Below are 50,227 nucleotides of genomic sequence, written 5' to 3' on the forward strand. Positions count from 1 at the left end.
GTCCCCCTACCTGCCTCCCGCCACCCAGCCGGTGCGCGGCGTGGTGTGGGGCATCCACCTCGTCCTGCCGCTGCTCGGCCTCTGGCTGCTGCTGAGCCAGCCGCACATCAACATCTCCTGGCAGCACAACGCCAGCCACTTCTGGATGATCGTCCTGGTGGCCGGGGTCAACGTCGTGCTCGGCGTCATGATCAGCGAGGCGTCACGGCGCCGCGACGACGCCCGCCTTTTCCTCGTCTCCATGGTGTTCCTGAGCAGCGCGGGTTTCTTCTTCCTGCACGGCCTGGCCACCCCCAAGATCATCCTGCCGACCGGCTCGCTCGGCTTCGACCTGGGCCAGCAGCTGGGGTTGTCGATCGCGGCGGTGTTCGCGCTCGGCTCGGCGCTGCCGATGGGCGAGGCTGCGGCCAAGTCCGTGCTCGGCGCCCAGCACTTCATCCGCGGCGCGCTCGCCGGCGTCATGGTGTTGTGGGGTGTCACGTCGCTCGTTCCCGGCCTGACACCGCTCAGCGAGCCGCCGGTGGTCACGCCGATCGGCTGGCTGGTGTGGGCGTCCATTCCCGGTCTGCTGCTCTACGGCGCGGCCAGCGTGCTGATGTTCCGGCTGCACCGCCGCCGCCCGTCGGCCATGCTGATCAGCCTCATCACGGCGTACGCGCTGCTGGCCGAGAGCATGGTCGCCGGGATGTCGCAGCTCAACTGGCACCTGTCCTGGTGGGAGTGGCACCTGCTGCTCACGTTCGCCTTCGTGTTCGTGGCCTACAGCGCCTACCTGCAGTTCAGGCGTGAGGGGGCGAGCGGCGGGCTGTTCGACTCGGTGGCGCTGGCCGCGACCGTCCGCCGCATCCAGCAGGACTACGACAAGGCGCTCGAAGAGCTGGTCGAGCACGTACGCCGCGGCGAACCGCTGGCCGCTGCCCGGCTGGCGGGCAAGTTCCGGCTCAACGAGGGCCAGGCTGCGGTGCTCGACCGGGCCGGCGAGGCGCTGGTCAACGAGCGTGAGCTGTCGGAGCGGCTGGCCGCCCTGGTCTCGGTGAGCGCCCAGACCCGGGTCGGCCTGCCCGAACAGGAGCTGCTGGCCTCGTCACTGGAGCGGGTGCGGCAGGCGTACGGCGACGTCAAGATCGGGCTGGTCGCCGACGGGAGCACGCAGATCGGCTCGCGCGACTACCGCTTCGACGGTGACGCCCCGATCCGGCGCGACCACCTGCTCGCCTTCCCCCTGACCGTCAAGGGCAGGCTCGCCGGTGTGCTGGAGGTGCCGATCGGCCGCACCAGCCAGGACGAGGCGCTGGCCGCCACGCTGGCGGGGCAGCTGTCCATCTCCCTGGAGAACGCCCGCCTCTACCAGGAGCTGCACACCCTGTTCCACCAGTACATGTCGCCCGACGTGGCGCACGCGCTGCTCGCCGACCCGGGTCAGGCCGCGCTCGGCGGTGAGGTGAAGGAGCTGAGCGCGCTCTTCGCCGACCTCAAGGGCTTCACGACGTTCTCCGAGAAGGTGGCGCCCGGCGAGATCGTCGAGATGCTCAACCGCTACCACACGGCGGCCGTGCCCTGCATCCTGAACAACGGCGGCACGATCGTGCAGTTCGTCGGAGACGCGCTGCTCGCCCTGTTCAACGCGCCCGCCCTGCAGGCCGATCACGCCAGGGCCGCCTGCCGGGCCGCGCTCGACATGCAGCGCGCCGCGGCCGAGGTGGCCGAGGAGATGGCGTGGAAGCGGGTCGACGACGTCGAGTGGCCGACGTTCCGGGTGGGCGTCAACACCGGCCCCGCCCTGGTCGGCAACATCGGCAGCCCCGAGCTGCGCGGCTTCAACGCGATGGGCGACTGCGTCAACGTGGCCGCCAGGCTCCAGGGCGTCGCCGAGCCCGGCACGGTCGTCATCGGCGAGACGACGTACAGGCAACTGGGCCGTGACGCGACGGTGCGGTCCCTGGGGCGGCTCAACCTCAAGGGCAAGGAGGAGCTCGTCGCGGCGTACGTTCTCACCGATCTGCCGTAGAAGGTCGTCCTCTATACCGACATAATCGGGCCATGAACGCAGAGCCCGGCGAGTTCCTGTCCCTGCTCACCGACGAGGAGGTGGCGGCGCTGCGCGCGGCGGGACGGCGGCGCCGCTGGGACCGCGGCACGACCGTCATCACCGAGGGCGACACGTACGAGTGGGTGCTCGTGCTGCTGGAAGGCCGGGTGAAGGTCTCCTCGCACACGAGCAGCGGCAACGAGGTGGTGCTCGCCGTACGCGGCCCCGGCGGGCTGATCGGCGAGCAGTCGGCCATCGACGGCTCACCGCGCTCGGCCACGGTCACCACGCTGGAGCCCGTCACCGGCCTCGTCGTGCGCGACTTCGTCTCCTTCCTGGAGGCGCACGGGCGCGTCGCGGTGCTGCTCATGAAGCTCGTCAGCGAGCGGCTGCGCGACTCCGACAGAAAGCGCATCGAGTACGGCGCGTTCGACACCACGGGCAGGGTGGCGACGCGCCTGCTCGAACTGGCCGACCGGTACGGCGAGCAGACCACCAGCGGCCTACGCGTCGCGCTCCCGCTGTCGCAGGACGAGCTGGCCGGCTGGACAGGCTCGTCCCGCGAGGCCGTCAGCAAGGCGCTGCGCACGCTGCGTGACCGCGGCCTGATCGAGACCGGGCGGCGGCGCGTGACCATTCACGACGTCGAAGGGCTGCGCGCACGTGCCCGCTAACCTCGGCGCGCGCTGAACACCACCTCCTCGGTGAAGCGCTCGGGCCCCAGGTAGAAGGAGGTCGACAGGGTCCGCTCGGCGGTGTCGAAGAAGGTGCTCCAGAGCGTGGGGTACGGCGTGGGTTCGGAGGGCCGCACCGCTTCCAGGCTCTCCCGCAGGTCGCGGCCCGACAGCGTGACGCCCTTGCTGCGCTCGTACAGGGTGCGCAGCCGCCCGTACGTGCCGAACGTGGTCTCGGTGTCGGCGGGCAGCGCCATCGGGTCCGAGTGGCGGCGCAGCGAGTGGTTCGTGACGCAGAGCGGCGCGTCGCCGAACTCCACGATGTGCTCGGCGCCGTCCCGGCCGCGCTCCCACACGAACGCCTCACCGTGCGCGTCGGCCACCAGGTAGTGCAACGGCGCCCCGTGGTCGTACTGCTTGGCGCCGAGCAGCGCCTGCTTGGCCTGTTCCACGTTCTCGCAGGTCTCCACCAGGAACCGGGGCAGTTGCACGCTGCTCAGCCCGACCTGCGGGGAGACGTCCTCCGGCGGGGACCCCTGGTCGAGGTCGGCGTTGAGCAGCGTCACCGCCAGCCCGGCCTCATTCATCCCGTCCATGCAGCCGTCCAGGTCGGACATGGTGATCACTGTGGAGGCGAGGCCCTCGTCCGGAATCGTGGTGATCACGTACGGGCGCGACGCCATCGGCAACTCGCCCGGCACCGGCTCGGTCGCCATGACCTCGCTGGTGGTCATCGTGAAGAAGTCGTAGTTGCGCCCGATCCGGCCGTGCCCGTCCGCCGACGCGGACGGCGGGACCCACAGGGCCGAGCAGCCGAATCCCGCCGGGATGTACCACAGCCCGTCGAGGGCGAGCTCGTCCTGGCCCGGGTCCAGGCCGAGCGCCTCGGCCGCGCCGTCCATCCGGGCGTGATGCTGCGGCCAGTGCCGCTCGAACCAGGCCCGCCTGGCCCGGTTCACGGTGGGGTCCGACGGCTGCGGCCGCCAGCCGAGCCGCAGCGCCTCCTCGGTGAGCCGCCGGCCGATCTCGGCCTGGCCGCCCTCCAGGGTCATGTGACGGACGAGCTGGAAGTCGTCCCTGCTTCCCGCGATCTGGGTGATATCCATGCCGGCGAGACTGCCGCCCCCCGCTGACCGGGCTCCTACCGGCCGCTGACCGACCGCTGGTGGCGCTCTGGCGCATGTCTCATCCGAGGGCGGGGGCGAGCAGGCGTTCGACGTCGCGGTAGCGGGAGACGGGGATGAGGTGCACGCCGTCGAAGGCGCCGGAGTCGCGCAGGGCGAGCACCTGCTCGCAGGCCGCCTCCACACCCGCCTGGCGGTCGCCGGTCACCTGCTCCACCAGAGCGTCGGGCAGCGCGATGTCGGGAATCGTCGTGGCCAGGCTGCGGGCGTGGCCGGCGCTGGCCAGCACCATGACGCCCGCGTAGACCGGCGCGTCCACCGGGTGCGCCTCGCGCCAGCGCAACTGGGCCTCCACCGAGAAGGAGACCTGGAGGAAGAGGAAGTCGGCCGCGCGTTTCCAGGCCGGCAGCGGACGCAACCCCGCCGCCGCTCCCAGGCGGGAGCCGGGTGAGAACTCCCTGGCCTCCTCGATCATCGATCGCACCGTGAGATCGCTCGTACGGTTGCCGCTCGCCGGCTTGTCGCCGTAGACGAACAGGAACTGGTCGACGCCGTACGCGGCCGCCGTCAGCAGGTCGCGGCGGAAGCCGAGCAGGTTGCGGTCGCGCGAGTTGAGGCAGGCGATGCCTCGCCCGCCCATCGCCTCGACCTCGTGCGCCACCGCGACGCTCGACACGGTGGCGCGGCCGATGTGGTTGTCGGGGATGAGGAAGGTGTGGGCGACCTTGCTCATGGTGCCGATCTGGTGCCTGACGTGCTTCATGTCGGGCTTGGTCGGCGGTTCGATCTCGCAGATCAACTCAAAGGCCATGAACCACGACCCTAACGCCGGGCCGCCAGTGCTTCTATGCCGCTGAGCACCAGGTCGACGCCGAACGTGTCGTACAGGTGCGGGTCTTTCCGCTCGACCAGCGGGCCGGCCATCTCCACCAGGTGCGGGTAGCTGTCGGCGGGCAGTGACTGCAGGCCGAGCCGCTTGCGCCTGACCCGCTGCGCATCGTCCTCGCCGGACGGGGACGCCTGCTGGATGACCGGGGCGTCGGCGATGGCGATGGCGCTGTGCAGCAGGTACTGCGTGATCAGGCAGCTCTCCTCCACGCTGAACCCCGCCGCGCGGGTCAGCCTGAGCGCCTGGTCCCAGACGGCCAGGAAGTTCGGCACCGCGACGGCGTCGATCTGCTCGATCACGTCCTTGGCACAAGGGTGAGCGCGCAGGGTCCTGATCAGGCTCTCGACCAGGTCGCGCAGTTGCTCCTGCCATGGGCGCTCGTCGGCAGGCTTGGGCGCGAAGCCGCGGATCAGGTGGTCGGCCATGCCGATGATCAGCTGTTCCTTGTTCTTGTAGTGCCAGTACAGAGCCATCGGGGTGACGCCCAGGTCGGAGGCCAGCCGCCGGATCGTGACGGCGTCGAGTCCTTCGGCGTCGCCGATCTCCAGGGCCCGATCCGCGATCGCCCCCGCGGTCGGCGTTCGTGCTGGTGGAGTCCCGGGCCGCGGAGCCGATGGCGGCGATGGTGTTGTTCCGCTCGCGGGTGTTCAGCGGCGGGCTGCTCACCAGCGGGATCTGGTCGTTCGGTGTGTTCGGCATCTACTTCTTCAGCGCGCTGTGGCTGCAGAACGTGCTGGGCTTCTCCCCCACCGAGGCCGGCGCCGCGTTCGTGCCGATGGCGCTCGTCATGGCCGTGGTCGCGATGTCATCGCAGCGCATCACCTCCTGGCTCGGCATCGGACGCACGGTGGCGCTAGGGATGGCGCTCATGGGCGTCGCGATCTACCTGATCTCCCGCGTCGGCGCCGACGGCGGCTACACGGACGTCCTGCCCTGGTTCCTGCTGTACGGCCTGGGCGGCGGCATGCTGGTGCCCCTGACGGCCGCGGTGCTCAACGGCATGCCCAAGGACAGGGCGGGCGTGGCCTCGGGCATGTTCAACGTGTCACGTGAGGTGTTCGGGCTGCTCGGCGTCACAGTGCTGGGCGCGGTCCTGAGCGTCAGGCAGGCGGCCGGAGACCGGGCGCCGCTGCTCGCCTTCCTCGACGGCTACCGGTTCGCCCTGGTCGTCGCGGCGGTCGTGATGCTCGTGGGCATCCCGGTCGCGCTCCACTCGCTGCGCAAGCCGGCCCCATGCGACGAAGCCGCCGAGCCCGCCGAGCCTCAGGCCACCGCCTCGGCCACCGCCGGCTCGGCGAACTGAGTGCGGTACAGCTCCTCGTACCGGCCCCCGGCTTCGAGCAGCTCGGTGTGCGTGCCGCGCTCGACCACCCGCCCGTCCTCGATCACCAGGATGACGTCGGCGGCGCGGATCGTGGAGAGCCGGTGAGCGATCACCACCGCCGTACGCCCTTCCAGCGCCTCGCCGAGCGCCGCCTGCACCGCCGCCTCCGAGGTGGAGTCGAGCGCCGCCGTGGCCTCGTCCAGGATCACCACCCTGGGCCTGGCCAGGAGCAGCCGGGCGATCGTCAGGCGCTGGCGTTCGCCGCCCGACAGCCGGTAGCCGCGCTCGCCCACCACCGTGTCGAGCCCGTCGGGCAACGACTCGATCAGCGTGGCCAGGCGGGCCCTGGTGAGCGCGTCCCACAGGTCGTCCTCTTCCGCCTCCGGCCTGGCCAGGAGCAGGTTGGCCCTGATCGTGTCGTGGAACAGGTGCCCGTCCTGCGTGACCATGCCGAGCGTGTCGCGGATCGAGTCGGCGGTCAGGTCGCGTACGTCCACCCCGCCGAGCCGTACGGAGCCCGCGTCGACGTCGTACAACCTGGGCAGGAGCTGCGCGATCGTGGACTTGCCCGCGCCGGACGAGCCGACCAGCGCCACCATCTGTCCGGGCTCGGCCCGGAACGAGACGCCGTGCAGCACCTCGACGCCGCCGCGCGTGTCCAGCGTGGCGACCTCTTCCAGCGAGGCGAGCGAGACCTTGTCCGCCGACGGATAGCCGAAGCGCACGTCGTCGAACTCGACCGACACGGGGCCCTCGGGCACCTCGCGGGCGTCGGGCTTCTCCTGGATGAGCGGCTTGAGGTCGAGCACCTCGAAGACGCGCTCGAAGCTGACGACCGCGCTCATGACGTCCACGCGGGCGCTGGCCAGCGCGGTCAGCGGGGCGTACAGGCGGGTGAGCAGCATGGCCATCGACACCACCGCGCCGGGGGCGAGCTCGGCGCGCAGCGCGTAGAAGCCGCCGAGCCCGTACACGAGGGCCAGCGCGAGCGCCGACACCAGGGTCAGCGCGGTCACGAAGATCGTCTGCGTCATGGCGGTGCGTACGCCGATGTCGCGCACCCGGCGGGCCCGGGAGGCGAACGCGGCCGACTCGTGCGCGGGGCGGCCGAACAGCTTGACCAGGGTCGCGCCCGGCGCCGAGAACCGCTCGGTCATCTGGTTGCCCATGGCGGCGTTGTGGTCGGCCGCCTCGCGCCGCAATTTCGCGATCCGCGTGCCCATGCGCCGTGCGGGCACGATGAACACGGGCAGGAGCACCAGCGCGAGCAGCGTGATCTGCCAGGAGATGGCGACCATGGCGACGAGCGTCAGAGCGAGCGTCACGACGTTGCCCGCCACGCTGGACAGGGTGTCGGTGAACGCCCGCTGCGCGCCGATCACGTCGTTGTTGAGCCGGCTGACCAGCGCGCCCGTGCGGGTTCTGGTGAAGAACGCGATCGGCATCCGCTGCACGTGGTCGAAGACGGCCGTACGCAGGTCGAGGATCAGGCTCTCCCCCAGCCCCGCGGACAACCAGCGGTTCAGCAGCCCGATCCCCGCCTCCGCGACCGCGAGACCCGCGATCATCAGCGCCACCACGACCACCACGCTGAGCGGCTCGGCGTTGAAGATCGCGTCGACCACCCGCCCCGCCAGCAGCGGCGACCCCACCGCCAGACCCGCCATAACCACGCTGAGCAGCAGGAACACCGTCAGCCTGCGGCGGTGCGGGCGGGCGAACGCGGCGATGCGCCGGAGCGTCGCCCTGGAGACGGAGCGACGCTCCTGCCGGTTGTTCATCGAATACAGCTGGTGCCACGCGGTCATTTCCATGCTCATGGCGTGGAGACTAGATCCTCAACTTAACTTGAGGTCAAGAGCCGATCTTGAGGCCCTTCTTGTGCCAGACCACGGCCACCGACGGGCGCGGCTGGTCGCCGTCGGGCCAGCGGCTTCCCGGGTTGTCCGGGCTCGCGCCGTCGACCTCGCCCGGGTGCTGCACCGCCACGAACACGCTGCGCTGGTCCTTCGTGACCATCGGGCCGCAGGTCTCCGCACCGAGCGGGACCGTGAGGAACTGGCGCAGATGGCCGCGTTCCCTGCCGCGTACCGGCATCACGAACAGGCCGTCGTTCGTGCCGAGCGCGTTGCCGTCCGTCGAGATCCACAGGTTGCCGTCGCGGTCGAACGTCACGTTGTCCGGGCAGGAGATCGGCGAGACCTTCTTCTTGTCGTAGCCCGCGAAATAGGTGTTCGCGTCGTCGGGGTCACCGCAGACCAGCGGCACCGACCAGGAGAACCTCCTCGCCCCGGCGTCGTCGCGCCGCTCGACGATCTCCAGGACGTGGCCGTGTTTGTTCGAGGCGCGCGGGTTGGCCTCGTCCGCCTGGGCCGGGGTGCGGTCGGAGTTGTTGGTCAGCGCGACGTACACGCCGCCCGTGACCGGGTTGCGCTCCATGTCCTCCGGGCGGTCCATCTTGGTCGCGCCCACCTTGTCGGCCGCCACCCGCGTGTAGACGAGCACCTCCTCCGCGGTCATGCCCTTCACGTACGACCTGTCGCCCGAGACCAGCGGGATCCACTCGCCCGAGCCGTCGAACTCGCCGTCCTTCGGCAGCTTGCCCGACCCGTCGATCTCCTTCTCCGGGCTGTCGCCGGTGAACTTGGCGACGTACAGGGTGCCCTCGTCGAGCAGGTCGCGGTTGTGCCGGTCGGCCCCCTGCCGGTAGCGCTCCTTCGAGACGAACTTGTAGATGTACTCGAAGCGCGAGTCGTCACCCATGTAGACGACCAGGCGGCCGTCACGGGCCAGCGTCGTGGTGGCCGCCTCGTGCTTGAACCGGCCGAGCGCCGTACGTTTGACCGGCGTCGAGTCGGGGTCGAACGGGTCGATCTCCACGATCCATCCGAACCGGTTGCACTCGTTCGGGTGCTTGGCCAGGTCGAAGCGCTCATCCACCCGGTCGAACCTGCGGCTGATCTCCGGAGTGCCCTCCGCGATCGTGTAACGCTTGACGTACGACTGCTGCTTCGCCGGCACCTTGTCGCCGTTGACGAAGTACTGGTCGAAGTTCTCCTCGGCGGTCAGCACCGTGCCCCACGGGGTCGTGCCGCCCGCGCAGTTGTTCAGCATGCCGACGGGCTTGCGGCCCTTGGGGTCGGCATCCGTCCTGAGCAGGGCGCTGCCCGCCGCCGGTCCGGAGAACATCATCGGCGTCTCGGCCGTGATGCGCCGGTTGTAGCGGCGACGCCCCTTGGTGACCAGTTTCCACTCGCCGGCGCGGCCCTCCCGCTCGATCTCCACGACCGAGCCGCCGTGACCCGCCAGGCCGATCCTGATCTGCTCCTCGGTGGCCTCAGCGCCGCCGGGGTAGTCGCGGAACATCAGGTTCTCGTCGGTGTACTCGTGGTTCACCCAGAGCAGCGCCCGGTCGCGGCCCATCGGGAACATCGTCACGTAGTCGCAGTTGTACCCGAACTGCTTGCTCTGCGCCTCGGCGCTCTGGTTGTCGAAGTCGAACTCCGGCGCGTCCGGCAGCACCGGGTCTCCCCAGCGCACGACCACCGAGGAACGGTAGTTCTCCGGAATGGTCAGCTTGTCGTCCTTGTTCGGCCGCACCGGCGTGAAGCGCAGGTCGCCGCCCCGTCCGCCGTGCCGCTCGGCGGGCGCCGGCCTGGACGCCTCGGCAAGCGCCGGCGCCGCCCCCGCCGCGCCCACTCCCGCCACGAGAGCGCCCAGCGCCCCGGCGCGCAGCACGCCGCGCCGCGACAGCGCCTCCTTCACCACGTCGCCGAAGTAGGCATTGCCAGTGGTGTTGGCCACGTCATGCGCGCACGCGTTGCCGCAGCGGAACTGACAGGTCAGCGCGGATCGGCCACCACTGTGGGGGGTGGAGATCAGCGGAAGCAGCCGACCTCCCGTTTCGGGGTTCGACACAGGTCCTCCATCGGAGTGCGATCGTACGGCGGGGACGCTACGGCCACCGGCGAAACCTCAGGTGAACGAAGACCTCCGCCTTGATGAACGCTTCCCGGGAGACAATGGTCGCGTGTCACCACGCAAGCTCGACCAGGAAAAGCTCAGATCGGCGCTCGACGGCCAGCTCGTCGCCCTCGACGAACCTCCCTACGACGGGCCCCCTTCCGCCCTGCCCGACGCGCTCGTGTCCGCCGTTCTGGCCGCCTACGACCGCGGGCTCAAGCCCGAACGCGACGCGGCCAGGCAGGCGGTGCGCCACCTGCTCGACCGGCTGACGAGCGCCGCGCCAGGCAGGACCGTCGAGGTGCGCGTGCCCCCATACGCGGCCGTGCAGGCCATCGACGGGCCCCGCCACACGCGCGGCACCCCGCCCAATGTGGTCGAGATGGACGGCCGCACATGGATCGAGCTCGCGCTCGGCCGCCTCACCTGGGACGAAGCCCTGGCCAGCGGCGCCGTACACGCCAGCGGGGCACGCGCGGACCTGTCAGCACACCTGCCGCTCTAGGCGCCGCCGCCCATCCAAGGAAAGCGGCTCTCGAAACAACGGTCGGCGAGCTGGGGCGGCAGGCCGGCGCACTCCTGCGCCACGTTCCACAGCCAGAAGGCCACGACCGCGAACAGGACCAGCGACAGGACGCTCAGCACGATGCCGGCGATGGCGCGGCCCTTGCCGGCACGTTTGGCGAGGGCCACGCAGCCGAAGACTATCGACAGAATGGCCGTGATCACACCCGTAAAACACACGAACACCAGGAACGGGCTCGCCACGCCCAGCACCAGCGAGGCGGTGGCCAGGCCGCTGCCCGGCCTGGCCTGCTGGTAGCCCGGCATGCCGTACGGCGATCCGGCGCCTGGACCGTAGCCGGGCGGGCCGCCGTACGGGCTGGAGGGGACCGTACCGGGTACGGTCGGCTCGTCGTCACGCGGCCCCCCACCCGGGTACGCGCCTTCCTGGCCCTGCCGCTCCTCGCCCTGCCGCTCCTCGCCCGGCCGCTCCTCGCCCGGCCGCCCCTGCCGGCTCTGCCACCCTTCGTGGTAGCTCTGACCGAGGCCACCCTGACCGGAGCCGCCCTGCTCTTCCTGACCGCCTTGGCCCTCCTGACCGCCTTGGCCCTCCCGGGGGTTCTGGCCTACCGGGTCCCGGGGGGCCTCATGAGCCGGGGTGCCGCCCCCGAGTGCCGGGGACGCTCCGGGCGTGCCGCCTCCCGGCGGTTCGAAGCTCGGCTGGTCGCCCTGCTCGTAGCGTGACGGCGCGGGTCTGCCCGGCCGCTCCCCCTCCGACGGGGTCGACGTCCAGCCCGGGTACGGCGGAGTGCTCCCGGGGACCGGGAACACCCGGGTCTGCTCGGCGTCGCTCCCCGTCGGCTGCGGCACCTCCGGTGAGGTGGGCAGGTCGGGATGACGAGGTTCGCCGGCCGGCTCGTGCGGGGGCGGCACGTCCGGGCGCGGCACAATGGGCGGCGCGGGAGCGATCGGCTCCTCACCCTCCCCACCAGCACCCTTCCCCGGCTCTGCGTGAAGGTCCGGGGCCGCGGGGTCCGGGGCCGCGCCACCCGTGGGGCCGGCGCCGGGCAGGCCGCCGGCGGACCACTCCTCCGGTGGCTGGTCGCCGCCCGTCGGCCCCGGCTCGTACGGCCGGAGCACGGGTCCCTGTTCCTCTTCGTCCAGCGCGCCCTCGCGCCACCACTCGGGCTCGTGGTGCGGCGGAGCTTGGCGGGGCGCGTCCTCTTCCGGACGGCCTTCGCGCGGATCCTGCCCGCGGCGGGTTTCGTCCGGGTCCCCAGGTGTGGTCACGTCTGCGTCTCCCGACGGGTCTACATGCCGGATACTTCACCCTTTCGCGCAGGGCGACGCCTAAACCGCGCGACACGGTAAGAGGCCGCTCATCCTTGGGTCACCGTGCGCCAAAAATCCTGGCCGCGGGCAAGATGGGAGGATGCTGGACGAGACCCTGTCGTATGCGCTGATCAAGGTCGTCAAGACGCAACGCAACCGGATGGCCGCCGCGCTGGCCCCACTCGGCCTGCATGTCGGGCAGGAGATGTTCCTCAACCAGTTGTGGAAGGAGGACGGCCTGACCCAGGGCGAACTGATCGCCCGGCTCGGCGTCGAGCCTCCGACCGTCACCAAGACACTCCAGCGCCTGGAGCGTACGGGCTTCGTCCACCGGGTCCCGGACCCCGACCGGCCGCGGGTGAGCCGGGTTCATCTGACCGACGCGGGCAAGGCGCTGCGCGAGCCCGTGGAGGAGATCTGGACGACGATGGACGAGGACCTCCTGCGCGGGTTCGATCCCGGCGAGCGCGGCCTGCTCGCGCAGCTGATCCGCCGCGCCATGCCCTGACGCTTTCACTACCGGCGAAACCGCCTTGCGACCGGACGCCCTCCCTAGTTAGCTGGCTAATTAGTCGGCTAATCAAGGGAAGGGCTCTCATGCACGCACTGGTCACCGGCGGCTCGTCCGGCATCGGCGCAGCCACCGCACTCGCCTACGCCCGTGCCGGCGCGCGGGTCACGATCACGTACAACACGGGGACCGACCGCGCCGCCGAGGTGGTCGCGCGGATTGAGGAGGAGGGCGGCGAGGCGGCGGCCGTACACCTGGACCTGGAGGACCACGCGACCGTCGCGCCGGCCGTCGCCGCGGCCGGGCCGGTGGACGCGCTCGTGGCGAACGCCGTCCGCTGGGGCACCGTCATGCCCGGCAGCGTGGCGTTCGAGGACGTGCCTGCCGCGGAGTGGTCCGCCGCGCTGCACGCCAACGTGGTCGGCAACGCCCTGCTGATCCAGGCGGTGCTGCCCGAGATGCGGCGCAGGAGGTTCGGCAGGATCGTCCTGGTCTCGTCGGGGGCGGCCGAGGAGGGGCAGCCGGGCCCCGGCCCGTACGGCACCGCGAAGATGGCCCTGCACGGCCTGGCCCGCGCCCTGGCGTGGGAGGCGGGCGGTGACGGCATCCTGGTCAACGTGGCCGTGGCCGGGCTCACCGTCACCGGCGGCCGGCACCCGATCCCGCAGCACGTGTTCGACGAGGTGGCGTCCAGGACCCCCACCCGCAGGCTGAGCACGGCGGACGACCTGGCGGCGCTCATCGTCTTCCTCGGTTCCGCGGACAACCGCAACCTCACCGGAGAGATCATCCGCGACGGCTCTAATGCGGGCAGGTCAGTCCACATAGGCTGACCTCCCACCCGGGTGTGCGAGCACGGAAGCCGCCGACCTAGACTGAGGCATGTGCTGAAGGGCGACGGCCGGCTCGGCCATGACCTGGACCCCCAAGACCAAGCTCCCAAAGACGCCTGTGGCGTCTTCGGCGTCTGGGCGCCAGGCGAGGAAGTTTCCAAACTCACCTACTACGGGCTGTACGCGTTGCAACACCGCGGCCAGGAGTCCGCAGGCATCGCGGTCAGCGAGGGCAGCCGCATCCTCGTGTACAAAGACATGGGCCTGGTCGCCCAGGTCTTCGACGAGTCGGTGCTGGGCACCTTGCGCGGCCACCTGGCCATCGGCCACTGCCGCTACTCCACCACCGGCTCCAGCGTGTGGGAGAACGCGCAGCCCACGCTGAGCTCCACCGAGGTCGGCGGCCTCGCGCTCGCCCACAACGGCAACCTGATCAACACGCCGGAGCTGGCGCAGCGCCTTGTCCCCGGCTCCACCAGGGCGACCACCGACACGGAGGTCCTGACCTCGCTGCTCGCCCAGGACCGCACGCGCACCGTCGAGGAAGCCGCCGCCGAGCTGCTCCCGCAGGTCAAGGGCGCCTACTCACTGGTCTTCATGGACGAGACGACGCTCTACGCCGCCCGTGACCCGCAGGGGGTGCGCCCGATGGTCCTGGGCCGCCTGGAGCGGGGCTGGGTGGTGGCCTCCGAGACGGCGGCGCTCGACATCGTGGGCGCCACGTTCGTCCGCGAGATCGAGCCGGGCGAGCTGCTCACCATCGACGAGCGCGGCGTGCGCTCGCGCAGGTTCGCCCTGGCCGAGCCGAAGGGCTGCCTGTTCGAGTACGTCTACCTCGCCCGTCCCGACACCAGCATCGCCGGTCGCGGCGTCCAGGTCACCAGGGTCGAGGTGGGCCGCGTGCTGGCCCGCGAGCACCCGGTCGAGGCCGACCTGGTCATCCCCACGCCCGAGTCGGGCACGCCGGCGGCCGTCGGCTACGCGCAGGAGAGCGGCATCCCCTACGGCCAGGGCCTGGTGAAGAATTCCTACGTCGGCCGCACGTTCATCGAGCCCTCGCAGACCATCCGCCAGCTCGGCATCCGGCTCAAGCTCAACCCGCTGCGCGAGGTCGTGGAGGGCAGGCGCCTGGTCGTCGTGGACGACTCGATCGTGCGCGGCAACACCCAGCGCGCCATCGTCAGGATGTTGCGCGAGGCCGGCGCGAAGGAGGTGCACGTCCGCATCTCCTCGCCGCCCGTGGCCTGGCCGTGCTTCTACGGCATCGACTTCGCCACCAGGGCCGAGCTGATCGCGGGCTCGCTGACGGTCGAGGAGATCCGCGCCTCGCTGGGGGCCGACTCGCTCGGCTACATCTCGCTGGAGGGCCTGACCAGGGCCACCACCATTCCCGCCGACCGCCTCTGCATGGCGTGCTTCACCGGCTCCTACCCGATTCCCATCGACGAGGACAACGTGGGCAAGTTCGTCCTGGAGAGCAAGGCATGAGCACCTACGAGGCCGCCGGGGTCGACATCGAGGCCGGTGACCTGGCCGTCGCGCTGATGAAGGACAAGGTGGCGCGGGCCCGCCGGCCGGAGGTGGTCGACGACGCCAGCGGCTTCGCGGGCCTTTTCGACGCCTCGGCCCTGCTGCGCTACCGGAGGCCGCTGCTGGCCTCCTCCACCGACGGCGTCGGCACCAAGGTCATGATCGCGCAGCGCTACGGCAGGCACGACACGATCGGCATCGACCTGGTCGGCATGGTCCTCGACGACCTCGTGGTCTGCGGGGCCGAGCCGCTGTTCATGACCGACTACATCGCCTGCGGCAAGGTGGTGCCCGAGCGCGTCGCCGAGATCGTCGGCGGAGTGGCCGAGGGCTGCCGGCTGGCCGGGGCCGCGCTGGTGGGCGGCGAGACCGCCGAGCACCCGGGCGCGATGGGGCCGGACGAATACGACCTCGCGGGCGCCGGCACCGGCGTCGTCGAGGCGGCCGGCCTGCTCGGCCCCTCGCGGGTGCGCGCGGGTGACGTGGTGCTCGGGCTGGCTTCCTCGGGCGTGCACTCCAACGGCTACTCACTGGTGCGCCACGTGCTGCGCGAGGCCTCGCTCTCCCTCGACACCGAGCTGCCCGAGCTGGGGCGGCCGCTGGGCGAGGAGCTGCTGGAGCCCACCCGGATCTACTCCCTCGACTGCCTGGAGCTTGCGCGCTCGACCGAGGTGCACGCCTACGCCCACATCACGGGCGGCGGCATCGAGAGCAACCTGTCCAGGTCGCTGCCCGGTCACCTCGACGCGCTGCTCGACCGTTCGTCGTGGACGCCGCCGGCGGTGTTCGGGGTGCTCGCGGGCCTCGGCTCGATCGCGCAGCACGACATGGACCGTACGTTCAACCTCGGCGTCGGCATGGCCGCCGTGGTCGCCGCCGGCTCGGCCGACGAGGCCGTCAGGATGCTGGCGGCCCGTGGCCTCGACGCCTGGGTGCTGGGCGAGGTCGTGCCGGGCGAGGGCCGGGCGCGCTACCGCTGAGCGGTCACTTGTGCCGCTGGTAATAGCGGGCCACGCGGACGCGGTTACCGCACAGGTCGGGCGAGCACCAGCGCCGCCGAGGATGGGCCGGGAGGAAGAGCAGACGGCATCCCGGCCCTTCGCAGCCGCGCACCTTGCCCACGTCGGGGTCGGTGAGCAGGGCCACGGCGGCCTCGGCCAGTTCGGCCAGCAGACGGTCGAGCGGTGTGCCGTCGCGCGCCGTGCCGCGCCGCAACACCGCGCCCCGCACTTCCAGGCGGGGATAGGCGGGGACGGCGCGAAGCGCCTGGTTGAGCGCGGCGATCGCCTCGGGCGGCGGAGGTGTGGCCTGGCGCACCGCCTCCAGGGCTCGCTCCACGTGGCCGCGCAGGTCACGGACGGCGGCCAGGTCGGCGGGGCCGAGTGAGATCTCGGGCGGGGTCAGCTGGCCGGCCTGCTTCGCGAGCCAGGCACGAAGGCCCTCCGCGGTGGCCAGGGCGTCGTGATCGACGCTCGACGGGGTGTGGAAGCGCGTGTTGACCAGGTCGAGTGCGAGGGGCTCGCCCGTCAGCAGATCCATACGCTAATGGTATGGCCTGGCCGTTGACGCATTAGCCGCTTCGTGTCCCCGGACCCCCGGCGCTGATCGTGCGGTACGCCGGCGACCCGGCGCCCTCAACGAGCGGGCCGTGCACAAGCGGCCCACGTGACGAAAGCCCCACGGTTGCCCGTGGGGCCCGACGAGTGCGGGCGAGGATCCGGCGCGTACGCCGGGCCCTCCACCCCGTCACCCAGGAGAACGGCTATCGGCGGCCGGCACGGCCGTCGTCGTCTTCTCCTGCGCCATAGTCATCGGCGTAATCGGCATAGCGATCCGCCAGCTCATCGTTGAGGTCGTCGGCGTCGTCGTTGCGGCTGGAGTCTCCGACCCCGAGTTCGTCGCGAAGACGGTCAAGATCCGTGCCACCGCTGTTGTACTTCAGCTGGCGAGCAACCTTGACCTGCTTGGCCTTTGCTCGGCCGCGCCCCATTGGCTCGACCCCCTCGTGTGGGGTCGTCCCCGACCCCTCGTCGCTAACGCACCACACACTGACGCCGCCTGACTCCGGGCGCCAGCCTATCGTTCGCCTATTACCGTACCTGTTTTGTGCCCAGCTCGGTACGTCGTATGGGCGCGGGGCGTCACTGGCCCAGCCAAATGGCCCTTATCCGCCCGACTTCCGACATTCTGCGCTCCGCCAGCCTATCTGCTGCAACAGCAGGAGGAACGCCCTCGTCGGCCGCTATCGCGAAAATTTTCAGCGTTGTGTCATAGATCTGAGTCGCCTTGGACCGTGCCCGTTCCATGTCGAAGCCCTCGATCTCGTCGGCGACCTGGATCACGCCGCCGGAGTTCACGACGTAGTCGGGCGCGTAGAGGATCTCACGTTCGGCGAGTTGTTTCTCCACGCCGGAATGCGCGAGCTGGTTGTTGGCCGCTCCGCAGACGATCTTCGCGCGAAGCTCCGTGACCATGTCGTCGTCGAGCACCCCGCCCAGCGCGCAGGGCGCGAAGACGTCGATGTCGCAGCGGGCCAGGGCCCGCGCGTCGGCCACCACGTCGACCTCGGGGCGGCGCACGCGCACGCGCTCGACCGCCTTGGGGTCGACGTCGCAGATCACGACCTCGGCGCCGTCCTCGCGCAGGAGCTCGACCAGGCGGTGACCCACCTTGCCGACCCCTTCGACGCCGACCCTCCTGCCGTGGAGCGACGGCGTGCCGTAGACGCGCTCGGCCGAGGCACGCATGCCCCGGAACACGCCGAAGGCCGTCAGGATGGACGAGTCGCCGGCCCCGCCGTGGGCCTGCGTGCGGCCCGTCACATGGCGCGACTCACGGGCGATGACGTCCATGTCCTCGCTGTAGGTGCCCACGTCGCAGGCGGTGATGTAGCGTCCGCCGAGCGACTCGACGAACCTGCCGTAGGCGCGCAGCAGCGCCTCGCTCTTGTCGCGCGCCGGGTCGCCGATGATGACGGCCTTGCCGCCTCCGAGGTCGAGGCCGGCCAGCGCGTTCTTGTAGGACATGCCCTTGGCGAGGTTGAGCACGTCGGCCAGCGCCGCCTGCTCGTTCTCGTACGGATAGAAGCGGGTGCCTCCCAGCGCCGGGCCCAGCGCCGTGTTGTGGATGGCGATGATGGCACGCAGGCCGCTCTGCTCGTCGGCGCAGAAGACGACCTGCTCGTGCACGTCCTTGTGGGACGCTCCAAAGACGTCGGTCACGGTAGTGACTCCCTGTCCGGTCCACCGCACCTTCGCGGCGGAGATCGCCTAACAGCCTAGTCTCGACAGTGCGCGCGGGTTCGCTTCGTGACACGATGCCTCCGTGCTGCCCTATGCCGCCTACCTCCGCGTCTATGAGCCACTGACCGCGTTCGCCGAGCCCGAGCGCAAGGCATGGGCCGACTACGCCGACTCACGTGACCGCCCGCGGCGCGCGACCGCACTCAATGCGGAGCACGGCGAGTCGGTTCTCCGTCTGCTCGGCATGCCTCCCCAGCCCGTGCCCGCCCAGGAGAGCCCCAACGCCTATCTGCGGCGCGTTGAGGACCGCCTCTACGTTTGCCCATGGCAGACCCGTCTGCGTTCGTGGCTGGCCTTCTCAAGGCTGCGCGGCACCACACCGGCGAAGCTGATGGACCGTCTCGTGCCCAAGGCGATCGCCGAGCAGACTGCCGACGACTTCGATCGCTACAAGCGCAAGGCGGGGTCGTCCGCGCTGCGCACGCACATCCGCACGACGACGTGGCACGTGCCGCCGGCGTGGTTCGTGCCGTTCGACGGCAACGAGCGCTGGCTGGTGCTCGGAGCCGCCGCCCCTGGGCAGGACGTGACGACGACTACGGGGCGTAACCTCATCTACGTCACCTCCATGGCACAGGCCAGGCGGCGGGCGGCGCGGGCGCTCAACGTGCTGCGCCGGCACCTCGGCGACGTCGCCTCCAACTTCGACGTCGAGGACATCGCCAGGTGGCTGGAGGAGTTCCATCCCCACTCGCTGGTGGAGCTCGACTACGGCGGCCTCGTGCGCCTCATGGACGACGACGCGCTGCAGGCGGACCAGTCGGTCGCGGAGCTGTCCGCGGCCCTCACCGGCCTGGACACGGGTCAAGAAGAACTTGCCTACGCCATGTATCAGAGGGTCATCCTGCGGTGGAAGTCAATGCAACAACTGGAATCTGCCAACTGAACCCCAATACGGCCGTCTGACCTGCATAAGTAGGTCACGTCTCGCGGCTGCTCTCTTCTGCGAACTGAGTAGTTTGCCGTTTTCACTGCGATACCACGAACCGTGTCGCTAGAATCACCGAGCGTGACATGGCCACGGGGGCGGGCAGTTGGGTCAAAGAAGGGCTCGCCAATCGCTCTGCGTGGCGGTATGGTCACATCGGGTGATGCCGCATATGGCTCAGAAAAGCCGCACGCTCTGCGCCATAGGGGGACATCCGTGACACGCGCAAAGGCAGTCACAGGATCGCTAAGCCGGTCCACACGGAGGAGAGGCCGCACAAATGTCAGCTCGTACACCCGAGGCCGAGCCGCTGCTCACGCCCGCTGAGGTCGCGACCATGTTCAGGGTCGACCCCAAGACCGTTACGCGGTGGGCCAAGGCGGGCAAGTTGACGTCGATTCGTACCCTCGGCGGTCATCGGCGTTACCGGGAGACCGAGGTCCGCGCACTGCTCGCGGGGATCCCGCAGCAGCGCTCGGAGTAGCCGAGAGGGTCGTCACGGACCTCAGGGGGGTTGAGGGTGGACCAGGCGCGCAACGGAGCCCGGTCCACCGTGTGACGACGTGACGTCGCATGGGAAGTTGGCGCCGCCCGCCCGGCGCCACTCTTCCCCGTTCTCGTCCCCTGACCTTTACGCCAGCCGCTCCAGCAGCCTGGCGACGTCGCCGTCATATGTCGCGGCGACACCGAGCAGCGCGACCATGTGATCGACCAGCATCTTCTCGAGCGTCGGTCGCTCCACGTCGCGATGCTCGAGCCAGTCGAGACCGGCCGTCTCCACGGAGGCGATCCACGACCTCAGGGTCGTGCGCAGCACCGGGCTGGGCTCCTCGACGTGCATCTGCTTCTGGATGAGGCGGAAAAGGCGCCGGCGCACACCGTCGACGATCTCTCCCACCTCGCCCGCCCTGTTGGCGGGACCGCCGCGCAGGAGCGCGGCGAATCCGGCCGCGTGCTCCTCGACGAAGTCGAAATACCGTTTGAGCCCGGAGGCCAGCTCGTCGAGCGGACTGCCGCCATCATGCGGCCGCAGCCGGGACTCCAACTGCTCCGCCGCGCTCCTCAGCGCGGCCACGTAGAGCTCCTGCTTGCCGCCGAAATAGTGGTAGACCAGGGCCCGCGAAGCCCCCGCGGCCGCCGCCACGTCGTCGATCGAGACGTCTTCCGCGTCGCGCGTGCTGAACAGTTCCAGAGCCGCCGCCATGAGCTCCTCGCGCCGCCGGTCGACGCTGAGCCTGCGCCGAGCCGGACGCGCCTTCTCGGCCGACCTGCCTGGTGTCACACCTGCACAGTATCCGACCTGTGCTCCCGCCGATGGCGGCGGTTATTCGGCCAATATCGGGCTCTCTGTAACGGAGGCCGTACCCTGCGGCTAACTCGATCGTTTGGTCAGACAGGTGCCCATATCCGCATCGCGGGGGAGACACATGTCAGGACCGCCCGTCAACACGTCATCCATCGCCGAGCTCAGAGAGGTAGATACCCTGCCTCGGCCCAGACCCACCATCCGCAACGTCGCCGAACGAGCCGGCGTCTCGAAATCGCTGGTCTCACTCGTGCTGCGCGGATCCCCGCACGTGAGCGAGCACCGGCGCCAGGCCGTGCTGCAGGCCGCACGTGAACTCGGCTACCGGCCCAACGCGGTCGCGCGAAGCCTGGTCGAAGGGCGTACCCACCTGGTGGGGGCGCTCGTCGCCAACCTGCACAACCCTTTTTACGCCGAGTTCCTCGACGGACTGCAGGAAAGCCTGCACGGCGACGGTCTGCGCATGCTGATCGGGAACAGCCAGTGGGATCCGGCGTTCGAGGACGAGGCCGTGGAGGCCTTCCTTGAGCTCAGAGTCGACGGGCTGGTCCTGCTGGGCATCGCGCCGACCAGCGAGACGCTGATCGAGGCGACCTCCTACACGCCCACGGTCGTCGTCGGGGAACGTGACATCGAGCTCGACGGCGTCGACATCGTGGTCGACGACGACCAACTGGGCGCCCGCCTGGCCATCGACCACCTGGTCGATCTCGGCCACAAGCGGATCGCGCACATCGAGGGCCCCCGCTCGTCGCGCTGCGAGGGTTACCTCGTCGCGATGCGCAGGCACTCGCTGGCACCGTACATCATGGTCGAGGCCGCGGACGCGACCGAGGACAGCGGCAGGGAGGCGGCGCTCGCCCTGCTGACCCGCGACCCCAGGCCCACGGCGATCTTCGCGGCCAGCGACGCGGTCGCGCTCGGTGTGCTGTCGGCCGCCGGAGACCTGGGCCTGCGCGTGCCCGAGGACCTGTCGGTGGTCGGCTACGACAACACGCACCTCGCGGCCTCCCGCCACATCTCGCTGACCTCGGTCGACCAGCCCCGCCGTGCCATGGGCAGGTCGGCGGCCGCGCTGCTCAGCGACCGCATCGGAGACCCCGCCAAGAGCTCCCGGCTGCGGGAGGTGCGCTCGGAGCTGATCGTGCGACGGAGCACGGCCCCCGCCTGAGGCGAACGGGTGACCTGCCGCGGCGCCCCGGAGCCGCAGCAGGTCTCCTGTTGCCCAAACCTGGGTCAAGCCGCGTGGCGGCGCGCTGACGCGCCGGTTTACTCGTCAGCGTCATGCTAAGAGTGGCCGGTTCGATCCGGTCACTGTCTGATCCGGGGGAACAGTCATGCGTGATCCGGAACTGGTGTCCTGCGCCCAGCGCGCCGCGGCGGAGCTCGAACGCGCGTGGGGCCACTGGCGAACGGGCCGTGGGCGGGGCGGCGACGCCACCGCCGAGTCGGTCGCCAGCTACGTCGCCCACTCGCTCGACCACCCGTGGGGCCGTCCCCGCGTCGTGCTCGGCCTAGACGCCGAGGACGCGCGGGAGCTCGCCGCCCTGCTCGAACGGCAGGAGGTCGGCGAGCGCGTCTGGTGAGAGCGCGCCCGGCGAGGACGCGGCACGCAGGCGCCACACTCGGCATATCGGCCGTCCCGGGCGCGGGGCTCGCGTAAGTTGGACGGCATGCGTGCTCTTCCCGTCACGATCCTCGCCGTCTGCGGCCTGATCGCCTCCGCGTGTGGCGGCACCGGCACCGGTGACGCCGCCACAGGTCAGGCCGCCACCACGAGCACGGAGGAGGAGGCTTCCTCCACGGCCCCCGCCAAGACGCTCGATCCCGCCGAGACCACGGGGCCAGCCGGAACCGCGGGAAGCGCCGAGCGGGCGCGGGAGGCACGGCCGCTCGATGGGAAGGTCGTCGTCATCGACCCGGGACACAACGGCGGCAACTACCGCGCCCCCAAGCAGATCAACCGCCAGGTCGACGTGCTGACCAAGAAGAAGGCCTGCGACACCACCGGCACCGCCACCGACAGCGGCTACAGCGAGGCCGCGTTCACCTGGGACGTGTCCACCCGGATGGTCAGAATCCTCGAGAGGCGCGGCGCCACGGTCAAGCTGACCAGGTCGGGCAACGACGGAGTCGGCCCCTGCATCACCCGTCGCGCCGCCATCGGCAACAAGGCGAAGGCGGACGCCGCGATCTCCGTGCACGCCGACGGGTCCGCGCCCGGCAACCACGGCTTCCACGTCATCATGCCCAAGAAGATCAACGGACCGGTCGACAAGGTGGTCGGCCGTTCGAGCAGGCTCGGCGTCGCCGTACGCGACGCCTTCGCCAAGGGCACGGGCCTGCCCTACTCCACCTACATCGGCAAGAAGGCGCTCGACTACCGCAGCGACCTCGGCGGGCTCAACCTGTCGACGGTGCCGAAGATCTTCGTCGAGTGCGGCAACATGCGCAACGCCGCCGAGGCGGCCAAGTTCAGGCGCCCGAAGTTCCGGCAGAAGATCGCGCTGGCTTTGGCCAACGGTTTGCAGCACTATCTCAAAGCATGATTCCTCACCCTGCGCTGCACAGTGATCTCTCTGTTTCCTGCGATCTGGCCACGGGCGCCACGGTGTCCGGTGACCTGGCCGACGCCGTACGCCTCGCCCTTCCCATGCTCGACCTGCGGCCGGGTGACTCGGGTGAGATCGACGTCCGGCAGGACGCCGCGCTCGGCGAGGAGGCCTACCGGCTGACGACGGGCTCCAGGGGTGTCGAGATCGTGGCCGGCGGGCGCGCGGGCGCGTTCTACGCCGCGCAGTCGTTGCACCAGTTGCTGCCCGACGCCTCCTACCGGTTCTCCGAGCAGGCGTCGTGGCCCGTCCCGGGGGTGCGCATCGAGGACGCACCGCGGTTCCCCTGGCGCGGGCTGCACCTCGACGTGGCCCGGCATTTCTTCCCCAAGCGGGAGTTGCTCCGCCTGATCGACCTCATGGCGGTGCACAAGCTCAACCGGCTGCACCTGCACCTGGTCGACGACCAGGGGTGGCGGGTGGAGAGCCGGGCCTACCCGCCGCTGCACGAGGTCTCCTCGCACCGGCCGCGCACGGCGGTCCACGCCCACGACGAACCGGCGGAGTACGACGACGTCCCGCACGGCGGCTACTACACGCTCGACGACCTGGCGGAGATCGGCGCCTACGCCCGCGCCAGGTGCGTCACGGTCGTGCCCGAGATCGACGTGCCCGGTCACGCCTCGGCGATCCTGGCCGCCTACCCGTCGCTGGGGGCCACCGGCGAGCGTTACGACGTGCTCGACCGGTGGGGCATCTCCCCCGCGATCCTGTCGCCGCTGCCGCCGACCGTCGAGTTCCTCACCACGATCTTCGACGAGCTGATCGGGGCGCTGGGCGAGACCCCCTACGTGCACATCGGCGGCGATGAGGTGGTGCTCGACCACTGGGGCGCCTCCGCGGAGATCACCGCCTACCGTGGCTCCCTCGGCCTGTCCACGTCGGTCGAGCTGCAGGCGTGGTTCCTGCGGCGGCTGGCCGACGCGCTGGCCGAGCGGGGCGCGCGGGCCGTGGTGTGGGACGAGGCGTTCGTCGGTGGCGGTCTGCGCCAGGACACGATCGTCATGCCGTGGCGCGGCATGGGCGTGGGCCGCCGGGCCGCCGCCGCGGGGCACGACGTGGTCGCAACCCCCGTGTTCCCGTTGTACTTCGACTACGCCGAGTCGGGCTCCCCCGACGAGCCGAGGGCCATCGGCGACACCATCACCGTCGAGGACGTCGCCGCCTTCCGCCCGGCGCCCGGCGACTGGACGGACGACGAGCGGGCCCGGGTCGTGGGCGCGCAGGCGCAACTCTGGAGCGAGCGGGTGCCCGACGCCCGTACGGTCGACTACAAGCTGTGGCCGCGGGCCTGCGCCCTGGCCGAGGTGGCCTGGTCGGGCGGGACGGCCGACGGCTTCACGGGCCGCCTGGAGCGGCACCTGGGCCGGCTGGACGCCATCGGGGTGGAATACCGGCCGCTCGCGGGGCCGCACCCGTGGCAGCGGCGGCACCCGCACCGGCCGAGTCGGATACCGATGTCCGAGCGGATGGCCCACATCGAGGCCATGACGCACGACCCGGAGTCGACCCGGCCCAGCCTGTGAGCGTCGTCGGGTCGTCAGCTCATCGGGGCGCCGGTCGGAGGACCGGCGTTTCCGGCTCCGGTCTCAGAAGGCCGGGCGGTCGTTGAGTACGCGCTGGAAGAGCCTGTGGTCCTGCCAGCGCCCGTCGATCTCCAGGTAGCGCGGCGCGGTGCCGACAAGTTCGAAACCGGCCTTGCGGAGCACGGCCTGCGAGGCCGCGTTGCCGACCAGGGTGCCCGCCGCGACCCTGTGCAGGCCGAGATCCTGGTCGGCCATCCGGCACACCTCCACGACGGCGCGGGTGGTCAGGCCGCGACCCGCGTAGTCGGCGTCGATCCAGTAACCGAGGTCGCCGTTGAGCCACGGGCCGCGGACGATGTTGTTGAGCGTCATGCGGCCCACGACCCGCTCGCCGTCGGTGAGCAACCACGGCATCGCCCGGCCCTCGCCCTGCTGGGCCAGCAGGTCCTTCAGCCGGTGGAGCTGGCCGGGGAGGGTGAAGAACTCCGCCGGCCTGCGCGGCTCCCATGGCCGCAGGTATTCGCGGTTGCGGACGTAGGCGCGCAGCAGCGGCTCGGCGTCACGGTCGGTGGCCGGGCGCAGGACCACGCCGCCTGGGAGGGGTACCTCTTGGATCACCGTCCCACCTTAGGAGATCCCGCTCACACAGCGGTGTTCTTACGGCGTCAGGAGCGCGTGCAGGCGGTACGGCCGACGGCCTCGGCGATCGAGCTCATGCCGTGGCGGCGCACCCGGCGGGAGAGCTGCCGGTGGATGCGCGAGGCCCACAGCGGGCCGCCGTAGATCCAGCCGGTGTAGCCCTGCACCAGCGTCGCCCCGGCCAGGATGCGCTCCCAGACGTCGTCGGCGTCCTCGACGCCGCCCGCCGACACCAGCGTGAGGCGGTCGCCGGCCTTCCCCCGCAGCCGCCGCAGCACCTCCAGCGAGCGGGCCTTGAGCGGGCGGCCCGACAACCCGCCGGTCTCGCCGCCGTGCCTGATCGTGGTGTTGGTCGCGATGATCCCGTCGAGGCCGAGCTCCACCGCAAGGTCGGCGACCGCGTCGACGTCCTCGTCGGCGAGGTCGGGCGCGATCTTGACCAGCAGCGGGGTGCGGCGCGGCGTGCCGTCGGCGACCTCCTTGACCGCGGTCAGCAGCGGCCGCAGCAGCTCGACCGCCTGCAGATTGCGCAGTCCGGGGGTGTTGGGCGAGCTGACGTTGACCACCAGGTAGTCGGCCATGGGGGCGAGCTGCCTGGCAGCGGCGACGTAGTCGGCCACCGCCTCGGACTCGGGCACCACCTTGGTCTTGCCGATGTTCACCCCGATGACGACCGGGACGCCGCGCGTGCGGCTCAACCGGCGGGCCGCGGCCGCGGCTCCGGCGTTGTTGAAGCCCATCCGGTTGATCACTGCCCGCTCGCGCACCAGCCTGAACAGGCGCGGGCGCGGGTTGCCCGGCTGGCCGTGCGCGGTGATGGTGCCGACCTCGACGTGCCCGAAGCCGAGCGCGGCGACGCCCTCGGCGCACGCGGCGTCCTTGTCGAACCCGGCGGCCAGCCCCAGCGGGCCGGGGAAGTGCACCCCGAACGCCGTCATCCGCAGGGCCGGGTCGTGCGGTGCGAACGCCCGGTGCAGCAGCCGCTTGAGCAGCGGCAGCCGCGCGAGGAGCGCGAGGGCGCTCACGGTGAGGTGGTGCACGGCCTCGGCGTCGAAACGTCGCAAGACCTGCGTGAACACGAGGCGATACATCACGGGTCAGGCTACCAACCCGGCCTCGTAGGCGATGATCGCGGCCTGCACCCGGTTGCGGACGTCGAGCCGGTTGAGGATGGCGCTCACGTACGCCTTCACCGTGCCCTCCACGATGTGCAGCCTGCGGGCGATCTCGGCGTTGGACAGACCGGCTGCGAGCAGGGCGAGCACCTCCCGCTCCCGGTCGGTGAGGCTCTCGACGCGCTCACGCGCCTCGGCGCCTTTCGCCATCCGGCCGCCCGACAGCTGGGTGATCACCCGCTGGGCGACCTTGGGCGACAGGTACGCCGCCCCCTCGGCCACCGCGTGGATCCCGGCGATCAGCTCGCGCGGGTCTCCCGACTTGAGCAGGAACCCGGCGGCTCCCACGTCGAGCGCCTTGGCGATGTAGTCGTCCTCGCCGAACGTGGTCAGCATCACCACGGCCGCGCCTGGCGCCACGTTGCGCAGCTCGGCCGCGGCGGCAAGCCCGTCGAGCCTGGGCATCCGGATGTCGAGCAGCACCACGTCGGGCCGGTGGCCGATGGCCAGGTCTACGGCCTGTCTGCCGTCGGCGGCCTCGGCCACCACCTCGAGCGACGGGTCGGAGGCGAGGATCGCCCGGACACCAGCCCTGATCATGGCCTCGTCGTCGGCGAGGAGTATGCGGATCACACCTTCTATATTGGCCCCCATGGCACAGGTGAAGGTGTACGGGCGCAGGGACGTGTGGGCGGGCCGGCAGTCTGAGGTGTCGGACCTGATCCAGTCGTGTCTGGTGAGCGCCTGGGGGCTGCCCGAGGACAAGAGGTTCCACCGGTTCCTGCTGCTGGACGCCGACGACTTCCTCTGCCCGCAGCGCGGTGAGGGCTATCTCATCATCGAGGTGGTCTGCTTCACCGGCCGCAGCGACGACGCCAAGCGGGCGCTGATCCGGGAGATCTACGCGAGATCCGGCTATGATCCGGAAAACGTCGAGATCACCATCATCGAGATGCCCAAGGTCAACTGGGGCATCCGGGGAGTTCCCGCCGATGAGCTCGCCCTGCCGTACAACGTGGAGGTCTGACGTGTGGGGTGACGGCGGCCGGACGGTATCGTCCGACTCATGAGCACTCACTATGACGTCGTCGTTCTCGGCGCGGGTCCAGGAGGATATACGGCCGCCGTCCGCGCCGCCCAGCTCGGACTGCGGACCGCGGTCGTCGAGGAGAAATACTGGGGTGGCGTCTGCCTGAACGTGGGCTGCATCCCCTCCAAGGCGCTGCTGCGCAACGCGGAGCTCGCCCACATCTTCAACCACGAGGCCAAGACCTTCGGCATCAGCGGCGAGGTCAGCTTCGACTACGGCGCGGCCTTCCAGCGCAGCCGCAAGGTGGCGGACGGGCGGGTCAAGGGCGTCCACTACCTGATGAAGAAGAACGCCATCACCGAATATGACGGTCGCGGCACGTTCCTGGACGCCAACACCCTCCAGGTGAACGGCGAGACCATCACGTTCTCCCACTGCATCATCGCGGCCGGGGCCACCACCAGGCTCATCCCGGGCACGCAGCTGTCGGAGCGCGTGGTGACGTACGAGGAGCAGATCCAGACCGAGAAGCTGCCGAGCAGCATCATCATCGCGGGCGCCGGCGCGATCGGGGTGGAGTTCGCGTACGTGCTGCACAACTACGGCGTCAAGGTGACGATCGTCGAGTTCCTCGACCGGGTCGTGCCGTTGGAGGACGAAGAGGTGTCGGCCGAGTTGGCCAAGCGGTACAAGCGGCTCGGCATCGAGGTGATGACCTCCACCCGCGTCGACGGCATCGACGACTCCGGCTCCTCGGTCAAGGTCACCGTCACCAAGGGCGGCCAGACGCAGGTGCTGGAGGCCGACAAGGTGATGCAGGCCATCGGCTTCCAGCCCCGCGTCGACGGCTACGGGTTGGAGAAGACGGGCGTGGCGCTGACCGACCGGGGAGCGATCGCCGTCGACGGGCGCTGCCGGACGAACGTGCCGCACATCTTCGCCATCGGCGATGTCACCGCCAAGCTCATGCTGGCGCACGCCGCGGAGTCCATGGGCGTCATCGCGGCCGAGACGATCGGCGACGCGGAGACCATGGAGCTCGACTACGTGATGATCCCGCGGGCGACCTACTGCCAGCCGCAGGTGGCGAGCTTCGGCTACACCGAGGCGCAGGCACGCGAGCTGGGTTACGACGTGAAGGTGTCGAAATTCCCGTTCACGGCGAACGGCAAGGCCCACGGACTGGGCGACAGTGCCGGCTTCGTCAAGATCATCAGCGACAACACGCACGGCGAGCTGGTCGGCGCCCACCTGATCGGGCCCGACGTGACCGAGTTGCTGCCCGAGCTCACCCTGGCGCAGCAGTGGGACCTGACGGTGCACGAGGTCGCGCGCAACGTGCACGCGCACCCGACGCTCGGCGAGGCGGTCAAGGAGGCCGTGCACGGCCTCGCCGGACACATGATCAACATGTAGGTCCACGGGGATCGGTACGGCGGGCGCCGTACCGATCGGCCCGGCCCGGCGGTCTTTTCTCACCAGATCTTCAGAAACCATCCATTTTTCTCCCAGGATGCCTGGAGAGTTTGAAGTCGACCGAAGACCCCCTTCGCATCGGACGGTGTCCCGTATGACCTCCACCCCCGCCGAAGACACCACTGTGCAGGCGGCCCACCGCCGGCGTGCCCCCGCCGGACCCTCGATGCTCAGGCTCGGCCTGCTCGCCCTGGTCGCGATCGGCATCGCGGGCGCGGCGGCCGAGCTCGCCTTCGAACGTCACTGGGGCACCCCGACGCAGCTGATCCCGTGGGTGACGCTGGCGCTGCTGACGGTCGCGCTGCTGCTGGTCGCGCTCGGCGACTCCGCCGGCACGCTGACCGTGGTCCGTGTGCTCGCGCTGGTGGTGCTGCTCGCGGCGGCGTACGGCGTGTTCACCCACGTGTCCGTCAACCACGGCATGGGCGCGATGGACCCCGCGTGGGACTCCATGTCGGCGCCGGCCCAGTGGTGGTCGGCCCTGACGAAGTCGGTCGGGAACGCGCCCCCGCTCGCGCCCGGCATGCTCGCCCAGAGCGCGCTGCTGCTCCTGCTGGCCTCGACGGTCCGGCGGCCGGCGAAGTGAGCCGCCGCTAGGCGAACGGCGCGATGATCTCGCGCACGGCCTCGGCGCACTCGGCGGCGTAGTCGTCGTGCGCGATGCTGCTCAGCAGCTCCCGCAGGTGGAACAGGGGCAGGCGGTCGCGCCAGCCCGCCTCGAGACCCGCCGCGTCCGCGTACACCTCGAAGAACCGGTCCGAGGCGGGTGGGCGCGGCGAGCACCACAACATGCTGAGGTCGGCCTCAGCCCAGCTGTAGGAGACGGCGGGGTCGATCAGCGCGGCGCCGCCGGCCCGGCCGGACAGGACGTTCTCGCGCCACAGGTCGCCGTGCGTCAGCACCGGCGGCCGGGGCGGCAGCAGGTCGGGCAGCGCGGCGCAGAGGCGTTCGAGCGCGCGTCGTTCGGCGGCGTCGAAGGCGGCTTCCACCAGTGGTTCGGGGAGCCAGCGCAGGATGCGGCGCTGCGCGAGGAAGGCGTGACCGTCGGAGTGCCACGTGTTGTCCTGCCGCAGGCGCCCGAGCCAGCCGTCCCGGTGCCAGCCGAACCGGTCGCCGCGCGTGGTCGTGTGCAGGCGGGCGACGTCGCGGGCCAGCTCTTCCCAGAACCGCTCGTCGTCGTCGCGGCGCGGCGGTAACGGCTCCAGCACGAGCAGCCGCGGCGTCACCGCCAGCACCTCGGGCGTGGTGACGCCGGCGACGCGCAGCGCGCGCAGCCCCTCCGCCTCGACCTCGAACAGGTCATCGGCTCCGGCGCGCAACGTCTTGGCGAACACGCGGGAGCCGTCGCGCAGGGTTGCCAGCCCGGCCAGCGCCACCACCCCGCCGTGCGCGGCCTGCGCCGTGACCGCGTCGAACCCGGCCGCGCGCAGCCGGTCGAGAAGGAGGTCCATGAGCGCCCATCCAACCACCCCGGCCGGGTCAGGGTTTGCGGTAGGCGAGCAGGTATCTCCAGAACAGCAGCCGCCGCAGGCGGAAGCCGGGCAGCAGCACGTCCGCCTCCTGGCGGATCTCGGTCAGCGTCATCCGGGACTGCGCGACGGGCGCGGGCGACGGCTCGCCCCTGCCGGTCATGGCGAGCCTGGCCACCGCGTTCACGGGGATGGCGGCCAGGCTCCAGGCCAGGTCGGCGGGCGTCGACTCGCGGTAGCAGCCCAGGATGGCGAGCATGCCGCCGGGAGCGAGCGCGTCGCGCAGCGTGGCGACCGTGCCGAACGGCACGTGGTGGATGCTCGCCAGGCACGAGATGTAGTCGTAGTGGTCCTTGGGCAGCTCGGTCTCCGTGATGTCGGCACAGCGGAAACGCGGCCCCCCGCGACCCGGCGACGCCGCGACGGCGGACTCGATCACCCGCGCCGACAGGTCGACGGCGTCGACCTCCATGCCGAGCTGCGCGAGCCGCAGCGCGAAGCGTCCTGTGCCGCATCCGACGTCGAGCGCGGTGCGGCTCTCACGGGGCACCAGGCGGAGGAGCATCCCGTGATAGTGATCATTGTGATCGAAGGCCATGAATGAACTCTGCCAGATTCTCTGGAACGTGAGGAACAGGTTCGCCACGAGACGCGATGCACATGCGGTCAGCATTTTTCCGCGCTTTCCCCGCGAGCGAAAGAAGGAGTCGGGAAAGACCATTCGAAATCACCGCAATGGCGATGAACTATCAGAGGGTGGCGTCGCGGAGCAGCAAGGCGGCCTGGACCCGGTTGGCGCAGCCGAGCTTGGTCAGGATGCGGCTGACGTAGGTCTTGACCGTCGCCTCGCTCATGTGGACGCGCCTGCCGACCTCTGCGTTGGACAACCCTTCCGCCACCTGCCGGAGCACGTCCAGCTCACGCGGGGTGAGCGCGGCCAGCCGCCGCCCGGCGTCGCGTCCGCGTTGGCCCGCGTCGAAGTCGAAGGAGACCATGCCGAGCACGTGCCGGGTGACCTCGGGGGACAGGTACGCCTGCCCCGCGTGCGCGGCCCGGACGGCCCTGATTAATTCCGCAGGCTCACAATTTTTGAGGATAAATCCGGAAACATTTCGCTGGAGTGCCCGTCGTACGTTCTCCTCGTCCCCGAACGCGGTCAGCATCACCACCCGCGTCTCCCCCATTTCCGCCGCCGCGGCCAGCCCGTCGAGCACCGGCATCGTGATGTCGAGCAGCGCCACGTCCACGTGCCGGCGGCGGGCGGCGGACACGGCCGCGCGCCCGTCGCCCACACACTCCACCACCTCGATGTCGCCCGCCGACTCCAGGACGGCGCGGATGCCGGCCGTGATGAGCGGCTCGTCGTCGGCGACCAGCACTCTGATCACGCCGACGCCTCCACCGCGTCCCGTGCCAGCGGCAACATCGCGACCAGCCGGAACTCGTACGGCTCCGCGTGCACGCGCAGCAGCCCGCCCGCCGCGCGCACCCGCTCGGCCAGCCCGGCCAGCCCGGTGCCGCCGGGCCGGCCGGGCGCCGCCGGCGGGGCGGGGTCGGCGTCCGGGTTGTCGGCCCGGTTGTCGGCCCGGTTGTCGGCCCGGTTGTCGGCCCGGTTGTCGGCCCGGTTGTCGGCCGGGTTGGCCACGCCGACCAGGAGGGCGTCCGGCTGCCAGTCGAGCGACACGCGGATGGGTGCGCCGGGCGCGTGTTTGGCGGCGTTCGTCAGGCCTTCCTGGACGACCTGGTGGGCGGCGTGCCCGGCGTCCGGCTCCGCGAACGGCGCGGCCGGGCCCGTACGTTCGACCGTCACCGTGAGCCCCGCCGCGCTGGCCCTGGCCACGAGCTCGTCGATGCCCGCCACGCCCGGCCGGTCCGCGTGGCGCAGCGCGCCGACCACCTCGTGCAGCTCCGCCATCGCCGTACGGGCCGTGCCCGCCAGGCCGCGTACGGCGCCGCGCTGCTCGGCGGGCAGGTCGGCGACCTCCAGCGCGGCCGCCTGCACCGAGACCAGGCCGAGCAGGTGGCCGAGCGAGTCGTGCATGTCGCGGGCGATGCGCAGCCGTTCGCGCAGCCGCTCGCGCTCGGCGGTGAGCTCCCGTTCCCTGCGCTGGTGTTCGCGCTGCTGGGCGAGGTAGCGGCCGGCCAGCACGGGCAGCGCGGTCAGGACCACGACGCGGGCCAGCACCACGAACGGCTCGGCCGCGAGCGAGGCGCGCTGCGCGACCGTCAGGAGCACTCCGAGGTAGGCGACGGTCGCGAGGGACGCCAGGATCAGGCCCCGCCGATCGGAGATGCGATGACCGGCCTGGTAGCCGGTGCAGACGAGCAGCGCGTACGAGCCGCCGGTCTGCAGGGCCAGGGTCAGGGCGACCAGGAAGGCGGCGAGCGGCCTGCGCGGGGAGGCCGCCATGGCGAGGGCCGTCACCACGGCGTACACGGCCAGCGCCCAGTCGTGCGCCCTGTCCAGCCACAACAGCGCCGTATCGGCGGCCACGACCGCTACAAACCAGGCCATGAACCTCACCCTACTCACGCCCTCGGGTCAACTTTGGAGAACAACCTCCGGCGACTTCCGGCGGCAGACGGGCGGGCCGGCCGCTCCGTAGCGTGTCGGCGTGATCCGTACATTTCTGGCACTCACCGTGCTCACCACACCCGCCCCGGCCGCGCAGGACCTCACGTGGGCGGCCTGCCCCGGGGACACCGCCTCCGAGCTGCGATGCGCGGACCTGCCCGTCGCGCTCGCCCCCGGCAGCGACAGGAAGCTCACGCTCAAGGTGGCCCGGCTGCCCGCGACCGGCGAGAAGAAGGGCACCGTGATGATCAACTTCGGCGGTCCGCAGGGCGACCAGATCGCCATAATGCGGTCCGTGGCGAAGATCTTCACCAGGATCCGGCAGTCCATGGACGTCGTGACGTGGGACCCGCGCGGCTACCCCGGGCTCAGCACGCCGGTGCTCCAGTGCGACTGGAGCCTGCTGCGCACCCCCGCCTTCCCCCGTGACCAGGCCGGGCTCGACCGGCTCGCCGCCGCGAACAAGGTCAGAGGTGACCGGTGCCGCGACACGGACCCCGTGCTCTTCGACCACATGGACTCCGCGAGCGACGCCCGCGACGCCGAGGCCATCCGGCGGGCACTCGGCGAGGAGCGGATGAACTTCATCGGCACCTCGTACGGCGGCATCATCGCCCAAGCCTACGCCCGGCAGTTCCCCGCGCGGGTGCGCACGATGTACGTCGACGGCACCGGCAACCACGGCGCCGCGAACTGGGATCGTGAGCTCACCGCCATGGCCCGCGACCGCGAACACCAGATGGACCGCTTCTTCGCCTGGGCGCCCAAGGGCGTGGAGCGGCGCTGGCGCAGGCTGGTCGCCAAGGCCGACAAGGAGCCGATTCCCGCCCCGGAGGTGGACGCCCGCTACGACGGCACGCAGTTGCGCGCTCTCGGCAGCCAGAAGGCCGGACGCGGCCCCGCCGGGTGGGACGCCCTGCTCGCGGCGATCAAGGTGGCGGAGGGCGGCGACGCCTCCGGGTTCGCGCCCGGCGGGCGGAACCCGTACCCCGGTCTCATGGGCGGCGGCGTGAAGGAGTGTCTCGACTTCCCCCGGACCGAGAGCCAGCGGGACCTGGCGCGCACGGTCAGGCGGCTGCGCCAGGTCGCTCCCAACACGGGGGCGGCGTTCCCGATGGCCTGGCACGCCCCGCTCACCTGCGCGGGCTGGCCCGCGCCGGTCGCCAACCCGCCGTCGCCACTGCCCGGGAAGGTGCCGCCGATGCTGGGCGCGGGCACGTGGCTGGACTATGCTCCGACGTCGCGGGTCGTCGAGCAGGTCAGGGGCAGCCGGATGATCAGGTTCGACGGTCCTGGGCACAACCTGTTCGCCGCGATGGCCAACGCCTGCGTCATCGGCCACGTCAGCGCGTACGTCACCACGGGCAAGCTCCCGCCCCGCGGCACCGAGTGTTCCTGACCGGTTGTCGTTTTCACGACATGTCGTTGTTTGCTCACCCGGACCAGCCCTTATGAGCAGGCGCGATGCTCCATTCTCTTGAACGAGTGAAGCCTGGGCCACCCCCACAGACAGATCGGTTCGTTCATGCGATGGATCACCCGCCTGGCCGCCATCGGCGCGGGCCTGGCGATGATTGCCGTACCGGTGCCCGCGCACGCCGTGGCGCCGGAGCCGGCAGCAGGTTCTGACCCGCGCCGGGTGACACTGATCACCGGTGACGTGGTGACGGTCCAGGAGTTCGCGGGCGGCAAGCGCGCGGCGACCGTACAACCAGGCAAGGGCCGCGAGGACGTCAGGTTCTTCACCAAGGAGGAGAACGGCGACCTGGTGGTCACCCCCGCCGACATGGTCCCCTACCTCTCGCGGGGGCTCATGGACGAGCGGCTGTTCTCGGTCAGCGACCTGATCGAGCAGGGGTACGACGACGAGAGCAGCGACGTCCTGCCGCTGATCCTGGCGTACAAGGAGAACCGGCAGGCCGTCACGCTGAAGAGCGTCAACGCGCGGGCCCTGCGGGCGGACAAGGACGCGCTGCCCGTGCTCTGGGGAGCCGAGCGCTCCGGTGACGAGCCGCGGCTGCGCGACGGGCTGGCCAAGATCTGGCTCGACGGGAAGGTCACCGCGTCGCTGGAGCACAGCGTCCCGCAGGTGGGGGCGCCGCAGGCCTGGCAGGACGGGTACGACGGCAAGGGCGTGAAGGTCGCCGTCCTCGACACCGGGATCGACGAGTCGCACCCCGACGTCGCGTCCAAGGTCACGGGGACCCGCAACTTCACCGACGACCCCTCGGCCAAGGACGAGCACGGCCACGGCACCCACGTCGCCGCCACGGTAGCGGGCACCGGCGAGGCGTCCGGCGGGCTGCGCAAGGGCGTCGCGCCCGGCGCGGAGCTGGTCATCGGCAAGGTGCTGGACGCCAACGGCAACGGCTCGGAGTCGCAGGTGCTCGAAGGCATGGAGTGGGCCGCTCGGGAAAGCGGTGCCGACATCGTCAACATGAGCCTCGGCGGCGGCCCCACCGACGGGACCGACCCGCTCAGCAGGGCGGTGGACGTGCTGACGGAGGAGACCGGCAGCCTGTTCGTCATCGCGGCGGGCAACGAGGGCGACGACTACACGGTGGGCTCGCCGGGAGCCGCCACCTCCGCGCTGACCGTCGGCGCGGTGGACGCGAACGACGCGCTGGCGCCGTTCTCCAGCCGCGGCCCGCGCCTGGACGAGGCGCTCAAGCCCGACATCACCGCCCCGGGCGTGGACATCGTCGCCGCGCGGGCGGCGGGCACCGAGCTGGGCACGCCCGTCGACGACGGGTACACCAAGCTGTCGGGCACGTCGATGGCCACCCCGCACGTGGCGGGCGCGGCGGCCGTGCTGGCGCAGCGCCATCCCGAGTGGAAGCCCGGGCAGCTCAAGGACGCGCTGGTGTCGACGGCGAAGACCGTCGAAGGGCAGACGCCGTACGAGCAGGGCGGGGGCCGTCTCGACGTGGCCCGCGCCGTACGGCAGGCGGTCACGGCCACGGCGTCGCTCAGCATGGGCGTGTTCGAGGACGACGGGACCGACACCCCCGGCGGCACCATCACCTACACCAACACCGGCGAGGAGCCCGTCTCGCTGACCGTCGCCGCGATCCTGGGCAACCTGGACGGCGACGCCCCCGGAGAGGGCGCCGTGAACCTGTCGGCGACGACCCTCACCGTGGACGCCGGGGCGAGCGCCACCGTCGAGACCACCGTGGACCTGACCAAGCTCGTGCACGGCAGGCACGTCGGCCACGTCACCGCCACCGCGGCCGACGGCTCGGTGGCCGCGCACACCACGCTCGCGCTGACCCGGCGCGGCAAGATGCACAAGGTGCACTTCACCGGCATCGAACGGGACGGCAGTCCCGCCCGCGTGCCGCTGATCGCCATGTACGGAGCCGCCGCCAGGGACGACGCCTACGGTTACATCCTGCGCGAGCACGAGGGCTGGACGGTGGAGGTGCCGGAGGGCACCTACCACATGCAGGCGATCATGGGCGAGACGCACGACGAGTTGCCCGTCGACTCCCTCGTCGTCAACCCCGAACTGCCGGTCACCTCGGACATGGAGGTCGTGCTCGACGCCAGGACCGCCGTACCGATCGAGATCAAAACCTCCCAGGAGGTGATACAGGAGGGCATCTCCACCTACTTCACCCACCGCACGTACGGCTCCCGCAAGATCACGTCCAGCGCGATGAACTTCCCCTCGGTCGACGGGCTCGCGGTCACCCCCACCGCGCCGGTGCGCAACGGCACCTTCGAGTTCTCCTCGCGCTGGCAGCTCGCGGCGCCCCGGGTGAGCGCCCGGCTGGGCCGCGACCCGCTGGTGGTGCGCCCCACGATCCGCTCGCCGGAGATCGACGGCAGGAAGCGCTGGAAGCTGGTCGACGGCGGCACGGGCGACGTGGGCGGGATCGACGTCAAGGGCAAGGCGGTCGTCATCACCAGCGCGACGTTCGGCGACTGGACAAGCAAGCTGAAGGACATCGCCGCGGCCGGCGCGGCGGCGGTGGTCGTGGTCGGGCCCGACGGCAGGGCCATGTGGCAGCCGTGGACGCCCGTGGGCGACCGCGACCCGCTGCCCACGCTGATGATCACGCACGACCGCGGCCAGGTGCTGCTGGACAAGGCCCGCGCCGGCCGTGCCACGCTCGACGTGACCGGCCAGTTCGCGACCCCCTACCTGTACGAGGTCATGCAGGTCTCCTCGGGCCGGGTGCCCGACCGGATCGTGCACGAGGTCAGCTGGCGTAACACCGCCAGGGTCGACACGAGCTACCAGGAGTCCGGCGGCGGCTCGTACGGCAAGGACCAGCGGTTCGGGTGGCGGCCGTGGCAGACCTACGACCTGGGCCGGCAGATGGAGACCCAGCGCGTGGTGCGCACGCCGCTGCGCAGGGCCGAGTACGTCAGCTCGGGCGACACCCAGTGGCAGCACGTGGTCCAGCACACGCTCACGTGGGAGTCGTCGAGCCGGCTGCGCGGGGGCCTGACCGACCGGCCCAGGACGTACCGGGCGGGCGAGATCGCCAGGGAACGGTGGTTCGCCCCCGTCGTACGCCCGGCCGTCACGGAGGCCACGCGCACGGGCGACGTCCTGTCAGTGCGGGTGCCGGAGTTCGTGGACGCCGACGGCCACTACGGCTACGCGGGCGACAGCAACGACAAGGACACCACCGCGGCCAGGGGCTACCGCGACGGCGAACTCGTCGAGGAACGCAAGAACCTGCGGGGCGACATCGCCGCCGTCCAGGGCGACGCCGAGTACCGCCTGGAGCTGTCCACGACGCGCACCTCGGAGGAGTGGCGCTACGCGACGGCCACCGAGAGCGCGTGGACGTTCAGGTCCGCCCGGCCGGAGGGCACGCAGCGGCTGCCGCTGCTCGGCGTGGACTACGACGTGCCCGCCGACCTTGAGGGCAAGGTGCACCGTACGCTGCCGGTCGCGCTGGGCTTCACCGCTCGCGAGGCGAGGAAGCTCACCGCGGAGCTGTCGTACGACGACGGCAGGACCTGGCGCAGGCTGGCGCTGCTCCCCCTGGGGCACGGCCAGTACAAGGCACTGGTCTCCCACCGCAAGACCGGCACAGGAGTGTCGCTGCGGGTCACCGCGACCGGCGCCTCGGGCGACCGGTTCGAGCAGACCGTCACCCGGGCGTACGGGGTGAAGTAGCTACAACCAGCGCTCGCGGGCCGCATGCCAGGCAAGTTGCATCCTGGTCTGCGCGCCCGCGAGCCGCATCAGGTGGTAGACGCGGCGCTGCACCGTACGCAGGCTGAGCCCGAGCTGGCTGGCGATCGACTTCTCCGGCACCCCGGCTACCAGCAGCGAGAGCAGGTAGAGCTCGTCGGCGTCCAGCGGGCAGCCGGGCGCGGTGTCGGTGACCTGGCCGTCATCGAGGAACCTGATCGGCGTGGCCCGCTCCCACTGGGCCTCGAACAACGCGATGAGCGCCTCCAGCAGGCTGCTCCCCCGTATGAGCGCGGCGGTCGGCTCGGTCGTGCGGCCGGCGTACTGCACGAGGGGCAGCAGGGCGGTGGAGCGGTCGGCGATCATCATCCTCACGGGCAGGAAACGCACGGCCCGCGCCTGCTCGCCCAGTTTGATGCCGAAGGCCACGTTGGCCACCATCCCGGGCTCCTCCAGCAGGGCCCGCTCGTAGATGACCCGGTAGGCCACGCCGCGCCCGAGCGCCTCGAGTTCCTCGGTGTTGTCCGTCGAGGGCATCACGACGTGCCCAGCGCGGCAGAAGTACATGACCTCCTCGCGGGCGCTGTCCTGGAGGTGGCGTACCTGCTCGCGCAGCGCGGCCCGGCTGGGCAGCACCTCGATGAGCCGGTCGGCGTCCCTGCGGCGCAGGCTGGCGCGGTATTCCTCGGCGAGTTGGTCGACCGCCTGCCGGGCCCAGTCGATGGTCTCCTGCCGGCGCACCAGCCGCGGGCCGAGCGCGACCTCCGGCGCCACCGGCGCGAACCTGCGTCCCGTGCTGCCCTCGATCTCGCGGACGAGCCCCATGCCCGCCATCGCCTCCAGCGCGGCGGTCGCGGCCTCCCGCGTGAGGTCCAGTTCCTCGGCCAGGCCGGCCAGGTCCGCCTCACCGGCCCGTACGAGTAACCGGTACGCCCGTTCCTCCACCTCACCCAGCCCGGCAACCTCCAGCATGCCCCCATGATGACATGCATACCAATGGGCATATATGCCCACATATGCCGCAGCGGCCCGAACGTGCTGCCGTCCGTCCGCAAACTCAACGGAGCGGCCCGCACGCCCGGGCGCCGGTGATCGTCCGGGTCAGCCGTCAGCCCGGCGCCCTGCGCGGATCCGGGATTACGCTCGATCCACAGAGGCACCCGCGTCACGCTGCTCTTCTCGACCCCGTTGTACGCGTCCACCCCCCAGAGGCGTACCGGACCGCCATCAGCGGCACCGGCTCCTCGGACGTGCGCTCCGACCGGAACGTCCGCACCGACTCCACGCCGGTGGACTGCGCCGAGTGCTCGACCTGCCTGCGCATGGACGCGGTCAGCGCGTACTCGCCCGCCCCGGCGGGAACCTCGGCGCTCAGCCGGCACGCCTCCTGCTGCTGTGCACCGCAGGAGGTCAGATCGGCCTTCGCCACCTCGCGCCCGTCCTTGGTCAGGGTCGCGGTGCCGGTGGCGGCCGTGTCGGAGACCTGCCCTCGCCGCCGCCCGCGAGCAACCGCGCCCCGGAGAAGGCCAGCCGATCTCCGGTACGGCTCCCGCCCGGGAACACGTACGACGGCCCGGTGACCGCGGCGTTCCCCACCTCGCTCGTCCCACCGCGCTCGGCGAGCCGGCCACCGCCGACCATCGTGGCGGTGCCGACGTCGAGCCCGTCGATGGCGAGCGTGACCTCCGTCCTGCCCTTGGCAGCCCTTGGACCAGCGCCGGCCGTCGCCCGACACCCGGCACGAGCCATCGAAGCCCATGGATTCCTTGTCGATGATGGCGTGGAACTTCACACGCCCCGGCTGAGCCGTGAACCCACCGTGCCCGAGGAGATGCCGAGTGCCCGGGCCACCTAGTCGTAGCTGAGCTGGCCCAGCCCCACGAGCAGCAGGACCTCACGCTCGCCCTTAGACAGGCTGGCCGGCGCCTGCGCCGGGCGGGGCTGCATGCGCTGCGCGGACACCGAGGTGACCACGCTGTTCTCGTGACCCTCCGCCGCCGGCTCCTGCGCCGATCGGGAAAGCGGCCTGTAGTGGCGTGCCTCCTTGCGCCGATGCCCGGCGACCAGGTTGGTGGCGATACCGAACGACCAGGGCCGCACGGCGTCGGCCACGTGCTCGCCCACGTCGGCGGTCATCGCGTCTCTAGGCGGTTTCGGCCCGGAAGGTCCGCCCACAGCCGTTGACCTGCATGTTCAGGCCACAGTCCCCTCTAGAAGCTCCGAATTACGTCGAACCCGGGGCGGGGTGTGGATCCGCCGCCGTCGCGGATGGGTGTGTATCGGGCGCTGGTGCGTCATGGCCTGATCGAGCCGGGCGCGGGGCGGCGTAAGCGGGTCTCGGCCGGCAGCCGACGGCCTTGGGGCTACTCCTTGGGTTCGCGAAGCGAAGGGTGCATCGACGGTTCAGCGGACTCAGTAGGAGTAGTCCATCATCCAATCACCGGGCAGCTCGATGCGGATCTGGGCGAGTGCTTCAGCGGTTCGGGCCCGGACCCAGATCCAGGTGCGCTGGTCGTCGCGGATGATGAGGTCCGGATCGGCGAACCAGCGGACGGCTGGAACCGCGGTCTGAGACGTCGGGTAATCGGGCAGCGGCAGCCGCGTGAAGCGCTGTTCCAGCGCGCTGCCTTCGCCCTCAGCGAGTTCTCGGTTGTCCCCGAGGTCTTCGGAGGAAAAGAGCGACTCCGACAACACGAGCTCCACACAGGCGTGCGAGAAACGGTCCAGCCAGCTATCCCAGCTCTCGGCGCCCTTGTCAGCCAGGTCCATCCGGAAGATCACGGGAGGGTCGGGCTGCTCCAGCCAGCAATCGGTATGCCCCAGAAGACAGCGGCCTGGTTTTCAACGCGGAATACCAGCGCTTGATCTGTGACTTTGAGATCCGCCGGGCTGAGCAGCACATCTTGGAGGCTGGTCAGGTCCGTGCGGCGTCCGAAGAGCTGGTAGGCCTCCCGCAGCGCTGCGGGAAGGCGCAGGCCGAGTCGCGCCTCGGCGGCATCCAAGTCCGCTTCGGACCAGCCGTCGCCGTCGGCCAGCGGAGACCTCCATGTCGCCGCAAACCCACGGATGAAGTTCCATGCTCCAGCCCGGTCAGCCATTGCCGCCGGGAACTCCTGAATCACCTCGAAGGTCGTCATGGTCGGGAGGTTATCGCTGCCTGAAAGTCCGAAGGTCACTCTGGGCCGACCTCACACCCCCCACACCTCTGGTTGCACACAGCCCGCGCTAGTCTCATCCGCAAGTGGAGTTGACCCAAGGCCAGGTAGTGGAGTTGACCCGGTTTGGTGGACACCTGATCTCTGGGGAACCCTGGTGACTGGAATCCACGGACTCCGTCCTCACCCGCGCATCTATGACGTTGCTGTCACTGTTGCTGTCAGCCGAGATCAAAAAGCCCCGAACGGCAATCCGTTCGGGGCATCTTGGCTGTTCAAAGATGGTGGTCAGGGGCAGGGTCGAACTGCCGACCTTCCGCTTTTCAGGTGTGGCGATCAGGCTGATGGGCCGCCTCGACCAGGTGCCGACGGGTGGCCAAGAGTGCCCTAGGTGTGGTCTTGGTGGCCGACGTTGCCGTCGTCGCTCAGCGAGGAACCACCTGTGCGCGGACGCCTGGAAGATCATCGAAGGCGGCCGAGGCGTCCATTGTGATCACTGTTCTCGCAGTGGCCGCGGCCGTCGCTGCGATCAGCAGATCGTACGCTCCCCGAGATTTACCTTCTCGTCGGACATGCGCCATGAGACGAGCATGGACTCTGGCGACGTCCGTTGTGTACTCCTCGACGGGAATCAACGCCAGGACTTCGTCCACGAAGGCCTGCCGATTCGGTCGTCGGGCCGCATCGGCCATCTCCACACCGACGAGCAGTTCGGCCACAGTGATCGCCGCAATGGCCACGTCATCGGCGTCCTCGATCACGACGTCCACGGATGCCTTGCCTCGCTCGGCGGCGATGAGCACGCCCGTGTCCAGGATCAGGCGTCGGGCCACGTGCCCCTCATCTCGTCGTCGACCGCCTCACGGGCCGCCGCGACATCAGCCTCGAAGTCGGCGTCCAGCCTCCCCGAGCTTCTGGCCAGAAACGCCTTGACCATACGCCCCGGCGCGGTGGGCGCGGGGCCGATCACGGCGATTTGCTTCCCGCCACGGGTCACCACGATCGTCTCCCCGCGCTCGGCCTCGTCGAGGACGGTCGCGAAGCTGCGAGACGCCTCAGTGGCAGTCATCACCTTCATAAAATCAGATTATCTGATCCACTCTTATCTGGATGACCGTCCGCCGCGTTTGTTGCCGTCAGCGGACACAAAAACGCCCCGGAGCGATCTTCGCTACGGGGCATCTTGGCTGTTCAAGGCTGGTGGTCAGGGGCAGGGTCGAACTGCCGACCTTCCGCTTTTCAGGCGGACGCTCGTACCAACTGAGCTACCTGACCCAGAGCGGTCCTGACGGGACTTGAACCCGCGACCTCCACCTTGACAGGGTGGCGAGCACTCCAAACTGCTCTACAGGACCTTGTGTTTCTTGCTGTTTGCGCTCGCTTAGCTTACCAGCTTTCCGGTGATCCTCGACCAGCCGTTTTCCGGTTTTGCCAGGCGCTCGCTGTGCCCCCAACGGGATTCGAACCCGTGCCGCCGCCTTGAAAGGGCGGTGTCCTAGGCCGCTAGACGATGGGGGCTCAGGATTCCCTGTCGCCTTCCGTCGGAGACCTCTGAAGCATAGGGGACGATTGCCTCTGATGCCAAAGCGGCGAACCGGCGGTCGGCGTCTGTGTGCCAGTGACGGATCCCGTTGGCGACGGGGCGTTCGCTGGCTCTGGAGAAATCATACGGTCTGGGTCGGCCTCCACGTGACGTTGGATGTAAACCGACTGCTCCCCCAGCCCGCCGAGGGTGATGTCGTCCCAGGCCTGCAGGCGTTTCGTCTCCTTGTCGAAGTACAGGACCGAAGCCTGGACGGGGGTCGGCTCGGCGTGTTCCAGCGCGCGCAGTCCGGCGCCTCCCGTGGAGCCCTGGACGAGCATGCGGGTGCCGGAGCGGAACATCGTGGTCCTGCGGTCGTGGGTGTGACCGGCGAGGATCATGGGGGCGGCTCCGGAGAAGCCCTTGGCCACGTCGGGGTCGTGGACGGCGATCAGGTCCGGCTCGTCGACGTTGGGCAGGTGGGAGCGGGCGTACTCGTCGAGGGTGCCTGGCTCGGCGGAGACGGGTACGGATTTGTCCGGGGTGAAGCGGGGATCGCCCAGGCCGTAGATGTTCAGCCCTTCGACGGTTCTGGTCTTGTCGTCCAGGACGATGGCGTTCTTCTGTTTGGCGACCGCCTTCTGGGTGGTCATCGAGTCGTGATTGCCGCGGACGAAGACGTAGGGGAGCCCGAGCCGGCCGATCTCGTTGACGAATTTGTTCTCGGCCTTGGTGCCGTGGTCCGAGATGTCGCCCGTATCGATGATCATGTCCACGGCGAACTGGTCTTTGAGTGACCGGATGACGTTCCAGGCGATGGGGTTGATATGGATGTCCGAAACGTGGAGTACTCGAATGGTTTTAGGGTCGGCCTCGTACAACGGCAGCGTCGAGACGGTGTCGTAGAGCTTGGAGACGTTCGTCACCAGTTTGGTGAGCTGCGACCGGTACGACTCGAAACGCGTCACGATCGACTCGGCACTGCCCACCAGGGACGGCGCCGCGGCGACCAGGCCCGAGTAGCGCGGCTCGACGAGCGAGTTGGGGCGGAAGGTGAGCGCGGCGAGCGCTCCCGTGCAGGCGAGCGCCACGGAGGCGGCCAGCAGCCCCACCAGCGCCACGCGCGGCCTCCTGAACACCATCAGGACCGCCACCAGCGCCCCCGCGCCCGCGCACAGCAGGGAGCGGATGACCAGCGCGCGCACGCCGTCCAGCAGGTCGGTCTCGATCAACGCCGGCAGGCGGTCGGCCAGCCGGGGGTCCTCGAGGAGGGCTCGGGCGCGGTCCTGGTCGATGTTCTCGAGGGTGATGCGCAGCCTGAGCGGCGCCGCGTGCGTGCGGAACGTGAGCGTGCCGAGCGGGCTGGCGTCCACGACGGTCTCGCCGCTCCACGCCGGCCGCAGCGACATGCCCGTCTCCACGGGACCGATCTCGGCGCGTACGGTGCCGCTGAAGAAGATGCCCAGCCAGGCGCCCACAGCGGCGACGAAGAGCACCGCGACGGCTTTCGAGGCCCTCGACCGGATGGCTGCCTTTGACCAGTGGACGAACTTCATACCGTTTCTTGCATACCTGAGAGGCGGGGCACAATGGCAAGTGTGATCGAGGTAACCCGGGAGAAGTTCGAGGAACTCGTGGCCGAGGCATTGGACACGATCCCCTCAGACCTCACAGGCACCATGAGCAACATCGTCGTCACCGTCGTCGACGATCCACCAGAGCCCGACCTGCTCGGCCTGTACACCGGCATCCCCCTGACGGAACGTGGCGACTGGTACTCGGCAGTTCTTCCCGACCGCATCGAGATCTACCGCAATGCGATATGCCAGATCTGCGATACGGAGGAGGACGTGATCGAGGAGGTCCGCATCACCGTCGTCCACGAGATCGGCCACCACTTCGGCATCGACGACGCCAGGCTGCACGAACTCGGCTGGTAACCCTTTGCTTCCGGTTGACTTCTTTGGGTTGCGGCTTGCCATTCTGTTCGGCAACCTTAGGTGACATACCGAACACAGTGAGTCAGGCACCGCGGAGTCCAATGGGGGCCATGCGAGCGCGACGGCTGCCAGGACGGCATCGGCGTGCCGAAGGACAACAAGCCACATATCGAGAAGTCATCGCGATCAAGGAGTTCCGGGCACTCTGGTACGGCCAGGGCCTCTCCCTCCTCGGGGACCAACTCGCCCAGGTGGCGCTCGCGGTGCTCGTCTACGACCGCACCGGCTCGGCCCTGGCCACGGCCGCGGTCTACGCGCTGACCTACCTGCCCTCGATCGTGGGCGGGCCGCTGCTGGCGGGCCTGGCCGACCGGTTCGCGCGCAGGGGCGTCATGCTGACCTGCGACCTCCTCAGGGCCGCGCTCGTGGCCGTGATGGCCGTGCCCGGCATGCCGTTCTGGGCGTTGTGCGCGCTGGTGTTCCTCGTGGTGCTGCTTAGTGCGCCCTTCTCGGCCGCGCGGGCGGCGCTGCTGCCCGAGGTGCTCGAAGGCGACATGTACGTCATCGGCTCAGCCCTGCAGAACATGACGAACCAGGCCGTGCAGATGCTCGGGTTCGCGGCCGGCGGGGCGGTGATCGCCACCATGGGTCCCTATCGCGCGCTCGCCCTCGACGCCGCGACGTTCCTCGGCTCCGCGTTGATCCTGGTCACCGGCGTACACCGCCGCCCCGCCGCCCACAACGACGGCGCCAAACCGTCCATGTGGACCATGACGAGAGCCGGGGCCCGGCTCGTGTTCGGGTCGAAGAAACTGCGGACGATTGTCCTGTTCGCCTGGTTGTGCGGCTTCTACATCCTGCCGGAGGGCCTCGCCGTCCCGTACGCGGCCACCCTCCACACCGGCGCCCTGCCGGTCCCGGTGATCACCGGGCTGCTCATGGCCGCCATGCCGACCGGGACGGTAGTGGGGGCGTTCCTGTTCAGCAGGTTCGTGTCGCCGCCGCATCGGCTGCGGCTCATGGGGTGGATGGCCATGCTCAGTTGCGCGCCCCTGATCGTGACCGCGCTGCGGCCACCGCTCGCCGTGGTGCTCGCGGCGTGGGTGTTGTCGGGTGTCGGTGGGGCGTACCAACTCGCGGCCAATGCCGCTTTCGTGCAGAATGTGCCGGCCGAACGGCGTGGCCAGGCGTTCGGCCTCGTCCAGTCGGGGCTGATGGCCGTACAGGGGGTCGGGATCCTCGTCGGAGGGTTCGCGGCGGAGAGACTCGGTCCTGAGCCGGTGGTCGCGCTGGCGGGAGTTGCCGGGCTGATCAGCGCCGCCGTGCTCGCCGTGGTCTGGACCGAGTCTCCTGGTGAGGCCCGCGTGCCCTCATGATCACGGCTGGGGCTTGTGGTCGCCGCTGTTCCAGTCGGTGTGCGTACTCGTGCTGCGGTTCTGCTGCTTGTTGACCAGGTCCTGGACGATCGAGGTCTCGGCCTGCTCGTCGGGGATGAGGAGCCAGCCGATCACGTACACGCCGACGCCCAGCCCGCCGAACAGCGTCGCGATCGCCAGCGCGATCCGTACCATGTTAGCGTCGATCCCCACATACTCGCCGACGCCGGCGCACACGCCCGCGACGATCCGGCCTTTGTGAGTCCTGCGCAGCTTCTTGACGTTGCCGTAATCGTTCATGCCTCAAGACTGCCCTGCAGGCCGGTGTTAGCACATCCGGATTGTCCCTGGTAGAACCCTGGTAGTCCCTTACGCGACGAGAGGACCCCTGCGATGGACGACCTGCTGCGCCTGGACGACCGGCTCACCGCAGATCAGCGGCTCATCCGCGACACGGTCAAGTCCTTCGTGTCCGACCGCGTCCTCCCGCACGTGGGCGACTGGTTCGAGGACGCCACATTCCCCGCGCGCGAGCTCGCGCCCGCCCTCGGGTCGCTGGGCGTGCTCGGCATGCACCTGGAAGGCTACGGCTGCGCCGGCACGGACGCCGTGTCGTACGGGGTGGCCTGCCGCGAACTGGAGGCCGGCGACTCCGGGCTCAGGTCGTTCGTGTCCGTCCAGGGTTCGCTGGCGATGTTCCCGATCTGGCGGTACGGCTCGGACGAGCAGAAAGAAGAGTGGCTGCCCCGGATGGCCGCCGGAGAGGCGATCGGCTGCTTCGGCCTCACCGAACCGGACCACGGCTCCGACCCCGCCAACATGCGCACGTACGCCAAGAAAGACGGATCCGACTGGATCCTGAACGGCGCCAAGATGTGGATCACCAACGGCTCCATCGCCGACGTCGCCGTCGTCTGGGCCCAGACCGACGAAGGCATCCGCGGCTTCGTCGTCCCCACCTCCGCCCCCGGCTTCTCCGCCCCGGAGATCCACAAGAAACTCTCCCTGAGAGCCTCCGTCACCTCCTCCCTCTACTTCGACGACCTCCGCCTGCCCACCTCCGCCGTCCTTCCCGGAGTCAGCGGCCTCAAGGGCCCGCTGTCGTGCCTGTCGGAAGCCCGCTACGGCATCGTCTGGGGCGTCGTCGGCGCCGCCCGCGCCTGCCTCGAAGCGGCCGTCGACTACGCCAAGACCCGCGTCCAGTTCGACAAACCCATCGGCGCTTTCCAGCTGACGCAGGAAAAACTCGCGTGGATGTACGTGGGCACCGCCCAGGCCCAGCTCACCGCACTGCACCTGGGCGAACTGAAGGACGCGGGCCGCCTCGAACCCCGGCAGATCAGCTTCGGCAAGCTCGCCAACGTACGCGCCGCCCTCGACATCGCCCGCCAGGCCCGCTCCATCCTGGGCGGGAACGGGATCACCCTGGAGTACCCTGTGATCAGGCACATGAACAACCTGGAAAGTGTGCTGACGTACGAGGGAACACAGGAGATCCACACGCTGGTGCTGGGGGAAGCGCTGACCGGGCTCGCCGCCTACCGGTGATGCAGGCGTCGCGGACAGGCCGGTAATCTCTGTACCCTTGCTGTTGCTAGGGGGCGTTAGCTCAATTGGCAGAGCTGCGGACTTTTAATCCGTAGGTTCCGGGTTCGAGCCCCGGGCGCCCTACCACTCTGTACCCCGCCTGACCTGCACTTTCTCGATTCTCGGCCGCCTTCTGTGAGGCGAAGATGGCTGAGTTCATGCTCGTCACATGCTCTTCGGCACGCGTTCGGCACATCGGCGGACCGAAAGCGAGGGCGAATTGTAGCGGTTCGCTCTCGGGCGTCGGCCGCCACAGACCGAATCGTAACGCCAGACCCGAACGACGCCCAAGAGAAGGGCTGAACGGAAGCGTTGTCGGGCGAGACACGCCGAACTTGATCGCAGACCCGTCCAAGTAGTGGTCAAGCCGCCTTCGGCCGAGTACACGCCCGGTCGATGCGGCGGCCGTCCATCTTGCAGAGATGGAATAACCGATCCAGGATCCATGCGCCGACCTGAATCGCCCCAGTTTCGGTGGAGACTTATGATGTGCCCCGAGTTCGGTGGAGCTTCACCGAAGCCGGGGCGATTCACATGGCTCACCCTCTCCTGCCAACTCACAGGCTAAGGCACCCAGGAGGCTGATGCGGGCGCAACTCGAGGCACGGATCGCTGAGGGGCGTTCCCCCCGGAGTATGGACACGGGGTTCATGCTGCTTTGAGCAGACTATCGGGTTGCTGCTCGTAGTCGATCGGGCTCAGGTGACGGTGGCGGGCTGGGCGGACAGCAGGCTCTGGGACCACCCGCTGGTGTCAACGGTGCCTTGGCCGGTCAGGTCGCCGCCCTGACCGTCGTAGGGGTCGCTGTCGAAGTAGCGATGCAGGGAGTTCTCACGGTGATGGCCGTAGTAGACGCCCCCGCCGGGCGACAGCAGATGATCGAAGTTCTGCCAGGTGGTGTCGCGCAGTTGATACCGCTTCCAACTGCCCGCACCGCTGATCCGGTAGGAGAGGAGCTGCCCGCCGGTGGTGGTGCCCAGGATCCAGTCCGGTCCCGTGGCCGTGAGGGTCTTGAGCGTGAACCCGGTCCCGATGGTGGTGCCACCGGTGATATTGCTCAGCTTGGGCTTGGCCACCGTGATGGTGTAACGCAGCAGAGTGCCGTTGGCGATGCCGAACAGATGACTCTTGCCGTCATAGGCCAGCAACTCATGCGTGTAGCCCTTGCCCAAATAGACAGGAGGCTCAAAAATCAAACTCTCATTGTTGGTACGGACGTCGACGCGATAGAGCATGCCACCGGAATCGGCCTTGGTCACCAGAATCGTGTTGAAATTCAGCGTGGCCATCGCCTTAGGCGTGAACCCAAGAGTCGCCGTGGAGACCACCGCACCATGCGTACGCTTACCGCTCGCCGCGTCGATCGCGGTATAGGTCAACCGCCCGTCCGGCAACACCCCGTAAACCGAGGCGACCCCTTTCGGGCCGCTGACATAGGGCCAGATGGTGTTGACGATGATCTGTGCGTCGCCGGCCTGGACCTGGTACCGGTCCGGATAGGCCGACACCTGCACGGCCTGGCACACCTCACCGATCGGCGCGGACTTCCAGCTGTTGTTCGGGTAGACCCGCAGCATTTTGTCGAGGAAGGCATTGGTGGCCCAGGTGGGGTTGAGACGCTGCGACCTGCTTCCCCAGGAGGCGCGCTGCTGGAACAGCCCCAGACTGTCGTGGTCGACTTCCTCACTGATGTTCTGGACGCTGGTCTCCACGATGATCGTGGCCACCGCGATCACGGCTGCCCGCCGGTCCAGTCCGCGGTCGTACACAGCCTTGATCACCTTGCGGGCACAGGACACGCGGTAGGCGGACATGTAGCCGCGCATCTTGTCGTCGAGAGTGCTGTTGAGCTTGGTGGCCAGGGACGAGTCGGTCGAGGTGGGACCGTCGGGGTCGCACGCGGCCAGCTGGTAGGCGGCGGTGATGTCCGACGTGGCGGGCGGCTCCAGTCGCAACTCCTCCTGCTGCGGTGGCTCGGCGACCGCGGGGAAGGCGATGGCCGATAAGCCGATCACGGTGACGACCGCCGTGACCAGAATGCCGGCACGCGAGAGAAGAGAGCTGAGCATGCGGGCCCCTTTCACGAGGTCACGGTGGCGGGCTGGGCGGACAGCAGGCTCTGGGACCACCCGCTGGTGTCAACGGTGCCTTGGCCGGTCAGGTCGCCGCCCTGACCGTCGTAGGGGTCGCTGTCGAAGTAGCGATGCAGGGAGTTCTCACGGTGATGGCCGTAGTAGACGCCCCCGCCGGGCGACAGCAGATGATCGAAGTTCTGCCAGGTGGTGTCGCGCAGTTGATACCGCTTCCAACTGCCCGCACCGCTGATCCGGTAGGAGAGGAGCTGCCCGCCGGTGGTGGTGCCCAGGATCCAGTCCGGTCCCGTGGCCGTGAGGGTCTTGAGCGTGAACCCGGTCCCGATGGTGGTGCCACCGGTGATATTGCTCAGCTTGGGCTTGGCCACCGTGATGGTGTAACGCAGCAGAGTGCCGTTGGCGATGCCGAACAGATGACTCTTGCCGTCATAGGCCAGCAACTCATGCGTGTAGCCCTTGCCCAAATAGACAGGAGGCTCAAAAATCAAACTCTCATTGTTGGTACGGACGTCGACGCGATAGAGCATGCCACCGGAATCGGCCTTGGTCACCAGAATCGTGTTGAAATTCAGCGTGGCCATCGCCTTAGGCGTGAACCCAAGAGTCGCCGTGGAGACCACCGCACCATGCGTACGCTTACCGCTCGCCGCGTCGATCGCGGTATAGGTCAACCGCCCGTCCGGCAACACCCCGTAAACCGAGGCG

50 protein-coding genes, 4 tRNA genes and 1 pseudogene are annotated in these 50,227 nt (G+C 69.8%); 23 read left to right on the forward strand and 32 right to left on the reverse strand.

What is annotated here, in order from left to right; all coding sequences use genetic code 11:
- Positions 1-2,008, forward strand: a 2,008-nt coding sequence (locus E1267_RS13180) for an adenylate/guanylate cyclase domain-containing protein (protein WP_220449459.1), incomplete at its 5' end; no start/stop codon positions are given.
- A gap of 32 nt (positions 2,009-2,040) precedes the next feature.
- Complete coding sequence (locus tag E1267_RS13185) at positions 2,041-2,703, forward strand: Crp/Fnr family transcriptional regulator (RefSeq protein WP_132332733.1); 663 nt, start codon at positions 2,041-2,043, stop codon at positions 2,701-2,703.
- Here the strand turns inward: E1267_RS13185 and E1267_RS13190 are convergent.
- The 3 genes from E1267_RS13190 to E1267_RS13200 all read right to left on the reverse strand — a co-directional run bounded on the left by E1267_RS13190 (position 2,700) and on the right by E1267_RS13200 (position 5,279).
- Complete coding sequence (locus E1267_RS13190; RefSeq protein ID WP_132332734.1) at positions 2,700-3,809, reverse strand: C45 family autoproteolytic acyltransferase/hydrolase; 1,110 nt, start codon at positions 3,807-3,809, stop codon at positions 2,700-2,702. The genes E1267_RS13185 and E1267_RS13190 overlap by 4 nt on opposite strands.
- 79 nt (positions 3,810-3,888) lie before the next feature.
- Positions 3,889-4,638, reverse strand: coding sequence for a methylenetetrahydrofolate reductase (locus E1267_RS13195; protein ID WP_132332735.1), 750 nt, complete (start codon positions 4,636-4,638; stop codon positions 3,889-3,891).
- An 11-nt stretch (positions 4,639-4,649) separates the two neighbouring features.
- Positions 4,650-5,279 (reverse strand): TetR/AcrR family transcriptional regulator, encoded by a 630-nt coding sequence (locus tag E1267_RS13200; protein ID WP_342774813.1) that lies wholly within the window; start codon positions 5,277-5,279, stop codon positions 4,650-4,652.
- A gap of 5 nt (positions 5,280-5,284) precedes the next feature.
- Here E1267_RS13200 and E1267_RS13205 point away from each other — a divergent pair.
- Positions 5,285-6,019, forward strand: a pseudogene (locus E1267_RS13205) (MFS transporter); the annotation flags it as partial.
- On the opposite strand, the gene E1267_RS13210 reads toward E1267_RS13205, so the two are convergent.
- Together E1267_RS13210 and E1267_RS13215 are read right to left on the reverse strand one after the other, a co-directional pair.
- Positions 5,980-7,860 (reverse strand): ABC transporter ATP-binding protein, encoded by a 1,881-nt coding sequence (locus E1267_RS13210; RefSeq protein WP_132332737.1) that lies wholly within the window; start codon positions 7,858-7,860, stop codon positions 5,980-5,982. The pseudogene E1267_RS13205 and the gene E1267_RS13210 sit on opposite strands and share 40 nt — an antisense overlap.
- A gap of 34 nt (positions 7,861-7,894) precedes the next feature.
- A complete protein-coding gene (locus tag E1267_RS13215) occupies positions 7,895-9,958 on the reverse strand; it encodes a PhoX family protein (protein ID WP_132332738.1) in 2,064 nt (687 codons plus the stop codon).
- A gap of 112 nt (positions 9,959-10,070) precedes the next feature.
- On the opposite strand from E1267_RS13215, the gene E1267_RS13220 reads away from it, so the two are divergent.
- Positions 10,071-10,508 (forward strand): sterol carrier family protein, encoded by a 438-nt coding sequence (locus E1267_RS13220; protein WP_132332739.1) that lies wholly within the window; start codon positions 10,071-10,073, stop codon positions 10,506-10,508.
- Here the strand turns inward: E1267_RS13220 and E1267_RS13225 are convergent.
- On the reverse strand, positions 10,505-11,797 hold the full coding sequence (locus E1267_RS13225) for a DUF4190 domain-containing protein (protein WP_132332740.1): 1,293 nt from the start codon (positions 11,795-11,797) through the stop codon (positions 10,505-10,507). The genes E1267_RS13220 and E1267_RS13225 overlap by 4 nt on opposite strands.
- Positions 11,798-11,939: 142 nt before the next feature.
- On the opposite strand from E1267_RS13225, the gene E1267_RS13230 reads away from it, so the two are divergent.
- The 4 genes from E1267_RS13230 (at position 11,940) to purM (ending at position 15,693) form a co-directional block, all read left to right on the forward strand.
- Positions 11,940-12,347: a MarR family winged helix-turn-helix transcriptional regulator gene (locus tag E1267_RS13230; protein ID WP_132332741.1), complete on the forward strand. Its 408-nt coding sequence runs from the start codon at positions 11,940-11,942 to the stop codon at positions 12,345-12,347.
- An 89-nt stretch (positions 12,348-12,436) separates the two neighbouring features.
- A complete protein-coding gene (locus tag E1267_RS13235; RefSeq protein ID WP_132332742.1) occupies positions 12,437-13,183 on the forward strand; it encodes an SDR family NAD(P)-dependent oxidoreductase in 747 nt (248 codons plus the stop codon).
- 51 nt (positions 13,184-13,234) lie between these two features.
- Positions 13,235-14,671 (forward strand): amidophosphoribosyltransferase, encoded by a 1,437-nt coding sequence (gene purF / locus E1267_RS13240; protein ID WP_132332743.1) that lies wholly within the window; start codon positions 13,235-13,237, stop codon positions 14,669-14,671.
- On the forward strand, positions 14,668-15,693 hold the full coding sequence (gene purM, locus E1267_RS13245) for a phosphoribosylformylglycinamidine cyclo-ligase (protein WP_132332744.1): 1,026 nt from the start codon (positions 14,668-14,670) through the stop codon (positions 15,691-15,693). The genes purF and purM overlap by 4 nt, the downstream gene beginning before the upstream one ends.
- 4 nt (positions 15,694-15,697) lie before the next feature.
- Here purM and E1267_RS13250 read toward each other — a convergent pair whose 3' ends face one another.
- The 3 genes from E1267_RS13250 to E1267_RS13260 form a co-directional block, all read right to left on the reverse strand.
- Positions 15,698-16,252 (reverse strand): CGNR zinc finger domain-containing protein, encoded by a 555-nt coding sequence (locus E1267_RS13250; protein WP_132332745.1) that lies wholly within the window; start codon positions 16,250-16,252, stop codon positions 15,698-15,700.
- 223 nt (positions 16,253-16,475) lie between these two features.
- Entirely contained in the window at positions 16,476-16,703 is a 228-nt protein-coding gene (locus E1267_RS13255) for a DUF3073 domain-containing protein (protein ID WP_132332746.1), read from the reverse strand.
- Positions 16,704-16,854: 151 nt separating this feature from the next.
- Positions 16,855-17,934: a Glu/Leu/Phe/Val family dehydrogenase gene (locus E1267_RS13260; protein ID WP_132332747.1), complete on the reverse strand. Its 1,080-nt coding sequence runs from the start codon at positions 17,932-17,934 to the stop codon at positions 16,855-16,857.
- Between the two features lie 103 nt (positions 17,935-18,037).
- Here E1267_RS13260 and E1267_RS13265 point away from each other — a divergent pair, with 103 nt between their 5' ends.
- Complete coding sequence (locus E1267_RS13265) at positions 18,038-18,901, forward strand: DUF8083 family protein (RefSeq protein ID WP_132332748.1); 864 nt, start codon at positions 18,038-18,040, stop codon at positions 18,899-18,901.
- A 322-nt stretch (positions 18,902-19,223) separates the two neighbouring features.
- Entirely contained in the window at positions 19,224-19,427 is a 204-nt protein-coding gene (gene bldC, locus E1267_RS13270; protein WP_013133571.1) for a developmental transcriptional regulator BldC, read from the forward strand.
- A 147-nt stretch (positions 19,428-19,574) separates the two neighbouring features.
- On the opposite strand, the gene E1267_RS13275 is transcribed toward bldC, so the two are convergent.
- The gene (locus tag E1267_RS13275) at positions 19,575-20,225 is read right to left on the reverse strand and encodes a TetR/AcrR family transcriptional regulator (protein WP_246063834.1); all 651 of its coding nucleotides are present in this window, start codon (positions 20,223-20,225) and stop codon (positions 19,575-19,577) included.
- Between the two features lie 145 nt (positions 20,226-20,370).
- Between E1267_RS13275 and E1267_RS13280 the strand changes: the two genes are divergently transcribed.
- From E1267_RS13280 to E1267_RS13295, 4 genes are all read left to right on the forward strand, one after another.
- The gene (locus tag E1267_RS13280) at positions 20,371-21,420 is read left to right on the forward strand and encodes a LacI family DNA-binding transcriptional regulator (protein WP_236667276.1); all 1,050 of its coding nucleotides are present in this window, start codon (positions 20,371-20,373) and stop codon (positions 21,418-21,420) included.
- A gap of 166 nt (positions 21,421-21,586) precedes the next feature.
- Positions 21,587-21,835, forward strand: coding sequence for a hypothetical protein (locus tag E1267_RS13285; RefSeq protein ID WP_132332749.1), 249 nt, complete (start codon positions 21,587-21,589; stop codon positions 21,833-21,835).
- A gap of 87 nt (positions 21,836-21,922) precedes the next feature.
- Positions 21,923-22,798 (forward strand): N-acetylmuramoyl-L-alanine amidase, encoded by an 876-nt coding sequence (locus tag E1267_RS13290; protein ID WP_132332750.1) that lies wholly within the window; start codon positions 21,923-21,925, stop codon positions 22,796-22,798.
- Entirely contained in the window at positions 22,795-24,387 is a 1,593-nt protein-coding gene (locus tag E1267_RS13295) for a beta-N-acetylhexosaminidase (RefSeq protein ID WP_132332751.1), read from the forward strand. Before E1267_RS13290 ends, E1267_RS13295 begins: the two co-directional genes overlap by 4 nt.
- 63 nt (positions 24,388-24,450) lie before the next feature.
- On the opposite strand, the gene E1267_RS13300 is transcribed toward E1267_RS13295, so the two are convergent.
- Genes E1267_RS13300 through E1267_RS13310 form a run of 3 tightly spaced genes read right to left on the reverse strand, consistent with a single transcriptional unit; the run spans position 24,451 to position 26,774 of the window.
- Positions 24,451-25,005 (reverse strand): GNAT family N-acetyltransferase, encoded by a 555-nt coding sequence (locus E1267_RS13300; RefSeq protein ID WP_132332752.1) that lies wholly within the window; start codon positions 25,003-25,005, stop codon positions 24,451-24,453.
- 47 nt (positions 25,006-25,052) lie between these two features.
- Entirely contained in the window at positions 25,053-26,117 is a 1,065-nt protein-coding gene (locus E1267_RS13305; protein ID WP_132332753.1) for a quinone-dependent dihydroorotate dehydrogenase, read from the reverse strand.
- A gap of 6 nt (positions 26,118-26,123) precedes the next feature.
- Entirely contained in the window at positions 26,124-26,774 is a 651-nt protein-coding gene (locus E1267_RS13310) for a response regulator (protein WP_132332754.1), read from the reverse strand.
- Between the two features lie 19 nt (positions 26,775-26,793).
- On the opposite strand from E1267_RS13310, the gene E1267_RS13315 reads away from it, so the two are divergent.
- The 3 genes from E1267_RS13315 to E1267_RS13325 all read left to right on the forward strand — a co-directional run bounded on the left by E1267_RS13315 (position 26,794) and on the right by E1267_RS13325 (position 29,233).
- The gene (locus tag E1267_RS13315; protein WP_132332755.1) at positions 26,794-27,168 is read left to right on the forward strand and encodes a tautomerase family protein; all 375 of its coding nucleotides are present in this window, start codon (positions 26,794-26,796) and stop codon (positions 27,166-27,168) included.
- Between the two features lie 39 nt (positions 27,169-27,207).
- A complete protein-coding gene (lpdA, locus tag E1267_RS13320; protein ID WP_132332756.1) occupies positions 27,208-28,587 on the forward strand; it encodes a dihydrolipoyl dehydrogenase in 1,380 nt (459 codons plus the stop codon).
- Positions 28,588-28,741: 154 nt separating this feature from the next.
- Positions 28,742-29,233, forward strand: coding sequence for a hypothetical protein (locus E1267_RS13325; RefSeq protein ID WP_246063836.1), 492 nt, complete (start codon positions 28,742-28,744; stop codon positions 29,231-29,233).
- A gap of 7 nt (positions 29,234-29,240) precedes the next feature.
- Here the strand turns inward: E1267_RS13325 and E1267_RS13330 are convergent, their stop codons facing one another.
- The 4 genes from E1267_RS13330 to E1267_RS13345 all read right to left on the reverse strand — a co-directional run bounded on the left by E1267_RS13330 (position 29,241) and on the right by E1267_RS13345 (position 32,631).
- The gene (locus tag E1267_RS13330; protein ID WP_132332757.1) at positions 29,241-30,098 is read right to left on the reverse strand and encodes a fructosamine kinase family protein; all 858 of its coding nucleotides are present in this window, start codon (positions 30,096-30,098) and stop codon (positions 29,241-29,243) included.
- A gap of 28 nt (positions 30,099-30,126) precedes the next feature.
- Positions 30,127-30,681: a class I SAM-dependent methyltransferase gene (locus tag E1267_RS13335; protein WP_236667278.1), complete on the reverse strand. Its 555-nt coding sequence runs from the start codon at positions 30,679-30,681 to the stop codon at positions 30,127-30,129.
- Positions 30,682-30,865: 184 nt separating this feature from the next.
- Positions 30,866-31,504, reverse strand: coding sequence for a response regulator (locus E1267_RS13340; protein WP_132332759.1), 639 nt, complete (start codon positions 31,502-31,504; stop codon positions 30,866-30,868).
- Complete coding sequence (locus E1267_RS13345; protein WP_132332760.1) at positions 31,501-32,631, reverse strand: sensor histidine kinase; 1,131 nt, start codon at positions 32,629-32,631, stop codon at positions 31,501-31,503. The genes E1267_RS13340 and E1267_RS13345 overlap by 4 nt, the downstream gene beginning before the upstream one ends.
- A 100-nt stretch (positions 32,632-32,731) precedes the next feature.
- Between E1267_RS13345 and E1267_RS13350 the strand changes: the two genes are divergently transcribed.
- Together E1267_RS13350 and E1267_RS13355 are read left to right on the forward strand one after the other, a co-directional pair.
- Entirely contained in the window at positions 32,732-34,090 is a 1,359-nt protein-coding gene (locus tag E1267_RS13350) for an alpha/beta fold hydrolase (protein ID WP_132332761.1), read from the forward strand.
- Between the two features lie 126 nt (positions 34,091-34,216).
- On the forward strand, positions 34,217-37,831 hold the full coding sequence (locus E1267_RS13355) for a S8 family peptidase (RefSeq protein WP_132332762.1): 3,615 nt from the start codon (positions 34,217-34,219) through the stop codon (positions 37,829-37,831).
- On the opposite strand, the gene E1267_RS47185 is transcribed toward E1267_RS13355, so the two are convergent.
- The 12 genes from E1267_RS47185 to E1267_RS13410 form a co-directional block, all read right to left on the reverse strand.
- Positions 37,832-38,821 (reverse strand): helix-turn-helix domain-containing protein, encoded by a 990-nt coding sequence (locus tag E1267_RS47185; RefSeq protein WP_132332763.1) that lies wholly within the window; start codon positions 38,819-38,821, stop codon positions 37,832-37,834.
- Positions 38,822-39,014: 193 nt separating this feature from the next.
- Positions 39,015-39,278, reverse strand: coding sequence for a hypothetical protein (locus E1267_RS13365; RefSeq protein ID WP_132332764.1), 264 nt, complete (start codon positions 39,276-39,278; stop codon positions 39,015-39,017).
- A gap of 17 nt (positions 39,279-39,295) precedes the next feature.
- The gene (locus tag E1267_RS13370; protein WP_132332765.1) at positions 39,296-39,598 is read right to left on the reverse strand and encodes a hypothetical protein; all 303 of its coding nucleotides are present in this window, start codon (positions 39,596-39,598) and stop codon (positions 39,296-39,298) included.
- A gap of 102 nt (positions 39,599-39,700) precedes the next feature.
- A complete protein-coding gene (locus tag E1267_RS13375) occupies positions 39,701-39,985 on the reverse strand; it encodes a hypothetical protein (RefSeq protein ID WP_132332766.1) in 285 nt (94 codons plus the stop codon).
- Between the two features lie 276 nt (positions 39,986-40,261).
- Positions 40,262-40,618 (reverse strand): hypothetical protein, encoded by a 357-nt coding sequence (locus E1267_RS45635; RefSeq protein WP_220449461.1) that lies wholly within the window; start codon positions 40,616-40,618, stop codon positions 40,262-40,264.
- Positions 40,619-40,626: 8 nt separating this feature from the next.
- On the reverse strand, positions 40,627-40,986 hold the full coding sequence (locus E1267_RS45640) for an SMI1/KNR4 family protein (RefSeq protein WP_220449462.1): 360 nt from the start codon (positions 40,984-40,986) through the stop codon (positions 40,627-40,629).
- 443 nt (positions 40,987-41,429) lie between these two features.
- Positions 41,430-41,837 (reverse strand): PIN domain-containing protein, encoded by a 408-nt coding sequence (locus E1267_RS13385; protein ID WP_132332767.1) that lies wholly within the window; start codon positions 41,835-41,837, stop codon positions 41,430-41,432.
- Positions 41,822-42,073, reverse strand: coding sequence for a type II toxin-antitoxin system Phd/YefM family antitoxin (locus tag E1267_RS13390; protein ID WP_220040079.1), 252 nt, complete (start codon positions 42,071-42,073; stop codon positions 41,822-41,824). Before E1267_RS13390 ends, E1267_RS13385 begins: the two co-directional genes overlap by 16 nt.
- Positions 42,074-42,202: 129 nt before the next feature.
- Positions 42,203-42,279: transfer RNA gene (locus E1267_RS13395), tRNA-Phe, on the reverse strand.
- 5 nt (positions 42,280-42,284) lie between these two features.
- Positions 42,285-42,359, reverse strand: a tRNA-Asp gene (locus E1267_RS13400).
- Between the two features lie 90 nt (positions 42,360-42,449).
- Positions 42,450-42,522 (reverse strand) — tRNA-Glu (locus tag E1267_RS13405).
- A complete protein-coding gene (locus E1267_RS13410) occupies positions 42,523-44,082 on the reverse strand; it encodes a metallophosphoesterase family protein (protein WP_132332768.1) in 1,560 nt (519 codons plus the stop codon).
- Positions 44,083-44,115: 33 nt separating this feature from the next.
- On the opposite strand from E1267_RS13410, the gene E1267_RS13415 reads away from it, so the two are divergent.
- Positions 44,116-44,466, forward strand: a complete 351-nt coding sequence (locus E1267_RS13415; protein WP_425465076.1) for a metallopeptidase family protein — start codon at positions 44,116-44,118, stop codon at positions 44,464-44,466.
- Positions 44,467-44,576: 110 nt separating this feature from the next.
- Positions 44,577-45,842 (forward strand): MFS transporter, encoded by a 1,266-nt coding sequence (locus E1267_RS13420; protein ID WP_342774812.1) that lies wholly within the window; start codon positions 44,577-44,579, stop codon positions 45,840-45,842.
- On the opposite strand, the gene E1267_RS13425 is transcribed toward E1267_RS13420, so the two are convergent.
- The gene (locus E1267_RS13425; RefSeq protein WP_132332771.1) at positions 45,843-46,142 is read right to left on the reverse strand and encodes a PspC domain-containing protein; all 300 of its coding nucleotides are present in this window, start codon (positions 46,140-46,142) and stop codon (positions 45,843-45,845) included.
- Between the two features lie 93 nt (positions 46,143-46,235).
- Here E1267_RS13425 and E1267_RS13430 point away from each other — a divergent pair, with 93 nt between their 5' ends.
- Both E1267_RS13430 and E1267_RS13435 read left to right on the forward strand, forming a co-directional pair.
- Positions 46,236-47,390: an acyl-CoA dehydrogenase family protein gene (locus tag E1267_RS13430; RefSeq protein WP_132332772.1), complete on the forward strand. Its 1,155-nt coding sequence runs from the start codon at positions 46,236-46,238 to the stop codon at positions 47,388-47,390.
- Positions 47,391-47,440: 50 nt separating this feature from the next.
- Positions 47,441-47,516: transfer RNA gene (locus E1267_RS13435), tRNA-Lys, on the forward strand.
- 611 nt (positions 47,517-48,127) lie between these two features.
- Here the strand turns inward: E1267_RS13435 and E1267_RS13440 are convergent.
- Complete coding sequence (locus tag E1267_RS13440) at positions 48,128-49,498, reverse strand: hypothetical protein (RefSeq protein WP_201762127.1); 1,371 nt, start codon at positions 49,496-49,498, stop codon at positions 48,128-48,130.
- A gap of 11 nt (positions 49,499-49,509) precedes the next feature.
- Positions 49,510-50,227 (reverse strand): hypothetical protein (locus E1267_RS44300; RefSeq protein WP_220449463.1); only part of this gene is annotated, 718 nt, incomplete at its 5' end.

Source organism: Nonomuraea longispora (genome assembly GCF_004348345.1).
Lineage (GTDB): Bacteria > Actinomycetota > Actinomycetes > Streptosporangiales > Streptosporangiaceae > Nonomuraea > Nonomuraea longispora.

Coding starts and splice junctions, on each gene's coding strand:
- E1267_RS13315 (WP_132332755.1), top strand. CDS start 26,794: ATGGCACAGGTGAAGGTGTACGGGCGCAGGGACGTGTGGGCGGGCCGG.
- E1267_RS13375 (WP_132332766.1), bottom strand. CDS start 39,985: ATGACCGCCGACGTGGGCGAGCACGTGGCCGACGCCGTGCGGCCCTGG.
- E1267_RS45635 (WP_220449461.1), bottom strand. CDS start 40,618: ATGGACCTGGCTGACAAGGGCGCCGAGAGCTGGGATAGCTGGCTGGAC.
- E1267_RS13295 (WP_132332751.1), top strand. CDS start 22,795: ATGATTCCTCACCCTGCGCTGCACAGTGATCTCTCTGTTTCCTGCGAT.
- E1267_RS13190 (WP_132332734.1), bottom strand. CDS start 3,809: ATGGATATCACCCAGATCGCGGGAAGCAGGGACGACTTCCAGCTCGTC.
- E1267_RS13290 (WP_132332750.1), top strand. CDS start 21,923: ATGCGTGCTCTTCCCGTCACGATCCTCGCCGTCTGCGGCCTGATCGCC.
- purM (WP_132332744.1), top strand. CDS start 14,668: ATGAGCACCTACGAGGCCGCCGGGGTCGACATCGAGGCCGGTGACCTG.
- lpdA (WP_132332756.1), top strand. CDS start 27,208: ATGAGCACTCACTATGACGTCGTCGTTCTCGGCGCGGGTCCAGGAGGA.
- E1267_RS47185 (WP_132332763.1), bottom strand. CDS start 38,821: ATGCTGGAGGTTGCCGGGCTGGGTGAGGTGGAGGAACGGGCGTACCGG.
- E1267_RS13420 (WP_342774812.1), top strand. CDS start 44,577: ATGCGAGCGCGACGGCTGCCAGGACGGCATCGGCGTGCCGAAGGACAA.
- E1267_RS13250 (WP_132332745.1), bottom strand. CDS start 16,252: ATGGATCTGCTGACGGGCGAGCCCCTCGCACTCGACCTGGTCAACACG.
- E1267_RS13305 (WP_132332753.1), bottom strand. CDS start 26,117: ATGTATCGCCTCGTGTTCACGCAGGTCTTGCGACGTTTCGACGCCGAG.
- E1267_RS13345 (WP_132332760.1), bottom strand. CDS start 32,631: ATGGCCTGGTTTGTAGCGGTCGTGGCCGCCGATACGGCGCTGTTGTGG.
- E1267_RS13185 (WP_132332733.1), top strand. CDS start 2,041: ATGAACGCAGAGCCCGGCGAGTTCCTGTCCCTGCTCACCGACGAGGAG.
- E1267_RS13335 (WP_236667278.1), bottom strand. CDS start 30,681: ATGCTCCTCCGCCTGGTGCCCCGTGAGAGCCGCACCGCGCTCGACGTC.
- E1267_RS13230 (WP_132332741.1), top strand. CDS start 11,940: ATGCTGGACGAGACCCTGTCGTATGCGCTGATCAAGGTCGTCAAGACG.
- E1267_RS13440 (WP_201762127.1), bottom strand. CDS start 49,498: ATGCTCAGCTCTCTTCTCTCGCGTGCCGGCATTCTGGTCACGGCGGTC.
- E1267_RS13430 (WP_132332772.1), top strand. CDS start 46,236: ATGGACGACCTGCTGCGCCTGGACGACCGGCTCACCGCAGATCAGCGG.
- E1267_RS13390 (WP_220040079.1), bottom strand. CDS start 42,073: ATGACTGCCACTGAGGCGTCTCGCAGCTTCGCGACCGTCCTCGACGAG.
- E1267_RS13210 (WP_132332737.1), bottom strand. CDS start 7,860: ATGAGCATGGAAATGACCGCGTGGCACCAGCTGTATTCGATGAACAAC.
- E1267_RS13425 (WP_132332771.1), bottom strand. CDS start 46,142: ATGAACGATTACGGCAACGTCAAGAAGCTGCGCAGGACTCACAAAGGC.
- E1267_RS45640 (WP_220449462.1), bottom strand. CDS start 40,986: ATGACGACCTTCGAGGTGATTCAGGAGTTCCCGGCGGCAATGGCTGAC.
- E1267_RS13255 (WP_132332746.1), bottom strand. CDS start 16,703: ATGGGGCGCGGCCGAGCAAAGGCCAAGCAGGTCAAGGTTGCTCGCCAG.
- E1267_RS13195 (WP_132332735.1), bottom strand. CDS start 4,638: ATGGCCTTTGAGTTGATCTGCGAGATCGAACCGCCGACCAAGCCCGAC.
- bldC (WP_013133571.1), top strand. CDS start 19,224: ATGTCAGCTCGTACACCCGAGGCCGAGCCGCTGCTCACGCCCGCTGAG.
- E1267_RS13330 (WP_132332757.1), bottom strand. CDS start 30,098: ATGGACCTCCTTCTCGACCGGCTGCGCGCGGCCGGGTTCGACGCGGTC.
- E1267_RS13415 (WP_425465076.1), top strand. CDS start 44,116: ATGGCAAGTGTGATCGAGGTAACCCGGGAGAAGTTCGAGGAACTCGTG.
- E1267_RS13235 (WP_132332742.1), top strand. CDS start 12,437: ATGCACGCACTGGTCACCGGCGGCTCGTCCGGCATCGGCGCAGCCACC.
- E1267_RS13285 (WP_132332749.1), top strand. CDS start 21,587: ATGCGTGATCCGGAACTGGTGTCCTGCGCCCAGCGCGCCGCGGCGGAG.
- E1267_RS13370 (WP_132332765.1), bottom strand. CDS start 39,598: ATGGCTCGTGCCGGGTGTCGGGCGACGGCCGGCGCTGGTCCAAGGGCT.
- E1267_RS13410 (WP_132332768.1), bottom strand. CDS start 44,082: ATGAAGTTCGTCCACTGGTCAAAGGCAGCCATCCGGTCGAGGGCCTCG.
- E1267_RS13280 (WP_236667276.1), top strand. CDS start 20,371: ATGTCAGGACCGCCCGTCAACACGTCATCCATCGCCGAGCTCAGAGAG.
- E1267_RS13325 (WP_246063836.1), top strand. CDS start 28,742: ATGACCTCCACCCCCGCCGAAGACACCACTGTGCAGGCGGCCCACCGC.
- E1267_RS13355 (WP_132332762.1), top strand. CDS start 34,217: ATGCGATGGATCACCCGCCTGGCCGCCATCGGCGCGGGCCTGGCGATG.